The 44,982-nt window shown below is 50.8% G+C and carries 43 protein-coding genes and 1 other annotated feature (1 of these 44 running past the window's edge); of the genes, 14 read left to right on the top strand and 29 right to left on the bottom strand.

The features are described 5' to 3' along the window. Positions 1–309 (top strand): transposase (locus tag FE839_RS08505; protein ID WP_171034846.1); only part of this gene is annotated, 309 nt, incomplete at its 5' end. 403 nt (positions 310–712) lie between these two features. Here the strand turns inward: FE839_RS08505 and ppsA are convergent. Beyond that, positions 713–3,091: a phosphoenolpyruvate synthase gene (gene ppsA / locus FE839_RS08500; RefSeq protein WP_138360384.1), complete on the bottom strand. Its 2,379-nt coding sequence runs from the start codon at positions 3,089–3,091 to the stop codon at positions 713–715. A 464-nt stretch (positions 3,092–3,555) separates the two neighbouring features. On the opposite strand from ppsA, the gene ppsR reads away from it, so the two are divergent. The 3 genes from ppsR to hemP all read left to right on the top strand — a co-directional run bounded on the left by ppsR (position 3,556) and on the right by hemP (position 5,931). After that, a complete protein-coding gene (gene ppsR, locus FE839_RS08495) occupies positions 3,556–4,389 on the top strand; it encodes a posphoenolpyruvate synthetase regulatory kinase/phosphorylase PpsR (RefSeq protein ID WP_138360383.1) in 834 nt (277 codons plus the stop codon). Positions 4,390–4,545: 156 nt separating this feature from the next. Next, positions 4,546–5,592, top strand: a complete 1,047-nt coding sequence (locus tag FE839_RS08490; protein ID WP_138360382.1) for a 3-deoxy-7-phosphoheptulonate synthase — start codon at positions 4,546–4,548, stop codon at positions 5,590–5,592. Positions 5,593–5,751: 159 nt separating this feature from the next. Then, complete coding sequence (hemP, locus tag FE839_RS08485; RefSeq protein WP_138360403.1) at positions 5,752–5,931, top strand: hemin uptake protein HemP; 180 nt, start codon at positions 5,752–5,754, stop codon at positions 5,929–5,931. A gap of 36 nt (positions 5,932–5,967) precedes the next feature. Here the strand turns inward: hemP and selO are convergent, their stop codons facing one another. From selO to FE839_RS08465, 4 genes are all read right to left on the bottom strand, one after another. After that, positions 5,968–7,410 (bottom strand): protein adenylyltransferase SelO, encoded by a 1,443-nt coding sequence (gene selO, locus FE839_RS08480; RefSeq protein WP_138360381.1) that lies wholly within the window; start codon positions 7,408–7,410, stop codon positions 5,968–5,970. Between the two features lie 113 nt (positions 7,411–7,523). Beyond that, positions 7,524–7,988, bottom strand: a complete 465-nt coding sequence (locus FE839_RS08475) for an NlpC/P60 family protein (protein ID WP_138360380.1) — start codon at positions 7,986–7,988, stop codon at positions 7,524–7,526. Positions 7,989–8,069: 81 nt separating this feature from the next. Then, on the bottom strand, positions 8,070–8,819 hold the full coding sequence (btuD, locus tag FE839_RS08470) for a vitamin B12 ABC transporter ATP-binding protein BtuD (RefSeq protein ID WP_138360379.1): 750 nt from the start codon (positions 8,817–8,819) through the stop codon (positions 8,070–8,072). Next, the gene (locus FE839_RS08465) at positions 8,819–9,370 is read right to left on the bottom strand and encodes a glutathione peroxidase (RefSeq protein WP_138360378.1); all 552 of its coding nucleotides are present in this window, start codon (positions 9,368–9,370) and stop codon (positions 8,819–8,821) included. Before FE839_RS08465 ends, btuD begins: the two co-directional genes overlap by 1 nt. A 348-nt stretch (positions 9,371–9,718) precedes the next feature. Between FE839_RS08465 and FE839_RS08460 the strand changes: the two genes are divergently transcribed. Then, complete coding sequence (locus FE839_RS08460; RefSeq protein ID WP_138360377.1) at positions 9,719–10,519, top strand: MetQ/NlpA family ABC transporter substrate-binding protein; 801 nt, start codon at positions 9,719–9,721, stop codon at positions 10,517–10,519. A 49-nt stretch (positions 10,520–10,568) separates the two neighbouring features. Here the strand turns inward: FE839_RS08460 and btuC are convergent, their stop codons facing one another. The 11 genes from btuC to FE839_RS08405 all read right to left on the bottom strand — a co-directional run bounded on the left by btuC (position 10,569) and on the right by FE839_RS08405 (position 20,780). Then, positions 10,569–11,555: a vitamin B12 ABC transporter permease BtuC gene (btuC, locus tag FE839_RS08455; RefSeq protein ID WP_138360376.1), complete on the bottom strand. Its 987-nt coding sequence runs from the start codon at positions 11,553–11,555 to the stop codon at positions 10,569–10,571. A 96-nt stretch (positions 11,556–11,651) separates the two neighbouring features. Beyond that, positions 11,652–11,951 (bottom strand): integration host factor subunit alpha, encoded by a 300-nt coding sequence (gene ihfA, locus FE839_RS08450; protein WP_004102960.1) that lies wholly within the window; start codon positions 11,949–11,951, stop codon positions 11,652–11,654. A gap of 4 nt (positions 11,952–11,955) precedes the next feature. Then, positions 11,956–14,343, bottom strand: coding sequence for a phenylalanine--tRNA ligase subunit beta (gene pheT / locus FE839_RS08445; RefSeq protein WP_138360375.1), 2,388 nt, complete (start codon positions 14,341–14,343; stop codon positions 11,956–11,958). A gap of 15 nt (positions 14,344–14,358) precedes the next feature. Next, positions 14,359–15,342, bottom strand: coding sequence for a phenylalanine--tRNA ligase subunit alpha (pheS, locus tag FE839_RS08440; protein ID WP_138360374.1), 984 nt, complete (start codon positions 15,340–15,342; stop codon positions 14,359–14,361). Between the two features lie 189 nt (positions 15,343–15,531). Next, positions 15,532–15,656 (bottom strand) — a sequence feature (Phe leader region). After that, on the bottom strand, positions 15,607–15,651 hold the full coding sequence (pheM, locus tag FE839_RS24655) for a pheST operon leader peptide PheM (protein WP_001386830.1): 45 nt from the start codon (positions 15,649–15,651) through the stop codon (positions 15,607–15,609). (Overlaps the previous feature by 45 nt.) A 117-nt stretch (positions 15,657–15,773) precedes the next feature. Further along, on the bottom strand, positions 15,774–16,130 hold the full coding sequence (gene rplT, locus FE839_RS08430; protein WP_138360372.1) for a 50S ribosomal protein L20: 357 nt from the start codon (positions 16,128–16,130) through the stop codon (positions 15,774–15,776). Between the two features lie 50 nt (positions 16,131–16,180). After that, positions 16,181–16,378: a 50S ribosomal protein L35 gene (gene rpmI / locus FE839_RS08425; RefSeq protein WP_001124225.1), complete on the bottom strand. Its 198-nt coding sequence runs from the start codon at positions 16,376–16,378 to the stop codon at positions 16,181–16,183. Positions 16,379–16,477: 99 nt separating this feature from the next. Continuing rightward, a complete protein-coding gene (gene infC, locus FE839_RS08420) occupies positions 16,478–17,020 on the bottom strand; it encodes a translation initiation factor IF-3 (RefSeq protein WP_071845866.1) in 543 nt (180 codons plus the stop codon). A gap of 3 nt (positions 17,021–17,023) precedes the next feature. Continuing rightward, a complete protein-coding gene (gene thrS / locus FE839_RS08415; RefSeq protein ID WP_138360371.1) occupies positions 17,024–18,952 on the bottom strand; it encodes a threonine--tRNA ligase in 1,929 nt (642 codons plus the stop codon). Between the two features lie 565 nt (positions 18,953–19,517). Beyond that, on the bottom strand, positions 19,518–19,751 hold the full coding sequence (locus FE839_RS08410; RefSeq protein ID WP_138360370.1) for a hypothetical protein: 234 nt from the start codon (positions 19,749–19,751) through the stop codon (positions 19,518–19,520). A gap of 270 nt (positions 19,752–20,021) precedes the next feature. Then, positions 20,022–20,780 (bottom strand): DUF481 domain-containing protein, encoded by a 759-nt coding sequence (locus FE839_RS08405; RefSeq protein WP_138360369.1) that lies wholly within the window; start codon positions 20,778–20,780, stop codon positions 20,022–20,024. A 290-nt stretch (positions 20,781–21,070) separates the two neighbouring features. On the opposite strand from FE839_RS08405, the gene pfkB reads away from it, so the two are divergent. Both pfkB and FE839_RS08395 read left to right on the top strand, forming a co-directional pair. Beyond that, positions 21,071–22,003, top strand: coding sequence for a 6-phosphofructokinase II (gene pfkB / locus FE839_RS08400; RefSeq protein ID WP_138360368.1), 933 nt, complete (start codon positions 21,071–21,073; stop codon positions 22,001–22,003). 385 nt (positions 22,004–22,388) lie between these two features. Next, positions 22,389–23,261: a fructosamine kinase family protein gene (locus FE839_RS08395; RefSeq protein ID WP_138360367.1), complete on the top strand. Its 873-nt coding sequence runs from the start codon at positions 22,389–22,391 to the stop codon at positions 23,259–23,261. Positions 23,262–23,463: 202 nt separating this feature from the next. Here FE839_RS08395 and tonB read toward each other — a convergent pair whose 3' ends face one another. After that, positions 23,464–24,192, bottom strand: a complete 729-nt coding sequence (gene tonB, locus FE839_RS08390; protein ID WP_206665969.1) for a TonB system transport protein TonB — start codon at positions 24,190–24,192, stop codon at positions 23,464–23,466. Between the two features lie 218 nt (positions 24,193–24,410). Between tonB and FE839_RS08385 the strand changes: the two genes are divergently transcribed. Further along, the gene (locus tag FE839_RS08385; RefSeq protein WP_004103089.1) at positions 24,411–24,707 is read left to right on the top strand and encodes a YciI family protein; all 297 of its coding nucleotides are present in this window, start codon (positions 24,411–24,413) and stop codon (positions 24,705–24,707) included. Positions 24,708–25,368: 661 nt separating this feature from the next. Here FE839_RS08385 and FE839_RS08380 read toward each other — a convergent pair. Continuing rightward, positions 25,369–25,542, bottom strand: coding sequence for a YciY family protein (locus FE839_RS08380; RefSeq protein ID WP_138360365.1), 174 nt, complete (start codon positions 25,540–25,542; stop codon positions 25,369–25,371). Positions 25,543–25,686: 144 nt separating this feature from the next. On the opposite strand from FE839_RS08380, the gene cls reads away from it, so the two are divergent. Continuing rightward, the gene (cls, locus tag FE839_RS08375; protein WP_138360364.1) at positions 25,687–27,147 is read left to right on the top strand and encodes a cardiolipin synthase; all 1,461 of its coding nucleotides are present in this window, start codon (positions 25,687–25,689) and stop codon (positions 27,145–27,147) included. 34 nt (positions 27,148–27,181) lie between these two features. Continuing rightward, a complete protein-coding gene (locus FE839_RS08370; RefSeq protein ID WP_138360363.1) occupies positions 27,182–27,511 on the top strand; it encodes an HI1450 family dsDNA-mimic protein in 330 nt (109 codons plus the stop codon). Between the two features lie 107 nt (positions 27,512–27,618). On the opposite strand, the gene FE839_RS08365 is transcribed toward FE839_RS08370, so the two are convergent. The 7 genes from FE839_RS08365 to FE839_RS08330 form a co-directional block, all read right to left on the bottom strand. Continuing rightward, positions 27,619–28,443, bottom strand: coding sequence for an ion transporter (locus FE839_RS08365; RefSeq protein WP_395034199.1), 825 nt, complete (start codon positions 28,441–28,443; stop codon positions 27,619–27,621). A 58-nt stretch (positions 28,444–28,501) separates the two neighbouring features. After that, the gene (gene oppF, locus FE839_RS08360; RefSeq protein WP_138360361.1) at positions 28,502–29,506 is read right to left on the bottom strand and encodes a murein tripeptide/oligopeptide ABC transporter ATP-binding protein OppF; all 1,005 of its coding nucleotides are present in this window, start codon (positions 29,504–29,506) and stop codon (positions 28,502–28,504) included. Then, complete coding sequence (gene oppD / locus FE839_RS08355) at positions 29,503–30,516, bottom strand: ABC transporter ATP-binding protein (RefSeq protein WP_138360360.1); 1,014 nt, start codon at positions 30,514–30,516, stop codon at positions 29,503–29,505. Before oppD ends, oppF begins: the two co-directional genes overlap by 4 nt. A gap of 11 nt (positions 30,517–30,527) precedes the next feature. Then, positions 30,528–31,436 (bottom strand): oligopeptide ABC transporter permease OppC, encoded by a 909-nt coding sequence (gene oppC, locus FE839_RS08350; protein WP_138360359.1) that lies wholly within the window; start codon positions 31,434–31,436, stop codon positions 30,528–30,530. A gap of 14 nt (positions 31,437–31,450) precedes the next feature. Then, positions 31,451–32,371 carry an oligopeptide ABC transporter permease OppB gene (gene oppB, locus FE839_RS08345; RefSeq protein WP_138360358.1) on the bottom strand — a complete coding sequence of 307 codons (921 nt, stop codon included), beginning with the start codon at positions 32,369–32,371 and terminating at the stop codon, positions 31,451–31,453. Positions 32,372–32,461: 90 nt separating this feature from the next. Beyond that, positions 32,462–34,093: an oligopeptide ABC transporter substrate-binding protein OppA gene (gene oppA / locus FE839_RS08340; RefSeq protein ID WP_138360357.1), complete on the bottom strand. Its 1,632-nt coding sequence runs from the start codon at positions 34,091–34,093 to the stop codon at positions 32,462–32,464. Between the two features lie 742 nt (positions 34,094–34,835). Continuing rightward, positions 34,836–35,483: a YchE family NAAT transporter gene (locus FE839_RS08330; RefSeq protein WP_138360355.1), complete on the bottom strand. Its 648-nt coding sequence runs from the start codon at positions 35,481–35,483 to the stop codon at positions 34,836–34,838. 628 nt (positions 35,484–36,111) lie between these two features. Here FE839_RS08330 and adhE point away from each other — a divergent pair. Then, on the top strand, positions 36,112–38,787 hold the full coding sequence (gene adhE / locus FE839_RS08325; protein WP_138360354.1) for a bifunctional acetaldehyde-CoA/alcohol dehydrogenase: 2,676 nt from the start codon (positions 36,112–36,114) through the stop codon (positions 38,785–38,787). 180 nt (positions 38,788–38,967) lie between these two features. Here adhE and tdk read toward each other — a convergent pair whose 3' ends face one another. After that, positions 38,968–39,585, bottom strand: a complete 618-nt coding sequence (gene tdk / locus FE839_RS08320) for a thymidine kinase (RefSeq protein ID WP_138360353.1) — start codon at positions 39,583–39,585, stop codon at positions 38,968–38,970. 712 nt (positions 39,586–40,297) lie between these two features. On the opposite strand from tdk, the gene hns reads away from it, so the two are divergent. Next, positions 40,298–40,705: a histone-like nucleoid-structuring protein H-NS gene (gene hns, locus FE839_RS08310; RefSeq protein ID WP_138360352.1), complete on the top strand. Its 408-nt coding sequence runs from the start codon at positions 40,298–40,300 to the stop codon at positions 40,703–40,705. 277 nt (positions 40,706–40,982) lie between these two features. Here hns and galU read toward each other — a convergent pair whose 3' ends face one another. From galU to rssA, 3 genes are all read right to left on the bottom strand, one after another. Continuing rightward, positions 40,983–41,885: a UTP--glucose-1-phosphate uridylyltransferase GalU gene (galU, locus tag FE839_RS08305; RefSeq protein ID WP_138360351.1), complete on the bottom strand. Its 903-nt coding sequence runs from the start codon at positions 41,883–41,885 to the stop codon at positions 40,983–40,985. A 198-nt stretch (positions 41,886–42,083) separates the two neighbouring features. Continuing rightward, positions 42,084–43,097, bottom strand: a complete 1,014-nt coding sequence (gene rssB / locus FE839_RS08300; RefSeq protein WP_138360350.1) for a two-component system response regulator RssB — start codon at positions 43,095–43,097, stop codon at positions 42,084–42,086. A gap of 90 nt (positions 43,098–43,187) precedes the next feature. Continuing rightward, positions 43,188–44,087, bottom strand: coding sequence for a patatin-like phospholipase RssA (gene rssA, locus FE839_RS08295; RefSeq protein WP_138360349.1), 900 nt, complete (start codon positions 44,085–44,087; stop codon positions 43,188–43,190). 113 nt (positions 44,088–44,200) lie between these two features. Here rssA and FE839_RS08290 point away from each other — a divergent pair, with 113 nt between their 5' ends. Beyond that, on the top strand, positions 44,201–44,659 hold the full coding sequence (locus FE839_RS08290; protein WP_138360402.1) for a YchJ family protein: 459 nt from the start codon (positions 44,201–44,203) through the stop codon (positions 44,657–44,659). Between the two features lie 42 nt (positions 44,660–44,701). Continuing rightward, positions 44,702–44,982: the 5' end (the start) of a formyltetrahydrofolate deformylase gene (gene purU / locus FE839_RS08285; RefSeq protein ID WP_138360348.1), read on the top strand. The gene runs 562 nt beyond the window's last position; the window shows 281 of its 843 coding nt (coding positions 1–281); it begins with the start codon at positions 44,702–44,704; its stop codon lies off the right edge, out of view.

Here is a 44,982-nt window from a genome sequence, read left to right as displayed (position 1 = left end):
GATTATCACCAGAAAGTGCATGTTATTCTGGATGGTGCTGGTTATCACCGTTCACTTTTAGTGAAAGACTGGGCGGAAGTGGTGAATATAAAACTCCATTATCTCCCGCCGTACAGTCCAAACCTGAATCCAATAGAACGAATGTGGAAATTAATGAACGAACATGCCCGGAATAACCGCTACTTCAGCAACAGCAGGGAGTTCAGGGATGCAATATCTGAATTTTTCAGCCATACGTTACCGGAGATAGTGGGTTCTCTGACGTCCCGAATTAACGATAATTTTCAGGTGCTCAAATCTGTGTCTTGAGGTTTATTGGGTATATATTGCCTGTTTTTTCATGGCATTCAGCACCCGGATAGCCGCTGACTGAGTGCGGGATCATCGCATGGGGGTTGGGCGCATCAGGGAAACCTGGCGAGAACGCAGGTACGCATCCAGGACTGGCCGTCAGATGAAGTCGGAGTGGAACTGACCGCGTAGCGGCAGGTTTTCAGCGCAATGCCGGGTTATGGGGGCGAGCGAAACGCCCCTATGCCGTTCACAGGCTGTGGAGATGACCCATATCCTCGGATGGACAGTGAACAGAACAGTTCACCGACCCAAACCCGGCGAAAACGAAAAATGCGCCATTTTCGCCAAAGCCACCTCTTTAACTGAAAGCCTCTGACCAGTATTACGCCATTGGACGGGAATAGTGTATATCAACAGCTTACTTATTCAGCTCCGCCAGGCCTAGCCAGGTTTGCACGACGGTATCAGGATTCAGGGAAAGGCTATCAATCCCCTCCTCCATCAGCCAGGCAGCGAAGTCTTCGTGATCGGATGGCCCCTGACCGCAAATACCCACGTATTTACCCTGTTTCTTCGCCGCACGAATAGCCATCGACAGCAGCGCTTTTACCGCATCGTTGCGCTCATCAAACAGCTCAGAAACCACGCCGGAATCACGATCCAGACCCAACGCCAGTTGCGTCATGTCGTTGGAACCGATTGAGAAGCCGTCAAAGTATTCGAGGAACTGCTCCGCCAGTAGCGCATTCGATGGGATTTCACACATCATAATGAGCTTCAGGCCATTCTCGCCACGCTTAAGCCCCTGACGCGCGAGCTCTTCGACCACAGCTTTTGCCTGTGCGACGGTCCGGACAAACGGCACCATGATTTCGACGTTAGTCAGCCCCATGTCGTTACGCACCCGCTTAACCGCCTCACACTCCAGCGCAAAGCAGTCACGGAAGCTTTCGGAAACATAACGACCGGCACCGCGGAAACCCAGCATCGGGTTCTCTTCTTCCGGCTCGTAACGCTCGCCGCCGACCAGATTCGCGTACTCGTTAGATTTAAAGTCAGAAAGACGCACAATCACCCGTTTCGGGAAGAAAGCCGCACCAAGGGTTGAAATCCCCTCCGTCAGGCGACCGACATAGAACTCTCTGGGTGAATCATAACCCTTCATCAACTCGCGGATTTCGCCCTGCAATGCCGGTTCCTGATCGTCAAACTCCAGCAAGGCGCGGGGGTGTACGCCGATCATGCGGTTGATAATAAACTCCAGACGCGCAAGGCCCACGCCTTCGTTTGGCAGGCAGGCAAAATCAAAGGCGCGATCCGGGTTACCGACGTTCATCATGATCTTCAGCGGCAGATCCGGCATGTCGCCAACGCAGGAGCTCTTCACGCTAAAGTCGAGTATTTCGGCATACACGTAGCCGGTATCGCCTTCGGCGCAGGAGACGGTCACGTTCTGATTTTCCTGGATGCGATCGGTCGCATTGCCGCAGCCAACCACCGCCGGGATCCCCAGTTCGCGAGCGATAATCGCCGCATGACAGGTACGCCCGCCGCGGTTAGTCACAATCGCCGCCGCTTTCTTCATGATCGGTTCCCAGTCCGGGTCGGTCATATCAGTGACCAGCACATCGCCGGGCTCAATGCGGTTCATTTCACTGATATCATGAATAACTTTTACCGGCCCGGCACCGATGCGATGACCGATAGCGCGCCCCTCAGAAATAATCTGCCCTTGCGCATGCAGGGTGTAACGCTCCATCACCTGGCCGCGGGAACGGACCGTTTCCGGACGCGCCTGCACGATGAACAACTCACCAGTATGACCATCTTTCGCCCATTCGATATCCATCGGACGGTTGTAGTGCTTCTCGATTTGCACCGCTTGTTTCGCCAGTGCCTGCACTTCGGCGTCGGTCAGGGAGAAAACATCGCGTTGCGCCTGCGGAACATCTTCGATACGCACCTGTTTCCCATGTTCCTGGGTTGCGGCATAAACCATGCGGATCTTTTTCGACCCCATCGTGCGGCGCACGATAGCCGGGCGACCCGCCGCAAGCGTGGGCTTATGAACGTAAAACTCATCCGGGTTTACCGCCCCCTGCACCACCATCTCGCCGAGCCCCCAGGCGGAAGTGATAAACACCACCTGATCAAAACCGGATTCGGTGTCGATGGAGAACATGACGCCGGACGATGCGAGATCGGAACGCACCATCCTCTGCACCCCGGCGGAGAGCGCCACGCCGCGATGATCGTAGCCCTGATGCACGCGGTAGGAAATTGCGCGATCGTTAAACAACGATGCAAATACGTGCTTAACGGCAACCAGAACCGCATCAAAGCCCTGTACGTTAAGAAATGTCTCTTGCTGCCCGGCGAAGGAGGCGTCCGGCATATCTTCCGCCGTCGCGGAAGAGCGCACAGCAAAGGAGGCCTCAGCATTGTCGGCGGACAATCGGGTATACGCGTCGCGAATCGCGTTTTCCAGCTCGCTCTGGAACGGCGTATCGATGATCCACTGACGGATCTGCGCGCCGGCGTTCGCTAATGCGGAAACGTCGTCAATGTCGGTTGCATCCAGCAGTTCATAAATACGCTGGTTTACACCACTTTGGTCCAAAAACTGATTAAACGCATCAGCGGTAGTGGCAAACCCGTTCGGTACGGAAACGCCCATACCTGACAGATTTGTAATCATTTCACCAAGGGAGGCATTTTTGCCCCCAACCCTGTCTACATCATTCATGCCGAGTTGGTTATACCAAAGCACCAGCGGTGACGAGCCATTGTTGGACATTGAGACAATCCTTTTGTGATTTAATACCAGTGATATACACGCCCTTTCAGACTGTTTTCCCGTTAACGGCGCATTGAATCCCTGTCGCCGCGTTATCACCGCGCTCGGGGATTCCATCGCTCGCCGCCAGACGGCATTCTGAATGGTGTTGTGTATAAATAATTCACGATCAACTACCGGATTTATCCTGACATATTTATGCGTCTGAAAAAAACGGTGAATCGTTCAAGCAAATTATTTTTTCATTTTTAGGATTCTTTGCCGGTTATACATAACTCCATGATTCTTTGGGAATCTGGTGAGATTTAATACCAAAGCCAGACCAATAATAAAAATGAACTCACCTTTTCATTAAAAATAAAAATAGCATTTCATTTTTTAAAATTGAGACAAAGAGTGGCACGATATGCTTAAATTTAATATCAACTTTCAAACAATTAATCGTGTTATACCGGATGGTCAAAATGGAAAGTGTTGTCGATCGCCACGTGTTTTATATTTCCGATGGAACCGCCATTACGGCAGAAGTTTTAGGGCATGCGGTCATGTCGCAATTCCCGGTTACCACCAGCAGCGTGACCCTGCCCTTTGTTGAAAATATCAGCCGTGCACGGGCCGTGAAAGAGCAAATTGACGCCATTTTTGAACAAACCGGTATTCGGCCACTGGTTTTCTATTCCATTGTACTTCCGGAAATCCGCGACATCATCGTGCAAAGCGAAGGCTTTTGTCAGGATATTGTCCAGGCGCTGGTGGCACCGTTACAGCAGGAGCTACGCCTTGACCCGACGCCCATCGCCCATCGCACTCATGGCCTGACGCCGGGCAATCTGAACAAATACGACGCGCGTATCGCAGCGATTGATTACACCCTTGCTCACGATGACGGGATCTCGTTGCGTAATCTTGATCAGGCTCAGGTGATCCTTCTTGGCGTCTCACGCTGTGGAAAGACGCCCACCAGTCTGTATCTGGCGATGCAGTATGGTATCCGCGCCGCTAACTATCCATTTATCGCCGATGATATGGACAATCTGATTCTTCCTGCATCGTTAAAGCCGCTGCAGCACAAACTTTTCGGTTTAACAATCAATGCGGAGCGCCTGGCGGCCATCCGCGAGGAGCGGCGGGAAAATAGTCGCTATGCTTCTTTGCGCCAGTGCCGCATGGAGGTCACCGAAGTCGAAGCGCTGTACCGCAAAAACAAAATTCCTTGCCTGAACAGTACCAATTATTCCGTGGAAGAGATCGCCACCAAAATTATGGACATTATGGGTCTAAGTCGTAAAATGTACTAATAGACTAGTACGATATTATAAATTTGTTTATGCTATCACTTGCACCCTATACAGGATTATGCCCTGCTCTTGCAATAAACAGGGATTGCTTTATCGTGATACGCATCACTTCCTGGTATTTTCGCCGAGGAAGAAACAGATTTTTGAGACCCCCGAATGAATAAAACAGACGAATTGCGTACCGCGCGCCTTGAAGGCCTGGTCACGCCCGCGGAACTGGCGCAACGGCACCCTATATCCGCCGCCGTTGCAGCACATGTTTCCGCAACACGCCGCCGAATCGAGAAAATCCTCACCGGTGAAGATCGCCGCCTGCTGGTGGTGATCGGTCCATGTTCCATTCACGATACAGATGCGGCGATGGAATATGCTCGCCGCCTGCAAGGGATGCGCAGACGCTATCAGCCACAACTGGAAATCGTTATGCGCACCTACTTTGAGAAGCCTCGTACGGTAGTCGGCTGGAAGGGGCTCATCTCGGACCCTGACCTGAACGGCAGTTACCGGGTTAATCACGGTATTGAGCTGGCACGGAGCCTGCTGTTACAAGTGAACGAGCTGGGCGTACCGACCGCCACCGAGTTTCTCGATATGGTGACCGGGCAGTTTATTGCCGACCTGATAAGCTGGGGCGCGATTGGCGCACGCACCACTGAGAGCCAAATCCACCGTGAAATGGCCTCCGCGCTCTCCTGTCCGGTAGGTTTTAAGAACGGCACCGATGGTAATACACGTATCGCCATTGATGCCATTCGCGCTTCTCGCGCCAGCCATATGTTCCTGTCGCCGGACAAGCAAGGGCAGATGACTATCTACCAGACCAGCGGCAACCCTTACGGTCATATCATTATGCGCGGTGGTAAAAACCCGAATTATCACGCTGATGATATTGCCGCCGCCGGAAGGGCGCTGGCGGAATTCGACCTCCCGGAACAACTGGTCGTCGATTTCAGCCATGGCAACTGCCAGAAGCAGCACCGCCGCCAACTGGAGGTTTGCGCCGATATTTGCCAGCAGATCCGCGCAGGATCGACCGCCATTGCCGGGATCATGGCCGAAAGTTTCCTGCAAGAAGGGACACAGAAGGTGATTCCCGGCCGGCCGTTGACCTGGGGCCAATCAATCACCGACCCTTGTCTGAGCTGGGAAGATAGCGAACGATTGCTTGATGAATTAGCCGACGCAACCGCCAGCCGCCTGTAGCCCTTCCCCCCACCGACACCGCGGTGGGGAGTCCCTCGCATTGATTTCCGGTCTGTCACCGGCCAACTGGCATCACGGGTTAAATAATCCTTGCGATGAAAAACAACATTATTGATAATGATTATCATTGTTGATTTGATTTTGGGTGCTTTGACGCATATGGATAACGCTGCCACAGCAGAAATAACAAAAGACAATACTCCCTATCCTGTCCCCTCTGACAGAGTGATAAGCAGCCTTGAATTATTAGGCCCTGAAGGGCGAGTGGTCATTGAACACAGCGGTCAGCGTTATTTACTCCGCCAGACCCATGCCGGTAAGCTGATCCTGACTAAATAATGATCCCCGCCATTTGCGCGACGGGGATGGACAAACCTAACTGGAACAGCTCACTTCAAGACGTTTCCCCCATTCCGGCGGGCGATGGGTATAATCGTCCGACCGATCGGCAAAAGGCTGAGATAATGCGTTGTGCAGACGCGCCAGTTCACTCATATCCCCTTGTTCCGCCTGCTCAATCGCCCGTTGCGCCAGCCAGTTGCGCAATACGATCGCCGGATTCACGCTCCGCATATGCGCCTGTCGCCACGCATCATCAATCTGCTCATCGCACAGGCGCGAACGGTAACCAGCAAACCAGCTATCAAAGGCGGCACGGTCAATAAATTCATCGCGCAATGGCGAAGCGGCGCTGGCCTGTTCACTCTCGCTCAACATCCGGAACGTTCGCGTGTAGTCGCTGCCTTCACGTTCCATCAGGGAAAACAGGCCATTCAGTAGCTCATTATCCCCTTTCTGTTGGGTTAACAGCCCCAGTTTATCGCGCATACGCTGACCATAAGCCGTCAGTAGTTTGTACTGGTAACTATCCAGAGCGCAATTCAATGCCTCCGCGTTGATAAACGGTGACAATGATTGCGCCAGCCGCTGTAAATTCCACAGCCCGACAGCAGGCTGATTGTCAAAGCTGTAGCGCCCCTGATAATCAGAGTGGTTACAGATAAAGCCTGGCTGGAAATCATCGAGGAAACCATATGGACCGTAGTCCATTGTCAGCCCCAGAATCGACATATTATCGGTATTCATTACCCCATGCGCGAAGCCGATCGTCTGCCAGCCGGCAATCATTTCCGCCGTCCGCGTGACAACGTCACTGAACCACAAAATATACTTATCCGCTTCGTTCTGCAGATGTGGCCAGTGATGACGGATCACATAGTCCGCCAGTTGTTGGACCTTTTGCGGCTCACGGCGATAGTAAAAATGCTCAAAATGGCCAAAGCGGACATGGCTTTCGGCAAGACGCATCAGCATCGCTCCGCTCTCGACGGTTTCACGGTACACCGGGGTATCGCTGGTCACCATAGCCAGCGCACGCGTGGTGGGGATACCGAGCGCATGCATCGCTTCCGACGCCAGAGCTTCACGAATCGTCGAACGCAGTACTGCCCGCCCGTCGCCCATGCGTGAATAGGGCGTCAACCCAGCCCCCTTGAGATGCCAGTCAAAACGACGACCATCGGATAGCTGCTGTTCGCCGAGCAGAATGCCGCGCCCATCGCCAAGCTGACCGGCCCACGCGCCGAACTGGTGACCGCTGTAAACCTGCGCCAGCGGCGACATACCGGGCAGCAACGTTTCGCCTCCCCAGACGCCTGCTCCCTGCTGTGGACGGAATAGCGTTTCGGGAATACCCAGCGTGTGCGCCAGCGACGCATTGTGCCAGGCAAGTCGGGCATTCTCTAACGGCGTTGGGGCCAGAGCGGTGTAAAAATCCGGCAGTTCATCATGCCAGTGGGTTGTAAAAGACAGGGTCATGGTTCCTCCTGTCTTCAGTGTAGTGCTTTCAACAAACTATTAACACGGAGCGATTTCAGGGATATTGGCTAAAAAGGCAAGAGCGTCGCCTCCCTCCGGATAATTGTTCGATGCTAGATCCTTCTCGCCTGCCAGAATTTTTTATGCCAGTAGACATTATTTAACGATGAACGCGTCACGCCCTGACTGGTTGACGCGTGGATAAACTGGTTATTGGTATCGTAAATCCCCACGTGCAGACCGCTCTCGCCAGAACCGGTCTTGAAAAAGACCAGGTCACCGGGTTGCAGTTCGCTCTTATCGATTTCCGTGCCGATTTCCGCCTGCTCACGGGTTTCCCGTGGCAGTTGCATCGAGAATTTATCGCGGAAAGTCATCACCACGAATCCCGAACAATCAACGCCGCGAGGCGACATTCCGCCATAGCGGTACGGCGCGCCACGCCAGTTTTGTAACTGCTCGTTCAGGTTGGCGACCACGACAATAGGATCGGCAAGCCGCGGGTCAGGCGGCGGTGCCCGATGGCTGCTACAGCCCGCCAAAAAGAGCGCAACGAACAAAATGAACCAGTAACGCATCTCAGACGAACCCTCTGTTCCCTGTTTAATTACCAGGATAATCTAGCCTGTTTATCAACCTACTGACAAGGTAACGGCGTGCTACTGTGATGCAACGAGCATAAGATGGCCTGCCACCTCCACTCTTCGGAAAGCCATGGCATAGGCAGCGGTTAAGTTTTCTTCGCTCAGTACTTCACACGTCCGGCCACAGGCGATTGTTTTCCCCTGACAGATAAGCCAGGAATGATGGGCATGCCGGAGAGTATGATTGAGGTCGTGGCTGCTCATCACGATAGCGACCCCTGAAGCGCTAAGTTCGCTTAATAGCCGATCGAGCGCAGCCTGCTGCGCCACATCAAGGCTGTTCATTGGCTCATCCAGCAGTAATAATTGCCCGGATGGATTGGCCTGAGGATGGATTTGCAATATTACCGCCGCCAGGCGCACCCGCTGCCATTCTCCGCCAGAAATGTGGTTTACCTGACGCTCAAGTTTATCGCTAAGACCCAGCGTCCCGGCGACATTCTCCAGTAGCGCGTTGTGCATACCGTTCTGCAAATGCAGTGACAGATAATGCCAGACCGGCATCGCGAAGGGCGGCATCTGATGTTGACACAGCCAGGCGCGATGATGCGCCAGAGCCTGTGCCGGCCAGTCGCTTAACGGCCGCTCGTTCAGCATGACCCGCCCAGGTCCCGTCGCGAGACCCGCCATTCGCGCTAACAGCGTGCTCTTTCCCGCGCCGTTCGGCCCCACAAGGTGAATAATTTCACCTTGTCGGACATCTGCAGAAAACGGCGCCAGACGCCCCGTTTCCTCAACATCCTGTAACTGCATTAAAAACGGCATTATTTCGCTAATGCCTCTTTAATGGCTGCTGCCAGTTGCGGATCGTCCGGCGTCATATCCGGGGAGAACCGGCAGATGACCTGACCGTCACGGCCAATCAGGAATTTTTCGAAGTTCCACAAAATATCATCCACATACAGCGGTGCCCGACCTTTACTGGCCATGCGCTCATAGAAGCCACTGCCTTCAGGCGCCACCGCCTGCGGCGCGGAATCAACCAGCTTCTGATACAAAGGCGCACGATGTTCGCCATTGACATCAATTTTGCTGAACATGGGGAAAGTCACGCCATAGGTCGTGCTACAGAACGTTTTAATCTCCTCCTCACTGCCTGGCTCCTGTCCGAGGAACTGATTACACGGGAAGCCAAGTACGCTAAAACCTTCGCTTTCGAGATCTTTTTGCAGTGCTTCTAACTGCGCATATTGCGGGGTCAGGCCACATTTCGAGGCGACGTTAACGATCAACAACACCTTGCCGGCATAGGGCAGAAGCGTTGTTTTCTCACCATCAATGGTGGTGACTTCAGTATTAAGAATATCGTGTTGCATAGCCTTCCCTCAGTGAATAAAACGGTTTCTGCGTCAGGTGATCCTTATCTACTGTAGCGGATTCAGGCCATGTCATTCTACTTTGAATCGCCCAGGAGTGTCTCTTGATGTAACAAAGCGCGCGACATACATTGGCCGCAACAGCGGCCCGAGTAATTCAGTGTACAGAGGTAAATGGATATATACCCGTCATACTTCAAGTTGCATGTGCGTTGGCTTTCCTCGTTCACCCCAGTCACGTACTGGAGTACGCTCCCGGGGATTCACTGCGTCGCCGCCTTCCTGCAACTCGAATAATTTAGGGTATAATACTATCTCGCAGTTTGTTAATTTAAGAGAGTTTTATTGATGAAAAAGATATTTAGCGCAGTGTTAATTGCGGCTTCCGTCACGCTGTTATCAGCCTGCTCGCCGGATGAAGATAATAAGATTAAAGTAGCAATTAACACCGGGCCGGATGAAGCTATCTGGAAAGTCGTAGAACATGTGGCTAAAGAAAAATACAACCTTAATGTCGAAGTGATCTCGTTTAATGATTACGTGCTGCCTAACGAAGCCTTAAACAATAAAGACGTCGATGTTAACGCTTTCCAGACGCTACCGTATCTTGACGCGCAGTCAAAAGAACGCGGCTATAAATTTGCTATTGTCGGTAAAACTTTTGTTTTCCCGATTGCGGCTTACTCTAAGAAAATCAAAAATATCAGTGAATTGCCAGATGGTGCGACAATTACTCTGTCAAATGAAGCCACGACGCTGGGACGCAGCCTGTTGCTGCTGCAGGCCCAGGGTTTAATCAAGCTGAAGGAGGGCGTGGGTTACCTGCCGACAACACTGGATATTATCAACAATCCCAAACAACTGAAAATTGTCGAAGTCGATACGCCGCAGTTGACCCGCACGCTGGATGACCCAAACGTTGCGCTGTCGATTATTAATACTAACTTCTCCGCCCAGGCGGGTTTGTCCGCTGCCCGCGATGGTTTATTTATGGAAGGCCCGGACTCTCCGTACGTCAACGCCATCGTTTCCCGTCAGGATAATAAAGACAGCAAGAAGGTTCAGGAACTGAAAAATGCGTTCCAGACCCAGGATGTTGCCGACAAAGCTGCGGAAGTCTACAAAGGCGATGCCATTAAAGGCTGGTAACACGTTTTTCCCCCACAGGCGCAGCGCCTGCGGGGGAAGCGTTGACCTATCATTGCGGACGCGCAGATTTCAATAATAACCAGACAAACACCGGCGCCCCCAGCGTAGCGGTGACCACACCGATAGGTAACTCCGCCGCCGGCAGCGCCAGACGCGCGACAATGTCGGCCACCAGCAGTGCGCTGGCTCCCGCTAACAGACAGGCCGGGAGCAGCACGCGATGATCGCTCAAACCGCATAAACGCAGAATATGCGGAATAACCAGACCGATAAAACCAATTGCCCCGGCCAGCGCCACGCTGACGCCCACCAGCCAGCCCGTGGTGATTACCAGCAGGTTACGCCACAGCGCCAGCGGCAATCCCAACTGGCGAGCAGAAACCTCCCCCAGCGCCAATAAATTCAGCGGCTGCGATTGCAGGCACACCCAGGCCAACACCGGTAATAACGCCAGCATCAACCATAGCTGTTGCCAGTCAACGCCGCCAAAACCGCCCATCATCCAGTACATCAGTTGGCGAAGATCAAACGACGTGGAAAAATAGACCGCCCAGGTCATCAGCGCGCTACAAATAATGCCGAGCGCAACGCCCGCCAGCAGCAGACGACTGGTTGATAAATGCCGCCTGGCGAAGCGCAGTAAAATAAAGGTGATGATCAGCGCCCCCATGATCGCGCACAGCCCCAGAGCCCAGTCGGGCAGCCACCCTTTGCCCAACAAAACGGCTGCAATCAAGCCCACCCCGGCACCGTTGGAAACCCCCAGCAGCCCTGGTTCGGCCAGCGGGTTTTCAAACAACGCCTGCATAACCGCCCCCGAAAGCGCCAGCGCGGCGCCGACCAGCAAAACAGCCAGCGTCCGCGGCAGACGGATCTGCCAGATAAAAAGCTCGCCTTTGGCGCTGAACCATTCGCCAGGGCCTATCCACTGGTCGCCTGCGCACAGGCTGATGATTGACGTTATCAACAACAACAGCGTTAATCCGGCAAGCCATCGCCAGTTATGACGCCGTTGAATTTGAGCAAAAATCAGCATAGATTCCGAAATCCACAACAGGAATGTGATTGATTTTACTGTATTCAGCAAAGAAAAGAAAAAAGGCCGCATAGCGGCCTTTTTGGTTAGTTCAGATTATTTGTCTCTGGGTGACGCATTTTCGACACGGCTTTTTAGCTTCTGACCGGGTCTGAACGTCACAACTCGCCGGGCTGTGATTGGAATATCCTCTCCCGTTTTCGGATTACGACCCGGGCGTTGGTTCTTATCACGCAAATCGAAGTTGCCGAACCCGGAGAGTTTTACCTGCTCACCGTTTTCCAGAGCGCGACGGACCTCTTCGAAAAACAACTCTACCAGCTCTTTAGCATCCCGCTTGCTAAGCCCAAGCTTATCAAACAGATATTCTGACATTTCAGCTTTTGTAAGCGCCATAGGTTCAATCCCTCAATGATGCCTGGAATCGCTCTTTCAATGCCTCTACACATTTGGCGACGGTAGCGGCAATCTCCTCTTCTTCGAGTGTACGGCTGGTATCCTGGAGGATTAGGCTAATCGCAAGACTCTTAAAGCCTTCCGCCACACCTTTACCGCGGTACACGTCAAATAAGTTTACGCCAACTACCTGATTTACGCCAACTTTCTTACACTCGGCTAAAACATCGGCTGCCGGCACATTTTCCGCCACAACAACAGCGATGTCACGACGGTTAGCCGGGAAGCGAGAAATCTCGCGCGCCTGAGGCACCACGCGGTCTGCAAGCTTGTTCCACTCCAGTTCAAATACCAAAGTGCGACCGTTCAGATCCAGTTTACGTTCCAGTTCGGGATGAACAACCCCAATAAAACCAATGCGTTCACCTTTCAGATAAATCGCTGCCGACTGGCCTGGATGCAGTGCCGGATTCGCTTCCGCCCTGAACTGAATGTCGGCCAGTTTACCGGTGAGTTCCAGCACCGCCTCCAGATCGCCTTTCAGATCATAAAAATCAACGGTCTCTTTCGCCAGATTCCAGTGTTCTTCATAGCGGTTGCCGCAAATGACGCCCGCCAGCATCAGATCCTGACGAATACCCAGATATGCCTGGGTATCCGGCACAAAACGCAGACCGGTTTCGAAGATGCGCACACGATTCTGCTGCCGGTTCTGGTTATAGACCACGGTTGACAACAGACCGGTCCACAGTGAAAGACGCATGGCCGACATCTCTATGGAGATCGGGCTTGGTAGAATCAGCGCCTCTTCCCCCGGATGTAACAGTTGCTGAACCTTCGGATCGACAAAGCTATAGGTGATCACTTCCTGATAACCTTTGTCATTAAGCATGGTTTTCACACGTTTCAGCGACAAGCTGGCTTCACGATGGCTACCCATGATTAAACCTGCCTGAATCGGCTTGTCAGGAATGTTATTGTAGCCATACACGCGCGCCACTTCTTCGACCAGGTCTTCTTCAATCTCCATGTCGAAACGCCAGCTCGGCGCAACCGCTTTCCACTCATCCTGACCTTCTGCCACTTCACAGCCAAGACGGCGCAGAATATCACCCACCAGCTCATCCGAAATGTGATGCCCGATCAGACGATCCAGCTTGCTACGGCGCAATGTAATGCGCGCCCGTTCAGGCAGCGTCGCCTCATTTGTAACGTCGATAACCGGACCGGCTTCACCACCGCAAATATCGATCAACAAACGGGTGGCGCGCTCCATTGCTTTGTACTGCAACGCCGGGTCCACACCGCGTTCATAGCGGTGGGAAGCATCCGTATGCAGACCGTGGCGACGCGCACGACCGGTAATAGACAGTGGGCTAAAGAAAGCACATTCCAGCAGAACGTTTTGCGTTTCCCCATTCACACCGGAATGCTCACCGCCGAAGATCCCGCCCATTGCCAGCGCTTTCTGATGGTCAGCAATAACCAGGGTGTCGGTATCCAGCGTCGCCTCGGAACCGTCCAGCAGCACCAGGGTTTCTCCTGCATGCGCCATACGTACGACAATCCCGCCTTCAATGCGATCTTTGTCGAATGCGTGCATCGGCTGGCCCAGTTCGAGTAGCACATAGTTGGTCACATCAACCACTGCGTCAATAGAGCGGATACCACAACGGCGCAGTTTCTCTTTCATCCACAGCGGCGTCGGCGCGCTGACATTAATACCTTTTACTACGCGCCCCAGATAGCGCGGACATGCATCCGTGGCTTCAACCTGAATGGGCAGAACATCATCAATGGTCGCCGCAACCGGCGTGATTTCTGGCATATTCAGCGGTGCTTTGTTAAGTACCGCCACATCGCGTGCCACGCCGATAATCCCCAGACAGTCCGCGCGGTTCGGCGTCACGCTGATTTCGATGGCGTTATCGTCCAGCTTCAGGTATTCGCGGATGTCGGTCCCCAGCGGCGCATCGGCAGGCAACTCGATGATGCCGCTATGGTCGTCGGAAATCCCCAGTTCGGAGAACGAGCACAGCATTCCTTCTGACGGCTCACCGCGTAGTTTAGCTGCTTTAATTTTGAAATCGCCCGGCAGAACCGCGCCAATGGTCGCAACGGCGACCTTCAGGCCCTGACGGCAGTTTGGCGCGCCGCAAACGATGTCCAGCAGACGTTCGCCACCGATGTTGATTTTCGTTACCCGCAGTTTATCGGCATTGGGGTGCTGCGCGCATTCAACCACCTCCCCCACAACAACGCCATTAAAGCTTCCCGCTACGGGCTCTACGCCATCCACTTCGAGCCCGGCCATGGTTATCTGTTCTGCAAGCGCTGCGCTATCGATAGCCGGGTTCACCCACTCGCGTAACCACAGTTCACTGAATTTCATTGTTCTGTCCTGCCCTTATTTAAACTGTTTGAGGAAACGCAGATCGTTTTCGAAGAATGCGCGTAAGTCGGTTACGCCGTAGCGCAGCATCGTCAACCGCTCCATGCCCATGCCGAAAGCAAAGCCAGAGTAGATTTCTGGATCAATACCGACATTGCGTAGTACATTCGGATGCACCATGCCGCAGCCGAGCACTTCCAGCCATTTACCATTTTTACCCATGACATCCACTTCGGCAGACGGTTCAGTAAACGGGAAATAGGACGGACGAAAACGAATTTGCAGATCTTCTTCAAAGAAGTTACGCAAAAAATCGTGCAGCGTTCCCTTCAGGTTGGTGAAGCTGATATTCGTATCAACGATCAGTCCTTCCATTTGGTGGAACATTGGGGTGTGAGTTTGATCGTAGTCGTTACGATACACGCGGCCAGGCGCAATAATGCGGATCGGCGGCTGTTGGTTAGCCATGGTGCGAATCTGCACGCCTGATGTCTGCGTGCGCAGAAGGCGGGTGGCATCAAACCAGAAAGTGTCGTGGTCAGCGCGTGCCGGATGGTGACCGGGAATGTTTAAGGCATCGAAGTTGTGGTAATCATCTTCAATTTCCGGGCCGGTCGCAACGGTAAAGCCAAGCTCACCGAAGAAACTTTCAATGCGGTCGATGGTACGGGTAACCGGATGCAGACCGCCGTTTTCGATACGACGTCCTGGCAGAGAGATATCGATAGTCTCAGCGGCCAGACGGGCATTGAGCGCCGCGCTTTCGAGCTCAGCTTTACGCGCATTTAGCGCCTGCTGAACCTGCTCTTTGGCTTCGTTGATAACCGCACCGGCTGCCGGACGCTCTTCAGCAGGCAGCTCACGCAGGGTTGTCATCTGAAGGGTTAACTGCCCTTTCTTCCCCAGGTATTCCACGCGGACATTATCCAGCGTAGCAACATCTGATGCCTCGTTAATGGCTGCCTTCGCACTGGCAACCAGCTCTGCGAGATGTGACATGGTTTTCCTCATTGTGTCGGTGCAGACACCGGTTCGTTGGACTAAATTTATCTGTGCTGTACACCATTACTCTGTCGTTCGAGTTGCAGGCAAGCGGCGAAGGAGTGCGCCCCCGGACATTGACATAATAACCACATGATCGGGGTGAACGATCGCCAGCAACGCATTTGCAACCTGGAATACGACGAGTAAAAAAAAGCCTCCACTTGGGAGGCTTCAGGGCGCTGTTTTCCGTTTCTTCTTTCACGCGCTAGCCTCCTGCGTTCAGGTGCTAAAGTAAAAAAAGAAACGGAAAATAGCAGCATTCATGCTTGCGTTACCTTGTCTGGTAAGAAACGTAAGGCCGTATTGAAAGGCTTACGGTTATAAAAGTCAATGTATTGCTACTCCTGAAACGAAAAGAGGGAGACTAGCCCCCTCTTTCAACTGGCTTATGCCAGTGCTGCTTTCGCTTTTTCGACCAGCGCGGAGAACGCTAATTTGTCGAACACGGCGATATCAGCCAGGATCTTACGGTCGATTTCAACAGAGGCTTTTTTCAGGCCGTTGATGAATTTGCTGTAAGAAATACCGTTCTGACGTGCTGCTGCGTTGATACGCGCAATCCACAGTTGACGGAACTGACGCTTACGTTGACGACGGTCACGGTAAGCATACTGACCTGCTTTGATAACAGCCTGGAAGGCAACGCGGTATACGCGAGAACGCGCACCGTAGTAGCCTTTAGCTTGTTTCAAAATTTTCTTGTGACGTGCACGGGCAACTACACCACGTTTTACGCGAGCCATATGTGCTCTCCTGTATCTATTCTAATTAAAAAGTTAAAAGGGTTAACGACTTATGCGTACGGCAGGCACGCGATGACCAGGCCCAGATCGCCTTTGGATACCATGGCTTTCGGACGCAGATGACGTTTACGCTTAGTAGCTTTTTTAGTCAGAATATGACGCAGGTTAGCGTGCTTGTGCTTAAAACCACCTTTACCGGTTTTTTTGAAGCGCTTAGCAGCACCGCGTACGGTCTTAATTTTTGGCATTTTAATAACTTCCACTTCGCATTGTTAATTAACGAAACTGAGGCGAACAACGCCCGCGGAACCCATAACAGGCACCACGGGTATTGCTACTTGAAGGCCTTACTGTTTCTTCTTAGGAGCGAGCACCATGATCATCTGGCGGCCTTCGATCTTCGTTGGGAAGGATTCGACTACTGCCAGTTCACTCAGATCGTCACGGACGCGGTTAAGCACTTCCATACCGATCTGTTGGTGGGCCATTTCACGACCACGAAAACGCAGTGTGATTTTGGCCTTATCGCCATCTTCCAGAAAGCGAACCAGGCTGCGGAGTTTTACCTGGTAATCGCCATCATCGGTGCCAGGTCGGAATTTGATTTCCTTAACCTGAATAACTTTTTGCTTTTTCTTCTGTTCCTTGGAAGACTTACTCTTTTCATAAAGGAACTTGCCGTAGTCCATTATACGACAAACTGGCGGTTCGGCGTTAGGGCTGATTTCAACTAAGTCTACTCCAGCCTCTTCAGCCTTTTCGATAGCTTCTCTCAGACTCACAATACCCAGTTGCTCACCTTCCAGACCTGTTAAGCGAACTTCCTGGGCGCGAATCTCGCCATTAATACGATTCGGACGTGCCGTTTGAACTCGTTTTCCGCCTTTAATACCTTATTCCTCCAGTTGTTGAAGACTGCGGCTGCGAATTTCTTGTTGCAGCTTCTCAATCATTTCATTTACGTCCATGCTGCCGAGGTCTTTCCCGCGACGTGTGCGCACGGCCACTTTGCCGGCTTCGACTTCTTTGTCGCCACAGACCAACATATACGGGACACGACGTAAAGTATGCTCGCGGATTTTAAAGCCTATCTTCTCATTTCTCAAGTCCGCTTTTACGCGAATGCCCGCATTTTGTAGTTTACGCGTCAATTCGTTAACGTATTCAGCCTGAGAATCCGTAATATTCATGACCACGACCTGGACTGGCGCAAGCCAGCTTGGGAAGAAGCCCGCAAATTCTTCGGTCAGGATGCCGATAAAACGCTCCAGAGAACCAAGAATAGCGCGGTGAATCATTACAGGAACCTGTCGTTCGTTATTTTCACCAACATAAGAGGCGCTTAAACGCTGCGGCAGGGAGAAGTCCAGCTGTACAGTACCGCACTGCCAGGCACGATCGAGGCAATCATACAGCGTAAATTCAATTTTCGGGCCATAAAATGCGCCCTCACCCAGTTGATATTCAAACGGGATGTTATTTTCTTCCAGCGCCACCGCCAGATCCGCTTCAGCGCGATCCCATGTTTCATCGCTACCGATACGTTTTTCCGGACGCGTTGACAGTTTGACGACGATCTTATCGAAGCCAAAGGTACTGTACATATCGTAGACCATACGAATACAGGCGTTCACTTCATCACGCACCTGATCTTCCGTACAGAAGATATGCGCATCATCCTGAGTAAAGCCACGTACGCGCATCAGACCATGCAGCGCGCCTGAAGGCTCGTTACGATGGCAACTCCCGAATTCAGCCATACGCAATGGCAGATCGCGGTAGGATTTCAGCCCCTGGTTGAAAATCTGTACGTGCCCCGGACAGTTCATCGGCTTGATGCAATATTCACGGTTCTCAGAAGACGTGGTGAACATCGCATCTTTATAGTTGTCCCAGTGGCCGGTTTTTTCCCATAGCACACGGTCCATCATAAACGGGCCTTTAACTTCCTGATACTGGTACTCTTTCAGCTTAGAACGCACGAACGTTTCCAGTTCACGGAAGATAGTCCAGCCGTCATTGTGCCAGAACACCATGCCCGGGGCCTCTTCCTGCATATGATACAGGTCAAGCTGCTTACCGATTTTACGGTGATCACGCTTTGCAGCTTCTTCAAGACGCTGCAGATAGGCGTTCAGCGATTTTTTATCTGCCCAGGCGGTGCCGTAGATACGCTGCAGCATTTTATTGTTGCTGTCGCCGCGCCAGTACGCTCCCGCGGTCTTCATTAATTTGAAATGATGACAGAAACGCATATTCGGCACGTGCGGCCCGCGGCACATGTCGATATATTCTTCGTGATGATACAAACCAGGTTTGTCATCATGCGCAATATTTTCATCAAGAATAGAGACTTTATAGCTCTCACCGCGATTCACAAAGGTTTCACGCGCTTCGTGCCAGCTGACTTTCTTCTTGATGACATCATAGTTTTTCTCGGCGAGCTCGTGCATACGTTTTTCGAGCGCATCGATATCTTCCTGGGTCAGGGTATGGTCCAGATCGACATCATAATAGAAACCATTGTCGACAACCGGACCGATCGCCATCCTGGTATTTGGCCACAGCTGTTTAATCGCATGCCCCAAAAGGTGTGCGCAGGAGTGACGAATAATCTCAAGACCATCTTCATCTTTAGCGGTGATGATAGATAACGTTGCGTCGTTTTCAATGGGATCACAGGCGTCAACCAGCTCGCCGTTGACACGGCCAGCAATCGTGGCTTTCGCCAGACCCGGACCGATATCCAGAGCAACATCCATCGGGCTCACAGCATGATCAAAATGGCGTTGGCTGCCATCAGGAAGCGTAATTACAGGCATTTCATGTCCTTATTTGCAGTGGTGCCCCACACGAAAGAGCACATACAAAACAATATAATCATAATTATCAACAAGTTCAGACCCAGTTCCCGCTTCACTCTGCGAAAGTATGTTTGCGACCGTTTCCCGATTCGCCCCCACCTGCAGCCGCTCGTTGATAACACCAACGGTTAGTTTACACATCATTACTGTGTGATTAAAGTCACGTGAGGTCATCCCCGTCATATTTCAAGCTGCGGTGCGTTGGCAATACTCGCCCCATCCCCGGCCCGCGACAGGCAGGGCCCGCGCAAGTGCGGGTCCAAAACGGTTAACCGTTTTGTTCTGAAACTCGAATCATTTAGAGTATCAATAGCTATTATTGATTGAGAAATAAAAATTGCTGGATAATTATGTTAACATTGCGCCATCAAGAGAATAATAGCACACAATCCCAATCGCAAAAAAAATAGCAATAGACACTATAAATATCTGACATTAAAAATGCGAAAAGCCTGCGGCTACATCTTTAACCTGCTTATCGCCAGAAAAAATACGCAAATATAAAATAGATTACCGTCGAATATCAGGACCATTCACCCGCTACAAGCTTATGCACATCAAATGCATCATTCATTGACTGACCGGTTGATTGCGAACCCGGCGCAATATTGGAGCCCGCTTCAACATCGGTGGCTTTAGCGATACCGATTGGCGTATGGTGATTGTCATCCGGTTGGGGCAACGGGGTGGCAGCGAATGCGCCGAAAGATATCATGCACAACATTGTTGCCGCCAGTGCGATTTTGCTATTTCTCATGATAGTTATTCTCTTATTTATTACAGGTAATAACATGGAAAAAACCGCTTCTCCACTGTTGTCCAGTATAGATCCAAATCACATTTTTGTCCGAGGAAATAGTTGTCTTTTTGTGTCAAATTAACTCTGCATTGGTTAGCAAAAAATGATTACGTGGAATGCATACAGGCCCGTTCTTTTTATAAAAGACAAAACAAGAGACCAGAAATAATAACACTATACATTGCTATATGTTAAAACGATCAGGCCGGAAAATCCGGCCTGAAAATACTACATTTTATATCCAAGCGACACTGTCGTGCGCCGGTCAGTATGTTCCGGAGCTGAAGAAGGAGGCTGAGAGTTCCACGTCAGGTTATAGGCCACTTTGAGAGCAAAATGTGCATTGATAGCAACGTTTAATGCGCTTTCTGAGTTCAGCGTCGTATCGTCAGATCCGAATACCGAGACACCCTGCGTAAATTTGGTGTTATCCGTCATCTGCCACGCCCATGTTCCTGATGCGTAGCCCAGCGGCCGGGTTTTGTCATCGCCATCGGTATACTCGTCATAACGTACGCCAGGACCAAATTCAACACGCAAACTATAAATCGGGCCATTCAGAACCTGTCGACCATAACCTGCGGTTAGCACATCACGTTGCTGATAACCGTTATAACGATCCGTCAGCCAGCTTGCCTGACCAAAAAGATAATTCTGGTCAGTCAGATTATAACGGCTACGCCCACCAACCGCGTACTTTTCTGAAGAACGCTCATCGTTTGAAGAGGTATTGCTGGCATTCCCCCACAACGACCATGCAGTGGTGCCACCATACCAGGTCAAAGTGGAGTCCGCGGTCATCGAGGAACTTTTCGTATTGCCGGACTGCGCCAGATAGCCGGCATTAACAGTACCTTCGAAAGGTTTTTTGGCTGTGGAAGGGTCATCCATGACAGTAAAAACGGAATCATCGGCGATTGCGCATGCAGACGCAAAAAGCCCTCCCGCCAGCATGACTGCTGCGGGTACTGTCTTTAAAAGCTTCATTTAATTTAAAGTCCGTACACATAAAAGGAGACTCGAAAGGTCCCGGAAACTTTCGCGAGGATCGTTGATTGTCGACCCTAAGAAAGGGAGTAAATTATAAAAAAGCACGATTAACTTAGCAATCAATTACTATTTCATTTTTTGTATAAGACGCTTCTCAAAACAATTTTTCGTTCATAAAGATAAAAACAGCAACGTTTATGCATATCCTTAACATTGACTTCTCTCGCCCCTGTTGACGGCTATGGTTTAAAAACAGTGTGGCAGTCCCGTATTATGGAGGAAATCGGATGACCAAAATCTATACGCTCACGCTCGCCCCCTCTCTCGACAGCGCTACGCAAACACCGCAAATGTATCCTGAAGGCAAGTTACGCTGTAGCGCCCCTGTGTTTGAGCCTGGCGGTGGCGGCATTAATGTCGCGCGGGCGATTACCTTTCTTGGCGGCAGCGCTACCGCGATCTTCCCGGTCGGCGGCGCCACCGGTGAACACCTGACGACACTGCTGATGGGTGAGCATGTCCCGGTGGACACGGTAGAAGCGGCAGACTGGACACGGCAGAATCTTCATGTACATGTCAACGCCAGCGGTGAGCAGTATCGTTTCGTGATGCCGGGCGCAGCATTAACTAAGGAGGAGTTCCATCTGCTTGAGGAAAAAGTTCTCATGCTCACGCCCGGCTCACTGTTAGTCATCAGCGGGAGCCTGCCCCCAGGGATTAGCGTCGATAACCTGCGGCAGTTAGTCAAAAATGCGCAACAGCATGGCTTGCGCTGCATTGTGGATAGCTCCGGTGAGGCGCTCGCCGCGGCCCTTGAAGTCGGCAATATTGAACTGGTAAAACCGAATCAGAAAGAACTTAGCGCCCTTGTGCAACGCGATCTCAGCCAGCCTGATGATGTGCGCAAGGCCGCACAACAGTTAATCGACTCGGGAAAAGCCCATCGGGTCGTCGTTTCACTGGGTCCGCAGGGGGCTTTAGGCGTTGATGCGGACGGCTGCGTCCAGGTCGTACCGCCGCCAATGAAAAGCCAGAGTACCGTCGGCGCCGGGGACAGTATGGTCGGCGCAATGACCTTACGGCTGGCGGAAAACGCCTCGCTCGAAGATATGGTTCGCTTTGGTGTTGCAGCGGGGAGCGCCGCAACAATAAATCAGGGTACCCGACTTTGCTCGCTGGAAAATACGCAAAAAATCTACGACTACCTGCGCGGTCGTTAGTCTCTTGATTCCCGCTGTCACGTCGGCGGGAGTCGCCAAATCATCACGATGGTCTATGCTAAAAAATCCATGGATAACACCGTGCTAAAAGTAAGGAGCACAATTATTACGTATTTCGCCACTGTTACGGATATAAATAATCATTACATTGGCAGGATAAGTCGTCGTATTTTTCGCCAGACTAACGTTGCCTTATATGAAGATGACGAAAATCTTCACATATCCGGGATCAATGCTTTTGGCCTGCTTTCACGTTTAGCGTGGGTACAAGATCAATAAGTGCGATTAGCGCAACAGAAAACGTTCAGTTGTGCGTCAGTTCGAATTTTACACTCGGATTATGCGCTAACCTTATGAAATGTTGGAAAACATGGGGAGAGACAGCATGTGGCAAGCTATCAGCAATTTGTTACGCGACTGGCACAGCGAAGCAGCTGAAATCGAACTGCGCAGTGAACTACCAGGGGGGGAGATTCACGCAGCCTGGCATTTACGCTTCGGCGGGCGGGATTACTTCGTAAAATGCGACGAACGGGAGCTTTTGCCCATATTTACCGCCGAGGCCGATCAACTCGAGCTCTTGTCGCGCAGTAAAACCGTTAATGTGCCCCAGGTTTTTGCTGTTGGCAGCGATCGGGATTACAGTTTCCTGGTCATGGAATATCTCCCGCCTCGCCCTCTGGATGCGCATAACGCTTTCCTGTTAGGCCAGCAAATTGCACGTTTACATCAATGGAGCGATCAACCCCAGTTTGGCCTGGATTTCGATAACCACCTTTCCACCACTCCCCAACCAAATGCCTGGCAGCGCCGCTGGTCCACCTTCTTCGCCGAGCAGCGTATCGGCTGGCAACTGGAACTGGCTGCCGAAAAAGGCCTACGTTTTGGCAATATTGATAGCCTCGTCAACGCCGTCCAACAGCGGCTGAGTAATCATCAACCTCAGCCATCATTGCTCCACGGTGATTTATGGTCCGGTAACTGCGCGCTCGGGCCAAACGGGCCTTATATTTTCGATCCAGCCTGCTATTGGGGGGATAGAGAGTGCGATCTGGCAATGCTGCCGCTACATCCTGAACAGCCGGCCCAAATTTATGATGGCTACCAATCCGTTTCACCACTGCCGTCCGGGTTCCTTGAACGTCAACCCCTTTATCAGCTCTATACCTTGCTGAATCGCGCGATTCTGTTTGGCGGGCAACATCTGGTGACCGCACAGAAAGCGCTGGATGAGGTATTGATGGAGAAGGCGCCGTAACGCCGCGCCCTGTGTCACACCGGGGGTGAACGGTCAACAAAAAGAGGCCCAGCGTTTGCGGTTGCTGATTGTGTACCTGCTCAATGTGATCTCTCAGCCTGCTTGCCAGACATGTCACCACGTCTCAAGGATCAGCAAATGATTTATTAGTACAGGTTGACAGGCCTCCCTTATTTCCTGAGGGTGGCCTGATTTCACACCATTAATTCATGTCCACGCCTTTGAGACGGAACTGAATGGTCATGGTGATTCCGGTACCCGGTTTACCCGCTTGATAACGCCATTTACGTAAAGCGTTTTTCACTTCACGTTCAAACATATTGGCGGGTTGAGCGGAAAGGATCTGCACGTTATCCACGCGACCATCTGCCGTAACATCAAACTTAACCCTCACCGATCCCTCGATACGCAGTGCCTGAGCGCGCGGAGGGTATACAGGTTTACCCCGGCGTAATGCCTGAGGGCCGGTTGGCGCCGTTACGGTGGGCTTCGCCGCCGCTGTAGACGTACTCGGCGCAGTACGCGCAGGTGCCGTATTTTGGCTCTCAAAGGGCGAGGCCGAACGGGTTTCCGCAGGCTTCACATCACGCTTAGGCTGTTCGACCTTTTTTTCCGGTTTCGGTTTCGGTTTTGGCTTTGGTTTCGGCTTGGGTTTATGGATAACAACCGGCGCCTCTTTAGGCGGTTCCGGCATCACTTCGGGTTCGGGTTCAGGTTCTGGCTCCACAACGGGTTCAACTACCGGCTGGGCGGCCGCGGGCGGCTCCAGATCTGCCGGAGCCACCATCGTAATCTCGATAGGCTGTGATGGCGAAGGCCGTTCAATAACCTGATGTACCGATGTATAAAGCAACGCCGCGACAACACCGCCATGGATAGCCACGGACAGTAGCGTGGGCCACGGAAAGCGACGAGGTAAATCAAAGGTCATTGCGCTCATAATTGTTTCTGTTGAAAAATGATGTTCCGATTTTAAATGCAAATAGTAATCATATTCAACCAGGGTTGCTAACTTGCGTTAAAATTTGCCCGCTTTTCTGAAAAAATCCCCAGAACATGGCATTCTGAGGCATACGCGTATCTTTGCATTGCAGTCAACGCCGGTTTAACTTAACGTAACTCGCCAATTTATTGATAAGGAGCCATGCCGTGCTTTACGTTATCTACGCTGAAGATATTGCCGACTCTCTGGAAAAAAGAACATCGGTACGCCCCGCCCACCTGGCGCGTTTGCAACTGTTACATGATGAGGGGCGTTTGCTGACCGCCGGCCCAATGCCTGCTGTAGACAGTAATGAGCCCGGTGCGGCTGGCTTTACCGGTTCAACCGTGATCGCGGAGTTTGAATCACTGGAGGCGGCGCAATCCTGGGCCAATGACGACCCGTATATCGCGGCCGGTGTTTATCAGAAAGTCTCTGTTAAGCCTTACAAAAAGGTATTTTGATAATCCAGGAAAACAATAACGATCAGAGACCTGGCGCAGATTTCATCTACGCATGCAATTGAAAGGGCGCGTTTAGATACATGTCACACTGCGCCCACTTCTTTTTCTGACGCACATCACCGGGCAAGCATCGTGCCGCATCATGTTGTGATTATGTCACGCGAGTTTAGCACTCTGTCCCGACGGATTGACGACCCGGCCTGTCGACCATGAGGCTGTCTGTCAGCGCAAAAGCGCCAGTCAGAAATTCCCGGCCACTCTAAATCCATTCCTGAGTTTTGCAGCCCGCCCCGCGATTACCCTGGTTATCGTTGTTGGTGCCTTTCCCGGTCAGTTTTATCACGGATTAGTCCTATTAGATGCACCTGACGCGAGATAATTATGGCTTCTCCATAAAATATTCACATTTATGATTTGGAATTAATATCCCTGATTAAGGAGTTTTTATGAAAAAAATTGTGCTGTTAGTTTTTGTGCTTTGCGGAGCGGTGTCGCTTTCCGGGTGTATTCTCCCTCCAGGAGGACCTGGCGGCGGTCACTCCCAAGGACCCGGTCCTCGGTAATACAGTAAGGCCCATTTTCAGTCAGGGCCTTTCTGACCATTATCTGGTCAATAATCTACCGATGCAGGCACCGCAAGCGGTGCCTTTTGTTTCGCCTTTCAAAACTCAGAGAAGGTGAACAGCAAAGAGTGACGCTGCCGTTTAACCAGCTCTTTTCTGATGGCGAGGATACGCATATTCCGGCGCGATTGGCCTTCCAGCCAGCGTGTTTTACGGCGACTCACCTGTCTTAGCATGCGCCAGCGCCCTACTTCCGTTCTACTACGCTTCATTGCTACTACTCTACGAGTGAAAAACAGCCTGCATTATAGACCCATGAATCCGGGTGACCAACGCTTTCGCTGCGTTTTTATTTGCCAGATGGATGCTGATGCGTAAACTCATGACATAAAGTCATTCAAAAGGATTTTTCATCTATGACAACCTTTTACACGGTGGTTAACTGGCTGGTCATACTCGGATACTGGCTACTGATCGCTGGTGTAACATTACGTATATTAATGAAAAGACGCGCAGTCCCGTCAGCAATGGCGTGGCTACTTATCATCTATATTCTACCTCTGGTGGGGATTATTGCTTATCTGTCGTTTGGCGAACTGCATCTGGGCAAGCGCCGGGCCGAACGCGCAAGCGCAATGTGGCCGTCGACGGCGAAATGGTTAAAGGATCTCAAAGCCTGTAAACATATCTTTGCTGATGAGAATAGCCCGGTCGCCGAATCATTATTTAAGCTCTGCGAACACCGCCAGGGAATTGCCGGTGTTAAGGGCAATCAGCTCCAGCTACTCACCGAATCCGATGATGTCATGCAGGCCTTAATTCGCGACATTCAGCTCGCGCGTCACAATATTGAGATGGTGTTCTATATCTGGCAGCCTGGCGGTATGGCCGATAAAGTCGCGGAGTCATTAATGGCGGCGGCAAGACGCGGCGTACACTGCCGGTTAATGCTCGACTCTGCCGGGAGCGTTGCCTTTTTCCGCAGTCCCTGGGCCGCTATGATGCGTAATGCGGGAATCGACGTTGTTGAGGCGCTGAAAGTTAATCTGATGCGTGTCTTTCTGCGTCGTATGGATCTGCGTCAGCATCGCAAGATGGTTATGATCGACAATTATATTGCCTATACCGGCAGTATGAATCTGGTTGATCCACGCTTCTTTAAACAGGACTCCGGCGTCGGCCAGTGGATTGATCTGATGGCGAGAATGGAAGGCCCGGTAGCGACAGCCATGGGAATTGTCTATTCCTGCGACTGGGAAATTGAAACCGGAAAGCGCATTTTACCGCCGCCGCCAGATGTTAATATCATGCCGTTCGAAGAGGCCAGCGGGCATACTATTCACACCATCGCCTCAGGACCCGGCTTCCCTGAAGACTTGATCCACCAGGCACTGCTCACCGCCGCTTATGCGGCTAAAGAGCACTTGATCATGACAACCCCCTACTTTGTGCCCAGCGACGATCTGCTGCATGCCATCTGCACCGCAGCCCAACGCGGCGTTGATGTCAGCATCATTTTGCCGCGTAAGAACGATTCGTTGCTTGTGGGTTGGGCCAGCCGCGCCTTCTTTACCGAACTGCTGGCTGCCGGCGTGAAAATCTATCAATTTGAAGGCGGCCTGTTGCATACCAAAAGTGTGCTGGTTGACGGCGAGCTCAGTCTGGTTGGAACCGTTAACCTTGATATGCGTAGCCTGTGGCTTAACTTCGAAATTACGCTGGTGATTGATGATGTCGGGTTTGGTGGCGACCTGGCCGCGGTACAGGACGATTATATCTCCCGCTCGCGCCTGCTTGACGCCAGATTGTGGTTAAAACGTCCTCTCTGGCAGCGGATCGCCGAGCGACTGTTTTACTTCTTCAGTCCGTTACTGTAAAACATGCCAATCAGATGTTTATTGGGTAGCAATCATGGATATGGATTTAAACAACCGCCTGACCGAAGACGAAACACTTGAACAGGCTTACGACATCTTCCTTGAGCTGGCTGTCGACAACCTCGATCCGGCAGATGTCATTCTGTTTAATTTACAGTTTGAAGAACGCGGCGGCGCTGAACTGTTTGACCCGGCACCCGACTGGGAAGAACACGTTGATTTTGATCTCAATCCTGACTTTTTTGCTGAAGTGGTTATTGGGCTGGCAGATGAAGATGGTGGCGAGATTAACGATATTTTTGCCCGGGTGCTGCTGTGCCGCGAAAAAAGCCACAAGCTTTGCCATATTCTATGGCGCGAATAAGTTCTTTCACCAGCCAGTAGCCATATATAATGCGTGGGGGTGAGTGAAACCACCCCCTGCCCTCCACCTGCAGCAGGTCGTTTACGTAGATATGCTGGTTTGCCTGTCTACTTCGGCAGTTCACTTCCGCAGGCGTTACAGTAACGCGCGCTTTTATCGTGCATATTATGCTGGCAATTCGAACACCGACGCTGAGTTCGACGATTCTGAAACGCCAGTGTCATATGCGTTGTAATCAGGCCGGTCGGAATCGCAATAATCGAGTAGCCAATTAAAATAAGTATTGAGGCCAGAATGCGCCCCAGCGGCGTATGCGGCGTAATATCGCCATACCCCACCGTGGTTATTGTCACAATCGCCCAATAAACTGACGCATTTAGTGTAGTAAAACCGTACTGCGGTCCCTCAATCAGGTACATCAGCGCACCAAAAATCACCATTACGATGGCAATAAATGAGTAAAACAGGATCAGTTGATGACGAGCACTAACAATCGCGGCCCAGAAAATATTCAACGACGGCATAAAACGCAGTAGTTTAAGAATACGCAACGCACGAATCGCGCGCATCGCCCGCCACGCAAAAACATATTCAAGACTAATCTCTGGCCATAGCCACATAACGTACAGCGGCAAAATCGTCGCTAAATCAATTATTCCCCAGAAGCTGCAAACATATTTCACTGGATTCGGCCAAGTGATCAGGCGCAGCAGATATTCAAGGGTAAAAACCACAGTAACGATAATCTCAAGCCAGACGAAAATATGCCATTCATCTGACGTCAGATGATATTGCGTCCCCAGTCCGGACTCGATAAATATCACCAGCACGCTAAGCAGTGCAAAAACACCGCATAACCCCTCAAAATGCCGGCCGGAACGCCGATTTTGATCGAAGAGTAGATGATACAGCCGCAGACGAGCGGTACAGATGTTCAACGCCACGTTCACCTCGCAAAAGAAAAGGGCTGACTCACGCCAGCCCCGGAGATTATAGCGGGTCTACCTTCAGGCAGGAAACGGCGTGTCGGAAACTTCCCTCCAGAACCGGTCGCGTTTTTGCGCACTCCGGTCCGGCCAGTGGACAACGCGTACGAAATACGCATCCCGATGGCGGGTTTATCGGCGAGGGCAATTCCCCTTCCAGCAGTTGGATCGTTTTATTCCTTTCGATATCCGGGTCCGGAACCGGCACTGCCGACATTAACGCTTTTGTATAAGGATGCAGTGGATTATGGTACACCTCGTCGTAGGTTCCCAGTTCTACAGCATGCCCCAGGTACATGACCAGTACCCGGTCAGAGATATGCTTGACCACCGCCAGATCGTGGGCAATAAAAATCAGCGATAATCCCATCTCCCGCTGCAACTGCTGCAACAGGTTCACCACCTGTGCCTGAATCGATACATCCAGCGCCGAAACCGGTTCATCGCAGATAATCAACTTCGGCTCAAGGATCAGGGCACGTGCAATACCGATACGCTGGCACTGGCCACCAGAAAATTCGTGCGGATAGCGGTTAATCAGGTTCGGTAGCAAACCCACTTTCATCATCATCGCTTTAACGCGATCACGAACTTCCTGACGTGGCATTCTGGGATGGTAGGTACGCAACGGCTCGGCAATAATTTCCCCGATCGTCATACGCGGATTCAATGACGCCAGCGGATCCTGGAATATCATCTGAATATCGCTGCGCACAGCACGTAATTCTTCCGCTTTTAATCCCAATAAATCTTTACCCAGCCAGGCGACTTTGCCGCCAGTAGCCTTTACAAGACCAATAATCGCCCGCGCAAAGGTTGATTTCCCACAGCCAGACTCCCCGACGACGCCGAGCGTTTCACCTTCATAAAGGCGCAGGGTGACACCATCGACCGCTTTCAGCGTTTTCGACGGTTGCCAGAACCACTGTTTGCCGTCTTTAATATCAAAATGCACTTTCAGATCGGCAATTTCGAGCAGGACTTTTCTTTGTTCCGTCACGGCGTTCATAGCAAATCCCCCACCGGTTGAAAGCAGGCACGCAAGCGGCCTGGTGCAAACGCCTCCAGAGGCGGAGCGTTATTACAAATCTCCGTCGCATGCGGGCAACGCGGCTGGAACGGGCAGCCCTTCGGTAAACGCAGCAGGTTTGGCGGGTTGCCCGGAATCGTTAACAAGGCATCGCCTTCCGCATCCAGTCGCGGAACCGCATTGAGCAGACCAATAGAGTATGGATGCGACGGGTGATAAAAGACGTCTCGCGCCAGACCATATTCCATAGTTCGTCCGGCATACATCACCAGTACCTTGTCGCAGATCCCGGCAACAACGCCGAGATCGTGGGTAATCATGATGATTGCGGTATTGAACTCGTGCTTAAGCTCATTCAGAAGCGTCATTATTTGCGCCTGTACGGTCACGTCCAGCGCGGTTGTCGGTTCATCCGCAATCAGCAGTTTAGGCCGACACAACAGCGCCATCGCGATCATGACGCGCTGACGCATCCCACCGGAGAATTCATGCGGATACATTTTCATCCGTTTGCGCGCCTCCGGCATTTTTACCGCATCCAGCATTTTCACCGACTCTTCAAATGCTTCGGCTTTGCTCATCGCGTTATGCAGCATCAGGACTTCCATCAACTGTTCGCCGACCCGCATATACGGATTGAGTGATGTCATCGGATCCTGGAAAATCATTGAAATCTGCTTCGCGCGCAGTTTATTCAGTTCGTGCTCAGGAAGATTCAGGATCTGCTCGCCGTTAAAGGTTGCTGAACCGCCGATGCGACCGTTTGCCGCCAGCAGTCCCATCAGCGCAAAAGCCGTTTGCGACTTACCGGAACCAGACTCGCCGACAATGCCTAAGGTTTCCCCAGCTTGCAGCGTAAAGTTGAGGTCGTTGACTGCGGTCACATCGCCATCGGGCGTGCCAAAGGTGACGCGCAGATCTTTCACATCCAGCAGCAGCCCGGAATGTGATGCTGCCTGCGGCGTTTTTGCCGTTTCAATCGTGCTCATGACGGCGCTCCTTAGCGGTCTTTCGGGTCGAGGGCATCACGCAGGCCATCGCCGATAAAGTTAAAACAAAACAACGTTACCACCAGGAAACCGGCAGGAAACAGTAGCAGCCACGGCGAGACTTCCATTGAGTTCGCACCATCGCTGAGCAGAGCGCCCCAGCTACTTAGCGGTTCCTGAGTACCCAGACCGAGGAAGCTTAAAAATGACTCAAACAGAATCATGCTCGGAACCAGCAACGAGGCATACACCACCACCACGCCAAGAACGTTAGGTACAATATGGCGGATCACAATATTGCCCGTTGACACCCCGCCAACCTGCGCGGCTTCAATAAACTCTTTGCGCTTCAGGCTCAGGGTCTGGCCGCGAACGATACGCGCCATATCCAGCCAGGACACCATACCAATGGCGACGAAAATCAGCAGGATATTCTGGCCAAAGAAGGTCACCAGCAAAATAACGAAGAACATAAACGGGAAGGAGTTGAGGATTTCCAGCAGGCGCATCATCACCGAATCCACTTTCCCGCCCAGATAACCGGAAAGCGAACCGTACAGCGTCCCCAGAATTACCGCCACCAGCGCAGCAGCAACGCCGACCATTAATGAAATACGTCCACCGATCGCCACCCGCACCAGCAGGTCGCGGCCGGACGAATCGGTGCCAAAGTAGTGGCCCGATGCGATATCAGGCGCACTGGACATCATGCCCCAGTCGGTATCGTAATAGGAAAATGGCGATACCATCGGCGCAATGATGACAAACAACGCAATGAGCACCAGCACAATCAGGCTGGCGACTGCTGCGCGGTTATGCATAAAGCGGCGGCGAGCATCCTGCCAGAGGCTACGTCCCTCGACTTCCAGTTTTTCACTGAAGTTTTCCAGCGCCTCGCTGTTTTTCTTACTTAACATTATGGCGAACCCCAGCGTCAGTAACGAATTTTCGGATCGATAACGGCATACAGCACATCAACGATCGCGTTAAACAGAATGGTCAATGCGCCAACCAGAATGGTCAGGCTGAGTACCAGCGAGTAATCGCGGTTCAGCGCGCCGTTGACGAACAGTTGACCGATTCCCGGCAGGCCATAAATGGTTTCGATAACCATCGAGCCGGTAATAATGCCGACGAAGGCGGGTCCCATATAAGAAAGCACCGGCAGTAGCGCAGGCTTTAATGCGTGGCGCAAGACGATCGTGCGCATCGGCAAGCCTTTCGCCCGTGCGGTACGAATAAAGTTAGAGTGCAGAACCTCAATCATGGAGCCGCGGGTGATACGTGCGATGCTGGCAATATAGGCCAGTGAAAGCGCGACCATCGGCAGGATCATATATTGTATGGCTCCCCCGTTCCAGCCGCCGCCCGGCAGCCAGTGCAGCGTAATAGCGAATATCATTACCAATAACGGCGCGACTACAAAACTGGGTATCACCACCCCGGTCATCGCGATGCCCATCACAGCAAAATCCCATTTCGTATTTTGCTTCAGGGCGGCAATAACCCCGGCAGTGACGCCAAGCAGAACCGCCAGAGCAAACGCGGCGAAGCCTAACTTAGCCGATACCGGGAAACTGGCAGCGACCAGATCGTTTACCGAATAATCTTTATATTTAAACGAAGGACCGAAATCGCCATGCGCCAGTTGCTTCAGATAATTGAAGTACTGGGTCATGATAGGGTCGTTTAAATGATATTTTGCTTCAATATTCGCCATCACTTCCGGCGGTAACGTGCGTTCACCGGTAAACGGACTACCCGGTGCGAGACGCATCATGAAGAACGAGATTGTAATTAGAATAAAAAGCGTCGGAATCGCTTCAAGACAGCGACGTAAGATAAATTTCAACATTGCCCATACCTTCTGGCGAGTGTGCCTTCAATAGTGCGATCAAATAAGACACCGCGGGGCGGGCAAAAATACCCACCCCACGTATTGCCATTAGTGCTTCACAATGTACATGTTTCTTGTATACGTATTATCCAGCGGATCTTTGCCGGTATACCCCCCTACCCACGGCTTAACCAGGCGAGCGTTAACGTAATAAAAGACCGGTACGATGACAGAGTCTTTATCCAGCTGTTGCTCAGCCCTGGCATAGAGATCTGCGCGTTGTGCTTCATCGTTGGTTTGCAGGGTTTCAGCAATAATTTTGTCGAAGGCCGGGCTCTTATAGTGTGAGGTATTGTTTGAGCTGTCGCTTAACATGGTATTGAGGAAAGAAGTCGGTTCATTGTAGTCCGCACACCAGCCAGCGCGCGCAACATCAAAGGTTCCCTGGTGGCGATTATCAAGGAAGGTTTTCCATTCCTGATTCTCCAGCTTCACATTTGCGCCAATGTTTTTCTTCCAGATAGACGCCACGGCGATCGCCAGTTTTTTATGCAGATCGGAAGTGTTATAGAGTAAGTTGAACGTCAGCGGTTTACTGGCGGTATAACCGGCTTCAGCCAGTAATTTTTTTGCTTCTTCGTTACGTTTTTCCTGTGACCACTTGAACCACTCCGGCTTAATCAGTTTCATACCGTCAGTGTAAGGAGGCGTGTAGCTATAGGCCGGCAGATCGCCCTGGTTTTTCACTTTGTTGACAATAATGTCGCGATCCAGCGCCAGTTTCAGCGCGGTACGTACGCGAACATCGGTAAACGGCGCTTTCTGGTTGTTAATTTCATAGTAATAGGTGCACAGATAGGGATCGACGTGAACTTCTTTCGGGATCTCTTTTTTCAGTTTCTGGAACAATTCAATCGGCATGTTGTTATAGGTCATATCGATTTCACCGCTGCGATAGCGGTTGACGTCGGTGACTTCTGAAGAGATCGGCAGATAAGTGACCTGATTAATAACGGTTTTGGCGTTATTCCAGTAATTCGTATTACGCACCAGCACAATACGTTCGTTAACCACCCAATCTTTTAATTTATATGCGCCGTTACTGACAATATTGGCCGGTTGAGTCCACTTCTCACCAAATTTATCAATAACGGATTTCGGTACGGGTGAAAGAGACGAGTGAACCAGAAGTTTATAAAAGTATGGTACCGGCTCGCTGAGCGTCACTTGAAAAGTGTGATCGTCCAGCGCTTTTACGCCCAGATCAGTAATCGGTTTTTTGCCGCTGATAATGTCATCAACGTTGGCCACATGACCATACTGCAGATAGCTTGCATAAGGCGAAGCGGTTTTCGGATCGACCAGACGCTGCCAGCTATAAACGAAATCTTGCGCGGTTACCGGTGAACCATCTGACCACTTCGCATCTTTACGTAGATGGAAGGTCCAGACTTTAAAATCCTTATTTTCCCATTTTTCCGCAACGCCTGCGACCGGATGACCATCAAGGTCACTCACCAATAATCCTTCGAATAAATCACGGCTAATATTAGACTCCGGCACACCTTCAATTTTGTGCGGGTCAAGGGACTGAACTTCCGAGCCATTGTTACGCACCAGCGTTTGTTGTTCCGCCAGTTGAACCCCTGCTGGCACATCTGCTGCCATGGCAGCGTTGGCGGTAATTAACGCAGAGAAGACCGCTGCGGCTACCAGGCTTTTTTTCGTGATGATGGTCATTGTGTTATTACTCCACTCATTATAATTACTGGCTATTTAACCAGCCTGTTTTCTCTTTCTGGATTCTGAACAGTGCAGGAGTTTATGCTGCTGTCAGAGAGTACTGCTTGCTATCACCGACTTATTTATTACGGCAGCTCAAATGGCAACCTTAACGTCGATTCTTCCCCTGTCCGGGGTAATGTTAATTTGCAATGATCTATTTAATAAAAATTCTCATTCTCATATCAGTTCAGTTAACGATCACGGCGGAAAGTATCAAAACCCGTTATTGTCCGCCAATGGAATTTGCAAATATGTTACCGAATTCTCTTTTGTCGTCTTCCCGTGGATAAAACCGCCAACTCGCCGGGCAAACAACAGAGATATAAATCGATTTTTATCATATAGATACAATAAGATGCTTATTTTTTATACTAAATATCGCTAAAAAGGCTATTTTTTACACAAATCATTAACAATCGCTCATTATTTAGCACATTCATCTGCTTCATTAGCGAAATTACTAATATCATTTCAATTAACTGACGGCAAGCATCAGAGAATGATGTGAAGAAAATAACGCTGTTTAATGTGAGTAACGGGACAGGATTATACGCCAAATAAATATAACTAATTGATAATAAATAAGAATATCAAATCATTGCAAAATAATATCACAGACCGGAAAATCAGGCTTTGTAATATGTTTTTCACATGATGAGCAAATACTGAACGATGTTCCCGCGCCTGGAGGCGCGAGTTAATTCACCAGTCCGGGAAACAACGCCTTTATCCCGGTGACAATAAATTCGATCCCTAACGCCATCAGCAGCAACCCCATAATACGGGTAATCACGTTAATCCCCGTTTGCCCGAGCAAACGCACCAGCCAGGGCGCCATACGAAAAATCCCCCAGCAGCACAGCGCAAAAAGCGCAATGGCAATCGAAAACCCCAAAAAATGAGCGATAGTATGATAACGCGTTCCCCAGACAATAGTTGAGCTGATGGCGCCAGGCCCTGCCATCAGAGGCAATGCTAACGGTACTACGCCAATACTCTCGCGAATTGCCGTTTCTGATTTTTCTTGTTTGTTCTGTTTATCCTCACCAAGTTTGCCGCTAATCATAGACATGGCAATAGTGACGACCAGAATCCCACCGGCAATACGAAAGGAATCAATGGAAATGCCGAAGACCTGCAAAATCGCGTCGCCGAGAAACAGCGAGGTCAACAGAATAATGGCCACAGAGAGGTTAGCTGTCAGATTGGTTTTGTTACGTGCCGCCGCCGTCTGGTAACTGGTCATACTAATGAAGACCGGAATAATGCCAACCGGGTTTACCAGCGCAAATAATCCAATGAAAAATTTAAAATAAGCTGAAAAATCAAACAACGGTTGAATCACAATGAACTCCGCAGCATCATTAAAAATGGCTGTTTCCAGTTACCAGCATGAAATATCCGCGAGAAGATACGCCTTTTAATAGCATAATTCATCTAAATTATGCATAAAGTCACAATAAAGCTCGGACATTGTTTTATTTATATATTTAGCGCGGGCCTGCCTGGCGTAATTCGCGTAGCCATCCTCCGGATACGGATAACGCGTACAGCGCGAAGCGTAGACATTGTACGTGACAATTATTCGCTTACCTTGCGGGGCAAAATGGCAGGCGACATCGTCCTGACGGGATAGATCTTAATACTATTTATTCATTTAATTAGCATAATAAATCATTACTCTTGATCAAAAAGGTCAAAAATCGGCCTGCTGAAAGGTATCAGCTTTGACAATTATTGATTTAGATCACATAAATTGTACCCAGAAGTGAGTAATCTTTGTGACACACAGCAAGGAGGGAAAGCAGCGATACCTGAGAGGAAAAATAACAGCTTTTTTAGTCAATCGGTGGAGCCAGCAGCACAAAATTCTTTTTGTTAACATTAAAATGCAGCCTGTTAACACTCTGTCTATACTGTCGGATTGAGCTACTGATTTACTAAAAAAGTTTAACATTATCAGGAGAGCATTTATGGCTGTTACTAATATCGCTGAACTGAACGCACTCGTCGAGCGCGTGAAAAAAGCCCAGCGTGAATATGCCAGTTTCACTCAAGAACAAGTCGACAAAATCTTCCGTGCCGCCGCTCTGGCCGCAGCTGATGCCCGAATCCCTCTCGCGAAGATGGCCGTTGCCGAATCCGGTATGGGTATCATCGAAGATAAAGTGATTAAAAACCACTTCGCTTCCGAATACATCTATAACGCCTATAAAGATGAAAAAACCTGTGGTGTGCTGTCTGAAGACGACACTTTCGGCACTATCACCATTGCTGAACCAATTGGCATCATCTGCGGTATCGTCCCGACAACTAACCCAACCTCAACCGCTATTTTTAAATCTCTGATCAGCCTGAAAACCCGTAACGCCATCATTTTTTCTCCACATCCGCGCGCCAAAGACGCCACCAACAAGGCGGCTGATATCGTTCTGCAGGCGGCGATCGCTGCGGGCGCGCCAAAAGACCTGATTGGCTGGATCGATCAACCTTCCGTTGAACTGTCTAACGCGCTGATGCACCACCCTGACATCAACCTGATCCTGGCGACAGGCGGCCCTGGCATGGTGAAAGCCGCATACAGTTCCGGTAAACCAGCTATCGGCGTTGGTGCGGGTAACACGCCGGTTGTTATCGATGAAACAGCCGATATCAAACGTGCGGTGGCTTCCGTACTGATGTCCAAAACCTTCGATAACGGCGTAATCTGTGCATCTGAACAGTCCGTTGTTGTTGTTGACTCCGTTTATGATGCCGTTCGCGAACGTTTCGCCAGCCACGGCGGCTATCTGCTGCAGGGCAAAGAGCTGAAAGCCGTTCAGGATGTTATTCTGAAAAATGGCGCGCTGAACGCGGCTATTGTGGGTCAACCGGCCTATAAAATTGCTGAACTGGCAGGCTTCACCGTACCAGAAACCACTAAGATTCTGATCGGCGAAGTGACGGTTGTTGATGACAGCGAACCGTTTGCTCATGAAAAACTGTCTCCGACGCTGGCAATGTATCGCGCGAAAGACTTCGAAGACGCGGTTGATAAAGCTGAAAAACTGGTAGCAATGGGCGGTATCGGCCACACATCCTGCCTGTACACCGACCAGGACAACCAGCCAGCACGCGTTGCTTACTTCGGTCAAATGATGAAAACCGCGCGTATCCTGATTAACACCCCGGCTTCTCAGGGTGGTATCGGTGACCTGTATAACTTCAAACTCGCACCTTCCCTGACTCTGGGTTGTGGTTCCTGGGGTGGTAACTCCATCTCTGAAAACGTTGGTCCGAAACACCTGATCAACAAGAAAACCGTTGCTAAGCGAGCTGAAAACATGTTGTGGCACAAACTTCCGAAATCTATCTACTTCCGCCGTGGCTCTCTGCCCATCGCGCTGGATGAAGTGATTACCGATGGCCACAAACGTGCGCTCATCGTGACTGACCGTTTCCTGTTCAACAATGGCTATGCTGACCAGATCACCTCCGTGCTGAAAGCGGCTGGCGTTGAAACTGAAGTTTTCTTTGAAGTTGAAGCAGACCCGACGCTGACTATCGTTCGTAAGGGCGCAGAGCTGGCGAACTCCTTCAAACCAGACGTGATCATCGCGCTGGGCGGCGGCTCCCCAATGGATGCGGCGAAAATCATGTGGGTTATGTACGAACATCCAGAAACCCACTTCGAAGAACTGGCGCTGCGCTTTATGGACATCCGTAAACGTATCTACAAGTTCCCGAAAATGGGCGTGAAAGCGAAAATGATCGCCATCACTACCACTTCCGGTACCGGTTCTGAAGTAACGCCGTTTGCTGTTGTTACCGACGATGCGACCGGTCAGAAATATCCGCTGGCGGACTATGCGCTGACGCCGGATATGGCGATTGTCGATGCGAATCTGGTAATGGACATGCCGAAGTCCCTGTGTGCTTTCGGTGGTCTGGATGCCGTCACGCACGCGCTGGAAGCCTACGTTTCCGTACTGGCATCTGAGTTCTCCGATGGCCAGGCGCTGCAGGCACTGAAACTGCTGAAAGAGTATCTGCCGGCTTCTTATCATGAAGGGTCGAAAAACCCGGTAGCGCGCGAACGCGTTCACAGTGCAGCGACTATCGCTGGTATCGCCTTTGCCAACGCCTTCCTGGGTGTGTGCCACTCTATGGCGCATAAACTGGGTTCTCAGTTCCATATTCCGCACGGTCTGGCAAACGCCCTGCTGATTTGTAACGTTATCCGTTATAACGCGAACGACAACCCGACCAAGCAGACGGCGTTCAGCCAGTATGACCGTCCTCAGGCTCGCCGTCGCTATGCAGAAATCGCTGACCATCTGGGTCTGAGCGCACCGGGCGACCGTACTGCCGCTAAGATCGAGAAACTGCTGGCATGGCTGGAAAGCGTGAAAGCGGAACTGGGTATTCCTAAGTCTATCCGTGAAGCTGGCGTACAGGAAGCGGACTTCCTGGCACATGTAGACAAGCTGTCTGAAGACGCATTCGATGACCAGTGCACCGGCGCTAACCCGCGTTACCCGCTGATCTCCGAGCTGAAACAGATTCTGCTGGATACCTACTACGGCCGTGAATTCACTGAAGGTGAAGTTGCTGCGAAGAAAGACGCTGCCGCGCCGAAAGCTGACAAGAAAGCGAAGAAATCTGCTTAATTTGAACGCAGCCTGCTTAATTTGAACGCAGCAAAAAAAGCGAATATAAGCCCCATTTTGGGGCTTTTTTATATCTGCCGCGCAAGTCTCTGGCAGACCGTCGCAGCGAGTTATAATGTCCCTTGTGAGGGCCAATAAGGCGCTGCAAACGCGCCAGAGGAAGAATGCGCGGCAAATATATTAGCCTGCGTGTTGTTTGCTCTGCACAAAGGTCAAAGAGCCTTCCTTCAGGGCCTCTTTATAATGCTTACGACAAACGGAGACATACCGTTCATTGCCGCCTATCACAACCTGTTCCCCTTCATTGTAAGGTCGCCCTTCCTGATCGAGACGCAAAACCATACTCGCCTTACGGCCACAGAAACAGATAGTTTTTAATTCAACCAGCTTATCGGCCCACGCCAGTAAATATTGACTGCCAGTAAACAGTTCACCGCGAAAATCAGTACGCAGCCCATAACACAGCACGGGAATATCAAGCTGGTCCACCACTTCAGATAGCGCGAGCACCTGCTCACGCGTCAAAAACTGGCTCTCATCAACTAATACACAATGAACTGGCTGACGGGTATGCTCGTCTGCGATATCCGAGAATAAGTCAGTTTGCGTATTATACAGTCGAGCTGGAGATGAGAGACCAATCCTTGAACTCACCTTTCCGGAGCCAAAACGGTCATCGATCTCCGCCGTATAAACTACCGTACGCATCCCGCGCTCCTGGTAATTGTAAGAGGACTGTAACAGAGCGGTCGACTTACCCGCGTTCATTGCAGAGTAATAGAAATAAAGTTGTGCCATTGGCTGCGTAACCCCAATCAATGTGTTTTATCGCCGCAAAATTGTATCATATATTTTCTTCAACTATCGGCCCTGCAGCGTGCGTATTACGGGGAATGCTCAGTCTGCGAAGACCTGGGTGCAAAATCATTCCAGATATCCCGTGAGAGCTGACAAGGGAAAAAACATCAGCCTCGCCCCAGACGACGCGAGATGCTGAACTGTTAGTGCAAAGCCTACACGCGGGCTGAATTATTGCCCGTCCGCCTGTAATCAGCGGTATGACGGGTAAAAAATATTAAATAACTTATTGAATGGAGTTGGCTGCAATTCGTACACTCTGGCGCCGGACGCTTACGCCGCTATTGTCCGGTTACGCTTCAACGGACATTTTTCTGCCGCTATAACCGCACCGGACAAGGGTTTTATATTAACCATCATCACCGCTACCGGGCTAATACAGGCAAAGATATTTATCCATGCAAAGTATAATTTTTCTCTCTGTGCATCAGAAAAAGCATATGCTCTCAGAGTGTTAGCTTATGTTGTCCGCCGAACTATAAGCGGGAAAGATGTGAACCCACACATAAAATTTAAGTTAAATGAATTAATTTCCGCGACAAATAACAAGTTATTTTGACTTCCTTACATTCTCCCCTATTGCACATCTGAATTTATCGCTCTATTATTAGACCAACAAACCACCCCACAATATAAGTTTGAGATTACTACAATGAGCGAAGCACTTAAAATTTTGAACAACATCCGTACTCTTCGTGCGCAGGCAAGAGAATGCACCCTTGAAACGCTCGAAGAAATGCTGGAAAAATTAGAAGTTGTCGTTAACGAACGTCGTGAAGAAGAAAGCGCGGCTGCGGCAGAAATTGAAGAGCGTACTCGCAAACTGCAACAATATCGTGAAATGCTGATTGCTGACGGTATTGACCCAAATGAACTGCTGAGCAGCATGACTTCCGTTAAATCGGGAACGAAAACCAAACGCGCTGCGCGTCCGGCTAAATATAGCTACGTTGACGAAAATGGCGAAACTAAAACCTGGACTGGTCAGGGGCGTACGCCAGCCGTCATCAAAAAAGCGATGGATGAGCAAGGTAAAACTCTGGACGATTTCCTGCTGTAATAAGCTATCGCATCCCGCGCAGAAATCCCGCTTCGGCGGGATTATTTTTATTCGTGCATTAACACCGCTCCCGGTGGCTTAAAAAAACCCTGAAAGGCGTTGCCTGCCCCGCACGATTCAAATCCTGAGACATTAAGGTGCCGTTGCTATTCCCCACGGAATGCGATCAATACCTTCGTCCAGGCAAGTTTTTTCAATAAACCAGACCTGAGCGACGCGGACATAAAAAAACCGGGAAACGAATCTCGCCCCCGGCCCGTCATCCTGTAGTAACCGATTACTTCGCTACTGCTTTTTCCAGCCAGGCTTTAAATTCCGCGCCCAGTGATTTGTGGCGTATGCCATATTCAACAAAAGCCTGCATATAGCCCAATTTATTACCGCAATCATGGCTTTTGCCTTTCATATGATAGGCTTCAACTGTTTCTTTTTCGATCAGCATATCAATGGCGTCTGTCAGTTGAATTTCATCCCCGGCTCCCGGAGGGGTTTTTGCCAGCAGAGGCCAGATATCCGCGCTCAGCACATATCGCCCTACGACCGCAAGATTGGATGGCGCAACGTCTGCTTTAGGCTTCTCAACTACGCCAACCATAGGTACGCTTTCTCCCGGCGCCAGAGACTGGCCTTTACAATCAACAACGCCATATGCGGTGACATCCGCAACCGGTTCAACCATTATCTGGCTGGCGCCCGTCTCATCAAAACGCGCGATCATTTCCGCAAGATTATCGCGGGACAGATCGGATTCATATTCATCCAGGATAACGTCCGGTAAAATAACCGCAACCGGCTCATCACCGACAACCGGGTGCGCGCAAAGCACTGCATGTCCCAAACCTTTAGCCAGCCCCTGACGAACCTGCATAATAGTCACATGCGGCGGACAAATAGATTGCACCTCTTCCAGCAACTGGCGTTTTACACGTTTTTCGAGCATCGCCTCCAGCTCAAAACTGGTATCAAAATGGTTTTCGATAGAATTTTTTGAAGAGTGCGTAACCAGAACAATTTCAGTAATCCCGGCGGCGATACATTCGTTAACAACATATTGAATTAAAGGCTTATCTACCAACGGCAACATTTCTTTAGGGATAGCCTTGGTAGCAGGCAACATCCTGGTGCCTAATCCCGCAACCGGGATGACAGCTTTTCTCACTTTTGAATTAAAGGCAGCCATTGAAATCTCCTGGACTGTTCGTTTTTTAAACTTTCCGTTAATAATTATGCTATCGAGTATATCAGCCTGCTCAGGCAAATCTCGTCCGAAAAGGTTTAGATATCTTCGAATTAGGATTTTTACCTATTAAACACAGTGATAGTACCACCGCAAAAGAATGCGCGATAATCCCACCTGTGTAAAAATAAACACAACTGCTTATACCGCAGACAACATAAGGCGTAAACGCCCGCCAGCCCCCCAAATTTGGCACTGCCAGGATGTACAGCGCTGGCTAATTTGGTTGAGATAAGCATTGCCCAATGTCCCTAACGGAACGCCATTACTAATCTGAATCTGGTGTTCCCCTGTATTCAATGTGCCATTCAACCCAGCGGAGACTAAAATTAAATTTTTCAAACCGCTGTGGTAATACCCTACCAGTAATGGGAATTGCCCCAGTAAGTTAGCCTGGCGCAGCAATTGATTAACCTGCTTTAGCAGGTTTCCCATCTCTGGCAGGCGTTGTCCCTGATGTGCAAGCTGCTCCTGCAACAACCCATTGAACAGCGCGCGTAATAATAAGGCGGCGAGGACCCCATTATCGCCGGCACGCGTAACATCCAGACAATAAAACGCCAGATCGTTTTCTGATAATGGCGCAATATCAAGCACTAATCCGGACTTATCAGCCGAAACCAGTTGACGATAATGAATACGGCAACGGGACATCTCCTGTTGAACCGGCGGCTGAAGCTCCTGCAATAGCCTTGACGCGGCTTTGGGATCGCTGACCAGCGCATCCCAGTCTTCAAACAAGCGCTCTTCCTCCTCAACTCGCGAATTAAACATATTCGGATAGAGGCAGGCATAGACTGTTTCTCGCAGACGGTCGAAATCTTTTACCGGCTTTAGCAAAATATCCTGCACGCCAAGACGCAGCGCTTTGGCGATATCCGCCATATTTTCCGTCGCTGAAATCATCAGAATCGGCAACTGCTGACCTTGATTGCGCACATGTTCTACCAGTTGCAGGCCGTTCATGCGCGGCATCGAAATATCACAAATCATCAAATCCGGTGTTGACTCAGACATTTTTTGCAGGGCATCCACGCCATCTTCTGCCTGCACGATAGTCGCACCTAGCGACGTTAACCAACTGTGCATAAGAGAGCGGAAAACGGGCTCGTCTTCAACTATCAGAATCTGTTTTCCCGCCAATGGCTGCGTCATGATCTCTCCCCTGGCTGACGATAACTTAATAGTGGCATGCTATTCGCGCTATCGCCTGTCAGAAATTTATTTAAGTCTTTGCCAAATGCACTACGCGGAAGTGCGCACCAAAGGTAATAGCTCGTCCGTTTTCTTTTCAACCGCCAGATGTCCAGCCGCGATGGCTTCACCGGCCCGATGAAAATCAAGAGTGGAGATTTGCGGGCAAAAGGGTTGTATCAGGATATCAGGCGGATCGCCCGCCATACGGTTTCGCTTAAGACGATTTTCCAGAACCTGAATCGAAGTGGACATAATCTCCATAGCCGTTGGCGCTACCGCCGCCCGACGCGAAGTCATTCGCGCCAGACGGGAACGCAGCCGGGAATGCCACGAGTAATTTTCCCCGGCCTCCGGTCGCGGCACCTCAAGGGATAACAAATCCTGCTGCATCAGATGTGCATCGTGCTGTAAGTCAACGGCAATCACAATATCGGCTCCCATTGCGCGAGCCAGAGACACAGGAACCGGATTAACTACCGCGCCATCCACCAGCCAGTAACCGTTATGCCTCACCGGCGACATCAGACCTGGCATACTGCAAGACGCGCGGATCGCCATATGCAGATCCCCTTCCATAAACCACAATTCACGACCGGTGCTTAAATTGGTTGTGACCGCAGCAAAGCGCCGCTCGCAAGATTCAATTTCCGTGATGGGCATAATCCGCCGATAGTGGCTGAACACCCGTTCTCCGCGCAATAAACCTCCACGCTGCCAGGAGAGGTCCATTAACTTCAGAACGTCCCAGTTGCTAAAGGAACAGACCCATTTCTCCAGCGCCGGAAGTCGATTGCAGGCATAGGCAGCGCCCACCAGCGAGCCGATGGAACAGCCGGCGATAACATCAACATCGATACCCGCCTTTTGTAGTGCGTTAATCACACCAATATGTGACCATCCGCGTGCCGCGCCTGCCCCCAGAGCCAGGCCGATCTTAAGTTTTCTCATTATTACTGAACAATATCCTTCCATTCGAGGCATAGCATCATTGCCGCACCTCAGTTAACATAATGCGCTTTGGCGTTGCTGCGCCGTCTTTCTTAATCTTCATGGAGGCCATTTTGTCGCCATTATGCCCCTGTGGCAGCGCTCTGGAGTATAGCTCATGTTGTCAGCGTTATCTGTCTGGCGCGCAGCATGCGCCAGATCCGTCACAACTGATGCGGTCGCGCTACAGCGCATTTGTCATGAAGGATGCCGAGTATCTGATTAAAACCTGGCACTCTTCTTGTCAGGCACAACAGTTTCGTGCTGACCTTGAAAGCGGTTTTACTCGCACTCTATGGCGAGGCTTAACCGTTTTTGCTAGCGAGGAGGGTCGCAGCCCAGATGAGGGTTTTGTCAGTTTTATCGCGCGTTTTAGCGACGATAGCCACTCCGGCGTTATTATTGAACGATCCAGATTCTTAAAAGAAAACGGACAGTGGTACTATATCGACGGTACACGACCGCTTATCGGCCGTAACGACCTCTGCCCTTGTGGTTCAGGTAAAAAATTTAAAAAATGCTGCGGCCAGTAAGCCAGCAGCAGAAATAGCAAACACTACAGGATTTTCCCCGCGATGCATTCACTACAACGTAAAGTACTACGCACCATTTGCCCTGATCAGAAAGGCCTCATCGCGCGTATCACTAATATCTGCTACAAGCACGAACTGAACATCGTGCAGAACAACGAGTTCGTCGATCATCGAACCGGCCGTTTCTTTATGCGCACCGAGCTCGAAGGCATTTTCAATGATTCCATTCTACTGGCCGATCTCGACAGCGCACTGCCGGATGGCTCAATTCGCGAACTGACCCCGGCTGGTCGTCGCCGAATAGTGATCCTGGTCACCAAAGA

The sequence above is a fragment of the Klebsiella indica genome, from assembly GCF_005860775.1.
In the GTDB taxonomy this organism is placed as follows: Bacteria; Pseudomonadota; Gammaproteobacteria; order Enterobacterales; family Enterobacteriaceae; genus Klebsiella; species Klebsiella indica.
This window is presented reverse-complemented; position numbering and strand designations above follow the sequence as displayed.

Bases quoted from the DNA above. Each gene is read 5' to 3' on its own strand.
- ppsA (WP_138360384.1), bottom strand. From the start codon at position 3,091: ATGTCCAACAATGGCTCGTCACCGCTGGTGCTTTGGTATAACCAACTC.
- ppsR (WP_138360383.1), top strand. From the start codon at position 3,556: ATGGAAAGTGTTGTCGATCGCCACGTGTTTTATATTTCCGATGGAACC.
- FE839_RS08490 (WP_138360382.1), top strand. From the start codon at position 4,546: ATGAATAAAACAGACGAATTGCGTACCGCGCGCCTTGAAGGCCTGGTC.
- hemP (WP_138360403.1), top strand. From the start codon at position 5,752: ATGGATAACGCTGCCACAGCAGAAATAACAAAAGACAATACTCCCTAT.
- selO (WP_138360381.1), bottom strand. From the start codon at position 7,410: ATGACCCTGTCTTTTACAACCCACTGGCATGATGAACTGCCGGATTTT.
- FE839_RS08475 (WP_138360380.1), bottom strand. From the start codon at position 7,988: ATGCGTTACTGGTTCATTTTGTTCGTTGCGCTCTTTTTGGCGGGCTGT.
- btuD (WP_138360379.1), bottom strand. From the start codon at position 8,819: ATGCCGTTTTTAATGCAGTTACAGGATGTTGAGGAAACGGGGCGTCTG.
- FE839_RS08465 (WP_138360378.1), bottom strand. From the start codon at position 9,370: ATGCAACACGATATTCTTAATACTGAAGTCACCACCATTGATGGTGAG.
- FE839_RS08460 (WP_138360377.1), top strand. From the start codon at position 9,719: ATGAAAAAGATATTTAGCGCAGTGTTAATTGCGGCTTCCGTCACGCTG.
- btuC (WP_138360376.1), bottom strand. From the start codon at position 11,555: ATGCTGATTTTTGCTCAAATTCAACGGCGTCATAACTGGCGATGGCTT.
- ihfA (WP_004102960.1), bottom strand. From the start codon at position 11,951: ATGGCGCTTACAAAAGCTGAAATGTCAGAATATCTGTTTGATAAGCTT.
- pheT (WP_138360375.1), bottom strand. From the start codon at position 14,343: ATGAAATTCAGTGAACTGTGGTTACGCGAGTGGGTGAACCCGGCTATC.
- pheS (WP_138360374.1), bottom strand. From the start codon at position 15,342: ATGTCACATCTCGCAGAGCTGGTTGCCAGTGCGAAGGCAGCCATTAAC.
- rplT (WP_138360372.1), bottom strand. From the start codon at position 16,130: ATGGCTCGCGTAAAACGTGGTGTAGTTGCCCGTGCACGTCACAAGAAA.
- rpmI (WP_001124225.1), bottom strand. From the start codon at position 16,378: ATGCCAAAAATTAAGACCGTACGCGGTGCTGCTAAGCGCTTCAAAAAA.
- thrS (WP_138360371.1), bottom strand. From the start codon at position 18,952: ATGCCTGTAATTACGCTTCCTGATGGCAGCCAACGCCATTTTGATCAT.
- FE839_RS08410 (WP_138360370.1), bottom strand. From the start codon at position 19,751: ATGAGAAATAGCAAAATCGCACTGGCGGCAACAATGTTGTGCATGATA.
- FE839_RS08405 (WP_138360369.1), bottom strand. From the start codon at position 20,780: ATGAAGCTTTTAAAGACAGTACCCGCAGCAGTCATGCTGGCGGGAGGG.
- pfkB (WP_138360368.1), top strand. From the start codon at position 21,071: ATGACCAAAATCTATACGCTCACGCTCGCCCCCTCTCTCGACAGCGCT.
- FE839_RS08395 (WP_138360367.1), top strand. From the start codon at position 22,389: ATGTGGCAAGCTATCAGCAATTTGTTACGCGACTGGCACAGCGAAGCA.
- tonB (WP_206665969.1), bottom strand. From the start codon at position 24,192: ATGACCTTTGATTTACCTCGTCGCTTTCCGTGGCCCACGCTACTGTCC.
- FE839_RS08380 (WP_138360365.1), bottom strand. From the start codon at position 25,542: ATGAAGCGTAGTAGAACGGAAGTAGGGCGCTGGCGCATGCTAAGACAG.
- cls (WP_138360364.1), top strand. From the start codon at position 25,687: ATGACAACCTTTTACACGGTGGTTAACTGGCTGGTCATACTCGGATAC.
- FE839_RS08370 (WP_138360363.1), top strand. From the start codon at position 27,182: ATGGATATGGATTTAAACAACCGCCTGACCGAAGACGAAACACTTGAA.
- oppF (WP_138360361.1), bottom strand. From the start codon at position 29,506: ATGAACGCCGTGACGGAACAAAGAAAAGTCCTGCTCGAAATTGCCGAT.
- oppD (WP_138360360.1), bottom strand. From the start codon at position 30,516: ATGAGCACGATTGAAACGGCAAAAACGCCGCAGGCAGCATCACATTCC.
- oppB (WP_138360358.1), bottom strand. From the start codon at position 32,371: ATGTTGAAATTTATCTTACGTCGCTGTCTTGAAGCGATTCCGACGCTT.
- oppA (WP_138360357.1), bottom strand. From the start codon at position 34,093: ATGACCATCATCACGAAAAAAAGCCTGGTAGCCGCAGCGGTCTTCTCT.
- adhE (WP_138360354.1), top strand. From the start codon at position 36,112: ATGGCTGTTACTAATATCGCTGAACTGAACGCACTCGTCGAGCGCGTG.
- tdk (WP_138360353.1), bottom strand. From the start codon at position 39,585: ATGGCACAACTTTATTTCTATTACTCTGCAATGAACGCGGGTAAGTCG.
- hns (WP_138360352.1), top strand. From the start codon at position 40,298: ATGAGCGAAGCACTTAAAATTTTGAACAACATCCGTACTCTTCGTGCG.
- galU (WP_138360351.1), bottom strand. From the start codon at position 41,885: ATGGCTGCCTTTAATTCAAAAGTGAGAAAAGCTGTCATCCCGGTTGCG.
- rssB (WP_138360350.1), bottom strand. From the start codon at position 43,097: ATGACGCAGCCATTGGCGGGAAAACAGATTCTGATAGTTGAAGACGAG.
- rssA (WP_138360349.1), bottom strand. From the start codon at position 44,087: ATGAGAAAACTTAAGATCGGCCTGGCTCTGGGGGCAGGCGCGGCACGC.